Annotated in this window: 30 protein-coding genes and 7 pseudogenes; 9 read left to right on the top strand and 28 right to left on the bottom strand. The window is 42.6% G+C overall.

Annotated features, from left to right (window positions below; translation table 11 throughout):
* Positions 1–649 precede the first annotated feature (649 nt).
* The 12 genes from BTW00_RS12550 to BTW00_RS12495 form a co-directional block, all read right to left on the bottom strand.
* A complete protein-coding gene (locus tag BTW00_RS12550) occupies positions 650–2,392 on the bottom strand; it encodes a VENN motif pre-toxin domain-containing protein (RefSeq protein WP_075107688.1) in 1,743 nt (580 codons plus the stop codon).
* Positions 2,393–2,529: 137 nt separating this feature from the next.
* A complete protein-coding gene (locus BTW00_RS12545; RefSeq protein WP_075107687.1) occupies positions 2,530–3,111 on the bottom strand; it encodes a hypothetical protein in 582 nt (193 codons plus the stop codon).
* Between the two features lie 137 nt (positions 3,112–3,248).
* Entirely contained in the window at positions 3,249–3,707 is a 459-nt protein-coding gene (locus BTW00_RS12540; RefSeq protein ID WP_228724555.1) for a hypothetical protein, read from the bottom strand.
* Between the two features lie 306 nt (positions 3,708–4,013).
* Positions 4,014–4,532, bottom strand: a complete 519-nt coding sequence (locus tag BTW00_RS12535; RefSeq protein ID WP_075107685.1) for a hypothetical protein — start codon at positions 4,530–4,532, stop codon at positions 4,014–4,016.
* A 1-nt stretch (position 4,533) separates the two neighbouring features.
* Positions 4,534–5,070, bottom strand: a complete 537-nt coding sequence (locus BTW00_RS12530) for a hypothetical protein (protein WP_075107684.1) — start codon at positions 5,068–5,070, stop codon at positions 4,534–4,536.
* Positions 5,071–5,441: 371 nt separating this feature from the next.
* Positions 5,442–5,768, bottom strand: coding sequence for a hypothetical protein (locus BTW00_RS12525; RefSeq protein WP_075107683.1), 327 nt, complete (start codon positions 5,766–5,768; stop codon positions 5,442–5,444).
* Between the two features lies 1 nt (position 5,769).
* Positions 5,770–7,260: a hypothetical protein gene (locus BTW00_RS14120; RefSeq protein WP_218609024.1), complete on the bottom strand. Its 1,491-nt coding sequence runs from the start codon at positions 7,258–7,260 to the stop codon at positions 5,770–5,772.
* A 105-nt stretch (positions 7,261–7,365) separates the two neighbouring features.
* On the bottom strand, positions 7,366–8,001 hold the full coding sequence (locus BTW00_RS12515) for a hemagglutinin repeat-containing protein (protein WP_075107682.1): 636 nt from the start codon (positions 7,999–8,001) through the stop codon (positions 7,366–7,368).
* Positions 8,002–8,076: 75 nt separating this feature from the next.
* Complete coding sequence (locus BTW00_RS12510) at positions 8,077–8,469, bottom strand: hypothetical protein (RefSeq protein WP_075107681.1); 393 nt, start codon at positions 8,467–8,469, stop codon at positions 8,077–8,079.
* A gap of 68 nt (positions 8,470–8,537) precedes the next feature.
* Positions 8,538–8,900, bottom strand: coding sequence for a DUF5376 family protein (locus BTW00_RS12505; RefSeq protein ID WP_075107680.1), 363 nt, complete (start codon positions 8,898–8,900; stop codon positions 8,538–8,540).
* 13 nt (positions 8,901–8,913) lie between these two features.
* The gene (locus BTW00_RS12500) at positions 8,914–16,902 is read right to left on the bottom strand and encodes a hemagglutinin repeat-containing protein (protein ID WP_075107679.1); all 7,989 of its coding nucleotides are present in this window, start codon (positions 16,900–16,902) and stop codon (positions 8,914–8,916) included.
* Positions 16,903–16,972: 70 nt separating this feature from the next.
* Positions 16,973–18,763, bottom strand: coding sequence for a ShlB/FhaC/HecB family hemolysin secretion/activation protein (locus BTW00_RS12495; RefSeq protein ID WP_083603655.1), 1,791 nt, complete (start codon positions 18,761–18,763; stop codon positions 16,973–16,975).
* A gap of 204 nt (positions 18,764–18,967) precedes the next feature.
* Here BTW00_RS12495 and BTW00_RS13865 point away from each other — a divergent pair.
* A pseudogene (locus BTW00_RS13865) lies at positions 18,968–20,077 on the top strand (IS3 family transposase).
* 292 nt (positions 20,078–20,369) lie between these two features.
* Here BTW00_RS13865 and BTW00_RS12480 read toward each other — a convergent pair.
* The 3 genes from BTW00_RS12480 to BTW00_RS12470 form a co-directional block, all read right to left on the bottom strand.
* Positions 20,370–21,323 (bottom strand): DMT family transporter, encoded by a 954-nt coding sequence (locus BTW00_RS12480; protein WP_227511605.1) that lies wholly within the window; start codon positions 21,321–21,323, stop codon positions 20,370–20,372.
* Between the two features lie 223 nt (positions 21,324–21,546).
* Positions 21,547–23,010, bottom strand: a complete 1,464-nt coding sequence (locus BTW00_RS12475; protein WP_058024893.1) for a sodium:solute symporter — start codon at positions 23,008–23,010, stop codon at positions 21,547–21,549.
* A gap of 280 nt (positions 23,011–23,290) precedes the next feature.
* On the bottom strand, positions 23,291–24,547 hold the full coding sequence (locus tag BTW00_RS12470) for a M24 family metallopeptidase (RefSeq protein ID WP_178379308.1): 1,257 nt from the start codon (positions 24,545–24,547) through the stop codon (positions 23,291–23,293).
* A 227-nt stretch (positions 24,548–24,774) separates the two neighbouring features.
* Here BTW00_RS12470 and BTW00_RS12465 point away from each other — a divergent pair, with 227 nt between their 5' ends.
* On the top strand, positions 24,775–25,755 hold the full coding sequence (locus BTW00_RS12465; protein ID WP_058024894.1) for a GlxA family transcriptional regulator: 981 nt from the start codon (positions 24,775–24,777) through the stop codon (positions 25,753–25,755).
* A gap of 276 nt (positions 25,756–26,031) precedes the next feature.
* Here BTW00_RS12465 and BTW00_RS12460 read toward each other — a convergent pair.
* From BTW00_RS12460 to BTW00_RS12430, 6 genes and pseudogenes are all read right to left on the bottom strand, one after another.
* Positions 26,032–27,324: pseudogene (locus BTW00_RS12460) on the bottom strand (IS3 family transposase).
* Positions 27,325–27,644: 320 nt separating this feature from the next.
* Positions 27,645–28,577: a uroporphyrinogen-III C-methyltransferase gene (gene cobA / locus BTW00_RS12450; protein ID WP_075107675.1), complete on the bottom strand. Its 933-nt coding sequence runs from the start codon at positions 28,575–28,577 to the stop codon at positions 27,645–27,647.
* Positions 28,578–28,714: 137 nt separating this feature from the next.
* The gene (locus BTW00_RS12445) at positions 28,715–31,912 is read right to left on the bottom strand and encodes a nitrate reductase (protein WP_083603654.1); all 3,198 of its coding nucleotides are present in this window, start codon (positions 31,910–31,912) and stop codon (positions 28,715–28,717) included.
* The gene (locus tag BTW00_RS12440) at positions 31,909–33,354 is read right to left on the bottom strand and encodes an NAD(P)/FAD-dependent oxidoreductase (protein WP_083603653.1); all 1,446 of its coding nucleotides are present in this window, start codon (positions 33,352–33,354) and stop codon (positions 31,909–31,911) included. Before BTW00_RS12440 ends, BTW00_RS12445 begins: the two co-directional genes overlap by 4 nt.
* A gap of 76 nt (positions 33,355–33,430) precedes the next feature.
* Complete coding sequence (locus tag BTW00_RS12435; RefSeq protein ID WP_075107674.1) at positions 33,431–35,503, bottom strand: bifunctional protein-serine/threonine kinase/phosphatase; 2,073 nt, start codon at positions 35,501–35,503, stop codon at positions 33,431–33,433.
* Positions 35,504–35,506: 3 nt separating this feature from the next.
* On the bottom strand, positions 35,507–37,009 hold the full coding sequence (locus BTW00_RS12430) for a NarK family nitrate/nitrite MFS transporter (protein ID WP_075107673.1): 1,503 nt from the start codon (positions 37,007–37,009) through the stop codon (positions 35,507–35,509).
* 610 nt (positions 37,010–37,619) lie between these two features.
* On the opposite strand from BTW00_RS12430, the gene nirB reads away from it, so the two are divergent.
* A complete protein-coding gene (gene nirB, locus BTW00_RS12425; RefSeq protein ID WP_075107672.1) occupies positions 37,620–40,205 on the top strand; it encodes a nitrite reductase large subunit NirB in 2,586 nt (861 codons plus the stop codon).
* 90 nt (positions 40,206–40,295) lie between these two features.
* A complete protein-coding gene (nirD, locus tag BTW00_RS12420; RefSeq protein ID WP_075107671.1) occupies positions 40,296–40,646 on the top strand; it encodes a nitrite reductase small subunit NirD in 351 nt (116 codons plus the stop codon).
* Positions 40,647–40,940: 294 nt separating this feature from the next.
* On the opposite strand, the gene BTW00_RS12415 is transcribed toward nirD, so the two are convergent.
* The 5 genes and pseudogenes from BTW00_RS12415 to BTW00_RS13860 all read right to left on the bottom strand — a co-directional run.
* Positions 40,941–42,062 carry a Fic family protein gene (locus BTW00_RS12415; protein ID WP_075107670.1) on the bottom strand — a complete coding sequence of 374 codons (1,122 nt, stop codon included), beginning with the start codon at positions 42,060–42,062 and terminating at the stop codon, positions 40,941–40,943.
* A gap of 393 nt (positions 42,063–42,455) precedes the next feature.
* Entirely contained in the window at positions 42,456–42,770 is a 315-nt protein-coding gene (locus tag BTW00_RS12410) for a putative quinol monooxygenase (protein ID WP_075107669.1), read from the bottom strand.
* 142 nt (positions 42,771–42,912) lie between these two features.
* A pseudogene (locus BTW00_RS12405) lies at positions 42,913–43,034 on the bottom strand (metal-sensing transcriptional repressor); the annotation flags it as partial.
* A gap of 268 nt (positions 43,035–43,302) precedes the next feature.
* Positions 43,303–43,453: pseudogene (locus BTW00_RS14320) on the bottom strand (RNA-guided endonuclease TnpB family protein); the annotation flags it as partial.
* A 14-nt stretch (positions 43,454–43,467) separates the two neighbouring features.
* A pseudogene (locus tag BTW00_RS13860) lies at positions 43,468–43,602 on the bottom strand (IS1 family transposase); the annotation flags it as partial.
* A gap of 98 nt (positions 43,603–43,700) precedes the next feature.
* Between BTW00_RS13860 and BTW00_RS12400 the strand changes: the two are divergent.
* Positions 43,701–45,050: pseudogene (locus BTW00_RS12400) on the top strand (monovalent cation:proton antiporter-2 (CPA2) family protein); the annotation flags it as partial.
* 22 nt (positions 45,051–45,072) lie between these two features.
* Here BTW00_RS12400 and BTW00_RS12395 read toward each other — a convergent pair.
* A complete protein-coding gene (locus BTW00_RS12395; protein ID WP_075105864.1) occupies positions 45,073–45,729 on the bottom strand; it encodes an IS1595 family transposase in 657 nt (218 codons plus the stop codon).
* 38 nt (positions 45,730–45,767) lie between these two features.
* Here BTW00_RS12395 and BTW00_RS12390 point away from each other — a divergent pair.
* The 3 genes and pseudogenes from BTW00_RS12390 to BTW00_RS12380 form a co-directional block, all read left to right on the top strand.
* Positions 45,768–46,235: pseudogene (locus tag BTW00_RS12390) on the top strand (NAD-binding protein); the annotation flags it as partial.
* A gap of 255 nt (positions 46,236–46,490) precedes the next feature.
* A complete protein-coding gene (locus tag BTW00_RS12385) occupies positions 46,491–47,486 on the top strand; it encodes a zinc-dependent alcohol dehydrogenase family protein (protein ID WP_075107667.1) in 996 nt (331 codons plus the stop codon).
* Entirely contained in the window at positions 47,476–48,492 is a 1,017-nt protein-coding gene (locus BTW00_RS12380) for a zinc-dependent alcohol dehydrogenase family protein (RefSeq protein WP_075107666.1), read from the top strand. The genes BTW00_RS12385 and BTW00_RS12380 overlap by 11 nt, the downstream gene beginning before the upstream one ends.
* 14 nt (positions 48,493–48,506) lie before the next feature.
* Here BTW00_RS12380 and BTW00_RS12375 read toward each other — a convergent pair whose 3' ends face one another.
* The gene (locus tag BTW00_RS12375) at positions 48,507–49,406 is read right to left on the bottom strand and encodes a LysR family transcriptional regulator (RefSeq protein ID WP_058024914.1); all 900 of its coding nucleotides are present in this window, start codon (positions 49,404–49,406) and stop codon (positions 48,507–48,509) included.
* A gap of 134 nt (positions 49,407–49,540) precedes the next feature.
* Between BTW00_RS12375 and BTW00_RS12370 the strand changes: the two genes are divergently transcribed.
* On the top strand, positions 49,541–50,281 hold the full coding sequence (locus tag BTW00_RS12370; RefSeq protein ID WP_075107665.1) for an SDR family oxidoreductase: 741 nt from the start codon (positions 49,541–49,543) through the stop codon (positions 50,279–50,281).
* The last annotated feature ends 177 nt before the right edge of the window (positions 50,282–50,458 follow it).

Raw genomic sequence — 50,458 nt, 5'->3', positions numbered from 1 at the left:
TTAAGGTCAGATTGAGTAGTCATTGCTTATTCTCCTGTTAGTGGATTATAAGCAGTTACACAGAGTTTGGGAAACTCCCTTGGCTGGTGAGTAGCAACGAATATTTGTTGATGGAAACTATGTCATCTACTGACTATCAAGACATTAAGCAACAATCTAATGATTCGAAAAGCGCTCTCCATATCGGTATTGCTAGCCGAGATCCTAGAGATCAAACGAATAGGTGGCAATACTCACCGCTACTACGTTTTTTTGTACATATGATGCTGATTACAGACGAGAAACTATCTATTGGAATTTTTGACCAGACAGATGGATAAGGATTTAATGGCAGATTTGGTAAAAGGGCTTGATACTAAGTGAGACACTTAACAAGACGACTGAAGCAATTCAAAGTATTAACATTAACTAGAAAAGTTCAAATAGTCATTCTGCTATTAACTTGGATATCGCTAGTAGTTTGGGTGTAAATACCCCATTCTTAACACAACATCATCGTAGAATAATTAAGCCACCTGCCTGTACTCAGCAGGTGTCATATCATTAAGTGAATCATGGGGTATTTACACTTGCCTTTCGCAGCCCTAGCGCCATCACGATTGGGATTTGTACTATTTGTATCTCCTGCTGGTATTCTAGCAGTTAATCTCTATTTGTAAGTGTTCTTATTTATTGGGGGGATTACCGGAGTGTTGGAATGCAATTCATAAGTTCCACCATTCTCATTTGCAATCCTTTTTCTATCTCCCATATCTGATCTGAATTTTTCCAATTTACGTGGCTTAGAGGTAACATCTCTCCAATAATTGCCAGATTTTGCTTCGTACCACCTATTGCCAAAGGCTCCATCAAACTCCCTGCCACCTTTAGAGAAGCTTTCAATACCTCCATAGCTAGAATGAAGCCAAGCTTCGAATTTTTTCCCAACTAATCCTTTAGCTAGTTCTCTTTTACCACTCGGTTTGTTAGAATACAAATCATTATCAGGCTCCATGCCATCCGCGTCATTTTTGCTAGATTTAACCCCTCTTGCTTCTTGCAACGCTTCACTAATTGCCCTTGCTTTGATCCCACCAAAGGCTTCTCTTATTATCAGTATTTTATCTGCATCACTATCAGCTTTGAGATAAGCATCTAATACCCCTACTGGCCAAACAGCTATACCAATACTAGCTGCTATAACTCGTGCTTCTTTATCACTGAATGGCGATTTTCCTACACGACCTAGTTGTTTATCAACACGCAAATCAGCACTATGATTATTATCAACCGCAACTTTACTGGTCTCAGCTGCATTGGCTGCATCATTAGCACTACCTGTAGTCGCACCGATAGTCAGACCGACTACACTAGTAATAGCACTGATGGTATCTTTTTGCTCAGCCGTTAGATTGGTAGGATCACTACTACCATAGAGAAACTTCGATAAAACGGGAGCCGTAGCCTCACCTGCTCCTGCCGAAACTCCGCCAGTCACTGCATCATTACCAGTCGTATAACTGATAGCTGCGCCTAATACACCTTGAGCTAAAGTATGAGAGGCGCTGCCTTGCTCCGATCGCTTCCCACCGTCTATACTATTGACGACTTCATTTGCTTTAAAATAAGTCCCGATCTGATTTGCTACAAAAGGGCTGGCAGCTTTAGCAACATAACCCGTCGCGCCATTACTGTTTGGTCCATATATTGCACCTGCAACGGCGTCAAATAGCAGACCTTGGTTTACAAGCTTATCTGCCGCATCAAATTTTTCTCGTGCTGTATGATAGTCTCCAGCATTACTGGCTTCTTCTGCCTCATCCCTTAACTTCTTCTCTTTGGCATTAATATCAGTCTTAATCTTACGATGCTCTTGGTCAAAGGCTTGGGTGATTTCTACCTGCGCCCCAAGCTCCTCATTCACCCGACCAGCATCAAAGTTATTCTCTAGGATACCTGCATACTCAGCACGGTTGTCCGTGGTGATGTCTTTATTACCTGCAATGCCTGTAATACCTGCACGAGTAACACTGCTATCACTGTCGCCATCGCTGCCGTAACCAATACCATTCATTTGTGCTTGTGGTTTACCAGTAGTATTACCAACACTGACGCCGACAGAGATCGCATCACCGTCATAGCTGGTGGTGTTCTCAATTTCTTTCGTCTCTATACCGCCAAGACTTTCATAGTTATTACGTCCTGCGTCACGAGCGGCTTCGGTGGTGGTGATTGCTCCGCCTATGAGCGTGGTTTTACCTTTAGCGGTAAGATCAAGACCACCATCCCCTGTAAAGATTCCTGACTGCTCGCCAACGCCTTTATAGTCTGCATTTAGGTTGGTCTTGCCACCATTAACCGAAAGACTAGAGCCTTCACCTGTGGTCATATCAAGGTCAGCACTAAAGCCCATGTTCTTTTGCTTGCTGTCATAAGTGGCTGTGTCTTATTTTGAAAAATAAAAAAAGCTACGATTCGTTTAAAATCGTAGCTTTTAACTAAATTTACTTTATTTCTTCTTGGAATTATAGGCTTCATACAAGCTAAACCTTATAACTCTTTTTGTTCGAAACGCTGCAAATCAGTATTTTCTGCAACTAACTTATTACAGTATTCAATCCATTCTTGCGACCATCTAGCATGCTTATATTTCCAGACCGTTCGGTCTAATACTACTCTATCTTGAACCTTATCAAAGAGCATAATATCTAATGCAGGATCTTTTGCTATTTTCTCTAAAATATTTATGTCCAATAACTCAGGTAGTAAAGTAGTTAAGTGTATATAACCTTCTTCATCTTCACAAACATCCAAATAAAAGCAACCTGTCCTATCATTATACGCTTTTTCACTTTCTTCTTCAGTAAATCGTTGGCTTACAAATATCTCGTAAAGCTCTTCAGGAAATAATACACCTACATATGTGTCCATGCTATCGAACGCGGTATATAACTTTTTCAACAAACAATGAGGTAGATAACAACTCTTTTCTTCAGGATAGCCCAAATAATCCAGTCTGATAGTCACACCTTCGTGATCCATTAACCCCCAATGGTGCCATGCACTGCGACCTTCGCCAACATGTAGCATTTTAAAATTTTTAATATCTACGTAGCTATAAGAAATACTCATTAAAATTTCCTTTTATTTTCTAGAAAACTTATTCCTTTCTTCTATAAAATTCTCCGAAGTATTCAGGTTTTTTAAGAAAAAAGTCACTTTCGTTATTAATGATTATTTCACTACTTCCTGAAAAAGATTCTTAATAGTTATAGTGGCGAATTATGACTCCAACCCTCTGCTACGATTTCTTTAACCGCTTGATCGTAATATTCTGGTAGCTTTCTATCTTTATAATAACTGGTATTCATGAACTCTTTATATTCTAAGCCTCCAGTCAAGCTATCAATCATCCTATCGTACGGTTCACGAACTTCAGGCCATGACAACTCATCGCCTAACACTCGACCAGTATAGCTCATCATATAACTTTGCAATGCGAAAGGCTTCTTCATTTTACCCTGTATAGCTAGACGGTATATAGGCTCGAATGCTTCTAATACTGGTCTAACTAGTCTAGTATTGAATTGAATGGACTTTTGAATGTCGTCGTCATCCCATTCAGGACGATGGATAGAAGCTACTCTTACTATTTTTTCTCTAGACTTCCATTCGATAAGCGCTTTTTTAAACTCAATAGCAGCTTGCTTAATTTCTTGCTCGTTCATACTAAACTCTTTCATATTATTTAACCTTTATAACGTCATTAGTTTTGGCAGGTTCATCCCATAATGTACGATTTGGCACTATAGTTTGAGTTGCATTACCCACATTGGTCACTCATAAGGGATTAGTCGTCGACGCAATTGAAGATTGATAAACTCTTGGTGCTTCACCTGCTTTTGGATTCATGACAAAAAAAGCTACGATACGTATCGTGCATCGTAGCTTCTAGTTAAATCAATAATTTTGTAGAATAAATTATAGTATAAATATTTCTGAAGCAATCCTATACTAGGAAAGCATATCTTGCTCTATTTTCTTTCTTTCTGAATTCCTGTCCATATAAGTTTTGGATCGCCTGTATATTTACAAAAGCATAATGCAGGCCAGTCTTTATCATTAGTAATATAAACACCAAGTGAATTACTCAAATGTACCTTTTCACACCAAATGCTATGTATGTACCAACCTTGTTCATTTTTAGGGCTTTCAAGCTGCTGTAATAATTCTCCAGCAGCATTATAGACCGCGGCATTATTAGGTGGAATAAATTTATCGTTATCTTCAAAAAAAACTAGCATTACATACTTACTATCGATTATATATGAAGACCTAATTCCAAATGAAGTAATAGTTTGAGTAGTTCCATCTTCCATCATAAGATTAACAGTATACTCAATACAACTTCCACGGTCTTTTACACTACTCCATTCAACAAAATCTTCAAAAAATATATCTGATTTTTTAGCAGGTGAGCCAGAACTAATTCTATATACTATTTCGTTATTACTAAATATAATTCTTTTATAAATACAACAAATTCTTTTCATACTAATTAATTTCCTTTATTTCTTTTATTTCAAATAGTTCAGGATTAGTATAGGGAGACTTATCTACAAAGTTAGTTTGTTTGACTCCACCTGGTAAAGTTTTTTTCGTCACTGTATCGTACATTGTTCCTGCTATACCTTCACGTACGCCTACTCCAGATTTTACTTCAAATTCAACTACATAAAAACTATTAGGCTCACCATTATCTAAATTCTTTGGTTTGAACTCTTCTGTCACAGCTAATTTATTTCGCATATCACTAACTGAATTTACAGGTTCTTGAGTAGCCCATCCCCCTAAGGACTTAGACGGATTAGGATTTTTCGGATCAATAATAGTTTCGTACTGATCTTTGCTAACTACCATACGGTAAGTTTCGGGTTGATCGACAACTCTATCTTTAACTGTTGTTCCAGGTTTCCAAGCAGGATATCCAGTTCCGTAATAGGAAGGCCATTCTTCGTTCATCTCAATAATCTGACTATCACTTATACCTTTGGTACTACCTGTACGTGGCAAACCGTCTCGATCTGTCACCTGACCTGCATTAATATTCTCTGCGCGATGTATAACTGGGTTATTAGGTGTTGCTGTAAAATCCCTTACGGCTGAATTACCGAAGCTTGGATTATCAACATTAACATTATTCTCAATACGCTGAGCGTCTATTTCTGCTTTAGAAGCTGCGCTATTTACTGTAGCTCTAGGCTTCGGCTTGGTTATATTTAATACTACACCACCTGCGCCTAAGTCAGTACCCAGCTTAACCCAACCTACGGGCTTTTTAGAACAACACCAAAAAATTTGATATTTAATTTAATACGATTCTGGGTGTCGCAAGCTTCACCCAGTCTACGGGCTGCCTCCTATTAGCGGTAAGGTTTGACTTAATATTTAAAACTTCTCAATCAATTATCATTAACGCTTGCTATCAAAAAGGTTATTTTGTTTCTTAATTCTATTAGTACTTCATTTACTTCAACTCTTTCATCAAAATTTTCCCTCCAAATGAAAAAGTCAGAAAAGCTACCGTTACCAGAATTCATAAAGCTGTAAGTGTCACCAACACTTTCAATAGTTGCTTTGGCGTTTTCATCGTAATTTAGTGAATGCTGTATTCTATTTAGAATTACATCGATACCCCTTATAAAATTATTCTCGTTCTCTTGAATCAAAATCTTTCTTAATTCAATGAAATAATTATTTAATTCAATTAATCTATTTTTATTATTCATATTATTTTCCTAATGAATTTTCTGAAATTACTTCTACACCTTTTATAGTCCACGGTTTGTCAACATATATCTGTTCAACATTTCTACCACCCACATACACCCCTCCTTGATTAGCAACGGGACCTTTATAAATTGTAGTCCCTTTAGGTATTCTTATCGCGTATACAGATTCGATAGGTGATGACCCTGTCAAAGCACCACTGTTATCAATCCATTGAGGTTTAACTGCTAAATCGATTCGTACTTGAGCAATTGACTTAACAGGTTTTTCAGTAAACCATTGACCCAACGCGTTTTTCCCACCACCACCTTTTCCAGCCCTATACAACACTATATCTTTATCTAAAATAATAGAGTTGTATTTACCACCTGAGAAATTCAGCGCTGGATTATCTTTTGGAATATTAGATACTTGTGATAATGGACCTGGATTCTCTACCATATTAAACTGGTAATTCTGATTCGTTCCTATTCCTTTTTCAGTTGCCTTAGCAGCAGCCCCTTTAGCAATACTATTTTTTGCAATATTCGTAACAGTTTTAGCAGCTCCATATCCTAAGAGTGCATAATCCTCAGGATATATCGGCGTTATAGCACCAGAACCCACATTAGCCACTTGACCAGCAGCAGCTCTAGTTTGTGACTCTAACGCTGTGCCTAAATTTCTTCTTGGGTCATTACTACGTAATGATGTACCGCCGTTTGGTGGTGAAGGTGGGTAGGTATTTGTCAGTAAGGTATTATAGTTATACTGATTGTTGTCAGATCTTAAGAATCCTATATTGTTGCCTTTGTTATCAGTAATCCTATTACCTTTGTTATCTTTTAAGTAAACTGAGCTATTACTTCTTGCCATCTCATCAATAATATCTTCAGCTTTCTTGTAGTCTGCAAGGTACGCGTTTCCAAGTGAGGCACCTAGTTGACTTGAAGCACTGATACCATTTCTTATACCTTGCTCATACTGATTATATTTTTTATTACCTTGAGCATCTACCTCTGCGTAGGCAGCGCCATAAAGCAAGTTCAACCAGTATTCTTCTGAATCCTTGTTTCCTTTTGCTAATAACTTCGCACGTGCTTTTAGTGCGTTAATTTCACTCGGATGCAACTGCCTATTATTAGCATCTACATTAGTGGCCGTCACCGTACTTGACGTATCGAGTCCAGCAGCTGTACCTGCCCCTAGTAGAGATAAACTAATCACACCACTTGCAGCGCCTTCGGCAAGGTTTGCACTTAAACCTGTATCTACTAGTGCTTTCGCTACTTTAGCTTGTACCTCATTAAGCGTTGGTGCAGCTGCTGCAACACCACCTGTGGTTAAAGCACCTTCTAAACTACCAGTTCCCAATGCACCAAGCGCGGTATGCATGGCAACTCTGTAAGCACCACCTTCATCCCATTTGGCAATAGCTTCTAACTTTTCATCAATACTAAGAGTATTATCAGCTCTAATGGCTTTGATACGACTTTCTGAGAACTCAGCCACTGCTTTCGGCGCTTCCTTACCAAACTCCTGCGTAATCTGCGTCTGCGCCCCCAGCTCCTCATTGACCTTCTCTGCATCAAAGCTATTCTCAAGAATGCCTGCATACTATGCGCGGTTGTCCGTGGTGATGTCTTTATTACCAGCAATACCCGTAATACCAGCGCGCGTGACACTACTGTCACTGTCGCTATCACTGCCGTAGCCCAGACCGTTTAGATTCGCTTGCGGTTTTCCTGTTGTGTCACCGAGACTGAGTCCTGCTTGGATGGCATTACCGTCATAGCTTGTGGTGTTCTTGATGTCTTGCGTGGTAATGCCACCAAGACTCTCATAGTTGTTAAGCCCTGCGTCACGAGCGGCTTCAGTGGTGGTAATCGCTCCGCCTATGAGCGTGGTTTTGCCTTTAGCCGTGAGATCAAAACCACCATCGCCTGTGAAGATGCCTGACTGCTTGCCGACTGCTTTATACTCCGCATTTAAGTCAGTCTTACCACCATTGACCGAAAGACTGGAGCCTGCGCCTTTCATATCAATATCAGCACTAAAGCCCATGTTCTTTTGTTTACTGTCATAAGTGGCCGTATCTTGTAGCGACTCGATGTTGACGTCGCCACCAATAGTACCTTGCGCTCTATTCGTATTAGTCACGCCGCCTTTGATGTTGACGTCATTACCAATATCAAAGGTGGTGATGCCACCAATGTTGATTTGGCTTAGAAAAATAAAAAAGCCACGAGTCATGAGGAGTCGTAGCTTTTAGTTAATGAATCTTAATCTTGAGTGCTATAAGCTTTATCCAAATTACGCTCTATAGAATTAATTTAGTTCAAACTCAATTACGTTATATAAACTAGGTTCAGAATTTAAGAAAGAATTCCAATTTTTTACTATAGTATAAAAACATTCAAAACTCATATCTTCTTCACCTATATTATCATCATATCCCCAATATATTAAAACGTTATCTGGGCTAACTTCTGCCCCCCAGGCCTGTCCCCACATATCGTAAAAATCTAATTCCCCTAGCCTAACCTTTTCAATTTCTATAAAACCTTCAGCTATCCATTTTCTCAAATATTCTAAGCCAAGACCTTCGTCATTTTTTAAAAAATTAACTATCAATCCCTTAAAACCATTTGAATTAGATTTTAAGTCTATAGCAGGCACTAGATCTACATCATCGTACTTCCACAAATATTTAATATTCATTTTAAACTATAATTATTTATTAAACCGGCATATTTCATAAAATTTCGTCTTTGGAGTAATTATCAACTTTAATAATTAATAACTATATCAGTAATAGAATCTTGCTTCAAAAAATTTTTCCATGCAACTACAAATTTTTCAAAAACATTCATTTCGATAGTTGCTTTAAAGTCATTATTACCTTCATCATACATAGAACATATGACGACATTTTTTTTATCTATGATAACTTGCCAAGTTTCAGAGCTTATATCCAATAGTTTAATATTCTTATCTTCTAAATTATTTAATATTTTTTCTGAAAACTCAATATCTAACTCCGATAAATAGTAGGATAGCATTCTCATTTCATTACTATTATCTAAAGGGCGACATGATGGTATTAGCCTGTCCCAATCTTCATTTTTAAAATAATAAAAAACCATACTCATATCAACCTCTCCTTTATTGGTTTCTACTAGGGTAAACAGTTGTTTTAGGTTCAAGGAAACCTTCAACCTTTACTCCAGATTGTGTAGTACCAAACCACTTATTGCCATTTACTCTTTTATTTTTATATGCATAGTCTACTTCTACTTTAATTCTATCACCAGTCCATGAATCTGGAAACATAGTAGCTCTTCCTTCGTTATTTGATTTTGGTAAATAACTATTGGGCACATTTGGATTTTTTACAGAAACTTCAGCATTATAAACGCCATTTGCATATTTATTAATCACTTTATCAACTCTAACATTACCTTGAATACTATGCCCTCCTACTACTCTACCTCCAGATTTAATTTCGCCATTTATAATATGCCCATCAAAATCAATTGGTGAGTTGACTTTACTAACATTTTTACTTGCTTGTTGATTTAGATAATCGCCACTTTGTCTATCATTAATTTTGTCGTGTCTAGCTTTATCATAGTTTGGATTATTTCTACCAATGTTATTATCGCTAGAAGCAGCTCTGTTTACAGAACTCTGAGAGGGTTTTAAAAGCGACTTACCTATCCCAGCACCTATAAGGACGCCTGCTTCAAAGTTTCGCTTAAACTCTGCTAAATTAGAACATGCATTGACGTTATTACCTGAAGCACAACTTGCAAGATCATTATGACGTGAAGCATAATTAATTATCTGATTATATGAAGCTGGATTCTGTCCTTTTCCAACTTCTTTTATTAGTTCATTATAATTAACTTGTCCAAATAATTTTTGGAACTTTGGCAAACAGCTATTCGGATTACCGCTTTTTAAACAGCTATCAAGTGCAATAGTATTCTCATAAATTCTTTTCGCCATAAGAGGCATAATAGTTTGTTGCAAATACTGATAATCGTCTGTACCTCCTTTTTTAGCACGATTTCTTTTCAGTAGTTCTGAAAAACCATCTATCTGCTTTTGTGTCAGATAATTATCTTCAACCGCAACCTTGCTAGTCTCAGCTGCGTTAGCTGCATTACTTGCGCTACCTGTCGTTGCACCAATTCCAACACCCAAAGTACTAGTAATAGCGCTAATCGTATCTTTCTGTTCAGCATTTAGCTTACTTGAGTCTTTGGTACCATAGAGGAATTGAGATAAGAGAGGCGCCGTAGCCTCACCTGCACCAGCTGAAACGCCGCCAGTCACTGCATCATTACCAGTTGCATAACTGATCGCTGCGCCCAATACACCTTGAGCTAAAATATGAGCGGCGCTGCCTTGCTCTGACCGATCACCACCATCTATACTATTAACAACTTCATTTGCTTTGAAATACGTTCCGATCTGATTGGCTACAAAAGGACTTGCCGCTTTAGCCACATAACCCGTAGCGCCGTTTGAATTTGGTCCATAGATAGCACCAGAGATGGCATCAAACAATAATCCTTGGTTTTGTACTTTGTCTGCTTGTTCGATAAGTTTATCGCGAGCAGTAGTATTACCTAGCTGTCCTTGTTCTTCTGCCTCTTTACGTAATTTTTGTTCTTTAGCATTAATCTCGGTCTTAATCTTACGACGCTCTTGGTCAAAGGCTTGGGTGATCTCTACTTGCGCCCTAAGCTCCTCATTGACACGAGTTTCATCAAACACATTCTCAAGTGCACCTGCATACTCTGCACGATTGTCCGTGGTGATGTCTTTGTTACCTGCAATGCCTGTAATACCAGCGCGCGTCACACTACTGTCACTGTCGCTATCACTGCCGTAGCCAAGGCCGTTCATACTGGCTTGCGGTTTATTATTGGTATTACCGATGCTCACACCCACTTGGATGGCATCACCGTCATAGCTGGTGGTGTTCTTGATGTCTTGCGTCTCTATACCGCCAAGACTCTCGTAGTTACTACGTCCTGCGTCACGAGCGGCTTCGGTGGTGGTAATCGCCCCGCCTATAAGTGTGGTTTTTCCTTTAGCAGCAAGATCAAGACCGCCATCGCCTGTAAAGATGCCTGACTGTTCACCGACTGCTTGGTAGTCGGCATTAAGGTCAGTCTTGCCGCCATTGACCGATAAGCTGGAGCCTGCGCCTTTCATATCAATATCAGCACTAAAGCCCATGTTCTTTTGCTTGCTGTCATAAGTAGCGGTGTCTTGTAGCGATTCAATAGTCATGTCGCCACCGATGGTGCCTTGGCCACGATCTGTGTTAATGACCCCGCCTTTGATGTTGACATCTCGGCCAATGTCAAAGGTAGTTGTGCCGCCAACGTTGATATGACTGTTGGCATAAGTGGTGCTGTCGCTGTTGGCATGGCCTTTGGCTTTGCTGGCACTGGCGGTGATGCCATAGCTGGCATCTTTGCCTGGGTTGGTGGCGGCATAAACACCAAGGGCGGTACTTGAGCTTTTGTTGTTACTGCGGGTTTGACTGTTTTGCGCGACGCCATTGACGTTGAAGTCGTTGTCGGCTTTGAATAGGGCGTCATTACTGACGGTTAGATCGCTGCCGTTAACATTGATGTCGCTGTCTGTGCCTGCCCCTGTGGCGATAAGCGCTAGGTTGTTGGTGTTGATGCTTGAGCCTTGGTTGACTTCAGTGACGCTGCTGCTGTTCGATTGGCTTTTTGATGAGCCGATGGTGGCTTGTATGCGGGTGCTGCCCACACCTTTTAGATTGCCACCTTGTAACGCAGTTAACGCATTTGATCCTTCCTCAGCAAGCGCTTTTGTCTTAAGGACACCAGCGACGGCTGCCATGCCTTTCATGCGGGTGCTGCCTGTATTACCGCCCGCATTAATGAGGTTGTCGATACTCTTTGCATTATCAACGAGGCTGTTTGATACAGAGACGGTGAGTCCGCTTTGTTTAAACTTTTGCTCGCTTTGGTTAGTGTAGACGTCCATGACATTGTCAATGTTGATCTGTTTGGCACGAACAACGGTGTTGCCGCGATCGGAGTCTGTTATATCTTTGTTGCTGTCAGCACCCATTCCAGCGACGAGGTTGCTGCCCGTCTGCTGATAGGTGCCACCTGCATCAATGAGGACGTTGCCATCAATGGCACCAATGTTGCTGGCGGTATGAGTAAGCGCCGTTTTGGTATTGCTGTCATCGGTTTGCTGTTTACCAATGGTGAAGCCAAGTCCGCCACTTGTGCCAAACAGCCCTGATTTTTTGGTTTGACTAAATTTGGTTTCACTAGACGTGTTCTCAGCGGCTAGGATGTTGACATCACCACCAGCGCTCAGCTGGGTGCCACGATCACTGATGGCATTGGTGGCTCTGAAGTTGATATCTTGTCCAGCTTTGACGATGACTTTGTCACCTTCGATGTTGCTGCGGATCGCACTATCGCTTTGGCTATCATAGCGGTCTTGAGTGGTCTTTTTACTTAAGAAGCCTTTGTCAGTGGTTTTAACGGCAGTACTGAGGTTCTGTTTATTGCGTCCCTCTGTAAAATCGACATTGCCGTCAGCTAAGATACCAACCGTGCCATTATCGCTGTTTATTTGGCTGGCCACCCCTGTGATATTTTTGCCTGCTTTGATAACGAGGTCGCTAGTGCTGCTCAGTTGACTACCGATATCGATAGATTCGCCTTGCTTAAAGTAGTTATTAGCATCGCCTATGCTGTTGGACTGGTAGCCCACGTTGACAGCATTAAGTTTGACATCGTCTTTGCTGTCAATGACACTCTGCCCCCCTTGGTTGTCAAAGCGTCCAGCAGCAAAGGTGGTGTCGCCACCCACGTTGGCGATGAAGGTGGTTAATGGGTTGCCTTTTTCGTCTACTTGACCTTTGAGACCATCACCAACATAGATACTGGCAATTTGGCTGATGCCAGTACGTGTACTTGAGCTTGCCCCTTTGGCAGAGCTGGTGGTGTAGGTAAGGCTTTGATTGTTGAAGTCGCCGCCCACGTCCAGCTGCATAGCACTGCCTGCATCTATGCTGCCACCGAGGTTGTTTAGATCGTTAGTCGTGCCAATCTGAACGTAGTCGCCTTTGATCAGACCACCATTCGCATTGGTGAGGTTGGCCGCATTGATTTTGACGCTTTGATGTCCGACGATATTGCCTTGGTTATTAAGGTCGCCTGTAAGCTGCATGTCAAGATGCTTGGCAGCAATGAGGCTGCCTGTACCATCGATTTGATCGACGGCTTGGCGGGTGTAGACTTTGGGGGCGAGTACGGTTTGCGTACTACCATCAGCGAGGGTAATACTCTGCTGTACCAGCCAGACGATGTCCGTCGTCAATTTGGCGACTTGCTCATCCGTTAAGGCAATACCCGGGCGTAGATTTAAAGCTTTCGCAGTGGTGATACCTGCATCCATCAATCCTTTGTACTGCGCGTCTTGACTGCCATAATCGCCAAGATAGTAGCGACCTGTCAGCATCATGATTTGGTCACGGATGTACTGCTGCTCATAGTAGCCATCACCCAGACGCTTTTGAGTGACATTAGGGTCCAGCTGTAGTCGATCTAGCATGTAGTCGGATGACAGCCAGTTTTTATAGTTGGCAAAGGCAGGATCGGTCTCAATGAGGTAATCGGCGCTGCTATCTGGATTGGTGCTATACAGGCTGCTGTTTGGTAGCGTTGGCGCGTCATTACTGCTACGAATTTCTTCCGTCGGAATATTGCTGGTTTGTGGCGCGTTACTGTCCGTCACCTCATAAGCCACGACGGTTTTGTCTATATTTTGGTTTAAAATAGGGAGCTGGTAGCTATCAATTCTCTCAGGCGCTTGCACATACGCACCTTTGTCATCTTTTTCAATTTTATGACTGCCACCAAAAAAACCATCAGATTCAACATGTCTATAGGTCATTTTACCATTTTCGATATATTTGGTTTTATACCCCTGCAGATCTTGTTTACCAACATTATTGACGGTATCTCCTGTCACTAGAAAACCATCGCCCAGACCAATCTGGCTTTTATCATTATTTAATTGATCACCGATAAGCGTAATGACACCACCAGATACGATTCTGGCAGGGTCTGATACTACCGTTCTATCTTCTGTAATACGTTCATCAAACTCAAATATCCAAAAATTTTCGCCACCGCTTTCACCTAAAGGTTTATCAGTCGCAATAACATAAAGATCCTCATCATCAAGCTCTTTGTCATCACGCAATTCAACTTCATTTTCGTTATATTTTCTGCCATTTTTGCCATTAGCGAATTGTTTTTTACCTTCATGTTCTTCGATGGTAAAAGCTTGAGTCACAAAATCCGCGTTCACATTATTGAGCGTGTCCGTCGTGATACTCATATCCCCTACCGATTCGATAGAAGCGCCTTTATTGGTGACGGTGCTCGCACGGCCTATGGCTTGATGCTCAGCATCTAAGCTACCACCAATATGTAGCTCGCCATTACTCAGTATTTTGGCCTGAGCATTAAAGTCTGAGTTAAATTTGCCTGCGCGTGCCTGGTTGGGATCATTATTTAAGCTCACAACGCCAATATCAAGGCGAGTACGCGCAGCAATTACTGGTGCTGGGGCGGTTGTACTGGCAGTCCTAACACCAGTCACAGCATCAGGGCTATTGTTCAGCGTCTTAGCTGATATGGCAATATGGTCACCAAAGATACGACCATTACTGTGGTTGTTGACACGATCTCCAGCTGTAAGATAGGTGTTTGCACCATTGATCAAACCGCTATTATCAATATCTTTTGCCGCATTAAGTGCTGTTGTGCCATTGCTAATCAGCTCAGCATCTTTTTGATTACGGATATTTTGTGCGTTGATATTGAGCGCATTTTGTGCAGACAACGTATCTGAATTGGTAAAGTTACCTTGCGTCTTTATGGTCAGATTACCCGCTTGTATATCACTATTAGTACTGTTGATAACAATATCATCAAAGACATCGATAGTGGCGCGCTCAACACCAATCATGGTGCCGCCCGTATTGCTATAGCCTTTAGCAGCCACATTGAGGTCTTGATTGGTTTTTATATCACCTTTGTCATTAATAAGCATGCCGTCGGTATCAATACTGAGATTGCTTTCGCTGCTGAGTAATGCTTGCGTGTTGTCTAGCGCTGTACTTTTGATACGAATACTGTCGTTGGACTGTACCTCGCCTTTGGTATTGTTAAACTGGCCCACTGCTTGCAAGTCAATTTTACCTGATGCCGCAATAATCCCGTTCTGATTGTCAATGCCATCAGCGGACTGGATACGGATACTGTTGGTCGCGGTAATCTGACCTTTGCTGTTATCAAAATTAGCCAATTGCCAATCTATTGACTCAAGTTGCAAGCGACTGTCAGTATTAGAGGCGCTACCATTATCAACGATATTCAGAGTACTGACCGCTAAGCTAGATTTATCTTGGTTAGCCACACTATCGGTTGCAACATTGATCTTACCATTGCTATAGATACTGCCCATATTGGTGAGATTATTTGCGTTAATATTGCCATCGCGAGTAATAACGGGTAATGGCGCAGGCGTTTCAGATGGCTGACTGGTTGGATTTGTACCCACACTACTGCCATTGTTGGCAGTCGTCGGCGGGGTTTTAGAAGGTGTCACACTGGGCGGAGTGCTACTATCACTCGGATAAAGATCTTGCCCGATGATACCGCCTTGCTTATTGAGCAGCTGAGAGCTATCAATGGCAAGGTTACCTGAGCCCGTTTGTAGTAGTGAGCCGCTGTTATTTAATGATGCCGCTTTTACATCAAAGCTACCTGTAGATATTTCGCCTGAGTTACTGATAGCGCCTGTTTGCTGGAGTTGTAACGTATCGCGGCTACTGAGCACACCGCTGTTATTCAAGGTACTGCTATTCAGCGTAGCGGTCTCACGAGAGCTTGCAATCGTCCCTGAATTATCGACATCAAAGCCTTTCGTGACGATGTTAACCTTACCTTGATTAGCAATCAGACTACCCGAATTGATCAGGTTGCCATTGTTATCGAGCTGCAAACCGCCAGCGCTTGCCACAATACTGCCAGCATTGGTCACGCCCATGCCTTTGTCGGTACCGATCAGACGGATTTTCCCTGCGTACATTGCCCCCAGTGCTGAGACATCCAGTGCCACGCCCGTGGCGTTATTAGTAGCATTGTTGTTAGAGGTACTATCGTTAGCAGTAACAACAGTATCAGCCCCCTCTTCCTCATAACTAACTTGATTACTGCCTGTAATCACATCTAGGTTTTTAGCATAGACTCCTGCATTAATCTCAGTAGTCTTGGCAATGATTTGGGTATAGTCACTGCCTAGGCTGTCCATACCATCGCCATCGATGCGAACCTTCCCACCTGTCACATCAAAGCCGGTAAGCTTGCCTTGATCCATCAAGGCTTGACCCGTCGTCAACGTGGTACGCGAGGCGTTAATAAAGCCGCAACCAGCACAGGTGATGCCCGCAGGGTTGGCAATCACCAGCTCCGCCCGACCACCTGCAATCTCGGTGTAGCCGCTGAGACGGCTGGGATCGCTTGAATTGACCTCGTTTAGAATAACGCGCGCCTCACCGCGTGCCAGATATGGGTTGCCCTCTACCCAACCCGCAAGCTGCGTCTGCGCATTTTTACGGCTGTTATTGAGGATGGCGCCATCAGCACCGACATCAAACTGACTAAAGACGTTTCGTGAGACCCCAGCTTTACTTGGCGTCTGAATATTGACTTGGGTTGTGCCATTGGATGATTTTAGTATGGTGGCTTGCTGAGCGGCAGCCGCGTTGCGATCAGCGACAATATTGGTGCTATCAGCATAGGCGTTATGACTGACACTACCAACCATGGTCGCAAGCCCTAGCGCTAGCAGCATATGCGCACGCAGGGGCATAAACCTGCCGCCTTGATAGTAGCCCTGCCCATGAGCTGACCCTAATGTCTGCGAAGTGCCTGCTACTTGGCCAATAGTGCTGCCACCCTCGCTAGGGTTGCTTGTTTTACCTTGAGAGCGTGCGGCCTCTGACACCACCATGAGCATTCCGCGGGCTTTGTTAAAGATAACTCGGTAGCATTGAGCATTCATGGTGATGTCCTTTGAGATAATTTTTATACAAGAAGTTTGATAGCAAATATGGTTTTGACAACGATAGGATTTAGTACTGCCATCCAAGGCTAAAGCCTGTGACCCATTCCTTGTCACTAAAATTGTCAGGCTGTGCTAGTGGGTAGCCTGCAAATACGTCATAACTGGTACGAATCGGAGTGACATAGCCTTTTACCCCGACGACGCCACCAACCAAATGATGACCGAGCAGCAAATCATCTTGCTCGGCATTATCAAGCTTGACATAGCCTGCATCGACGCCTGCATAGACGGCATGAGGCTTGTCACCAATATAAGCACTCAGCTCTTGTCTTAAGATGGCACCATGATCCCCGCTCAAGCTGCGCTCACCATCGAAACCGCGCACACTATAACGACCACCGATACTTAAGCGATCATTGGGCACCAGTGCCTCAGTGGCATACTGACCTTTAAAGGTCGCATGATAATTTAAGGAATTATCTGCAAGCTGAATCGGCTGGTTGACATCCACACCTACCTTTACAATACCTGCGCGCGCACTACCTTCATTAAATAACGCCTCAGGCGGGTCGATGGCGTCAAATGCACCCGTACCGCGTTGATATATCACATCGCCAATCCACTGGGTTTTCCCAATGACCGTCTCATAGCCGACTCCCGCTTGATAGCCTGCGGTGCGGCGCTTTTGTACTTCAACCTCGGTGTCATCGATAAAGTTGCTTTGCTGCTTGGCAAAGCCACCCGCTTTTAGATAGGTTTTACTGTGATTATCACGATGCACCAAATGACTAACGAGCACGTCGGTGTTGTAAGATTCGCCACTATAGACGTAGTCTTGATTGACGCCAGCGACTGTTTGATCGTAGTTGTAGCCACTATGGGTCAGTGTTAGTTGGGTATTATCAAACGGCAACACATAACCGATGTTGTAGCCCCAGCTACCATCACTCTTGTCATTACCACCATCAAGATCATGATTATAAGAGAGGTATAACAGATCGTTGTGCCACGTTGGGTTGTCGAGTGATAGCGTCACATTGCCTTGATAGACGCCTGTGCTGTCTTGACCTGAGTCATCTACCGTTGCCGATAGACGCCAGCGCTTGCCCTGCTGCCATTTGACTTGAATATCACTATAGCCAGGTGTTGTCATACGACTGCTTGGAGCAATAGAGAAATCGGCGTCAGCGGTCGGTACACGTTTGAAGTTCTCAAGCGCCTGCTCGATGTCGCGTACATTGAGCAGATCGCCAGACTTCATTGGCATGGCAGGGGCAAAGTTGGCAGGGTTACCACTGTTATCGATATAGATAGGGCGAGTAGATTGAACATCGGTGGCAACAATCTGATCAATACGACCAGGAATGAGGGTTAGGAATAGGTTGCCTGACTTGAGGTTTTGGTTTTCTACCAAGACGCGGGTGGTGACATAACCTTTTTCAATAATGCGGTTTTGGACGTTGGTAACCAGCTGATTGATGTCGTTGGCGGACAGGCAACTGCCTAATAAAGAACCACTACCTGTCGTATAAGGCATCAGGGCAAAGGTGAACTTTTCGCTCAGCTCACCTGTTAGGTAAATATGATTGATGTCGAAACAAGCGGTTGAGGCGGGATCAGTACTCTGAGGGCTAGCTGATACAATAGGAGCTGAAGGTGCTTGTTGATAGGTGTCAGTATTTATATTGACATTGGGCTTAACCAATTGCTGCTGTTTTAACGCCTCACTACGCTGCTCTTGGTATTGTTCCGGTGTAATGGCATGAGCGCTCATAGTAACCATAATACTAGCCACACTAAGTGATAAAACACTCAACGCATGATTTGTAATACGCGCTTTTGAAATATCTGTATACATAAGTTCACCATTTTTATAATGGTGGATTATGCTACCGACTGATGTTCAATGCAAGCTGTTTTGTATTCATTAGCTCATTGTTTTGATATGATTTTTTAGAATAACCTTGTAACTATCCCCTAAAATAGCACAGCTCAAACGTAGAATTTCTTATAAAATACCAGCAGGAGTTTTGATATGAGCAAACGAATGACTGAGACCTAAATCGTATCGATATTAAAAGAAGCAGACGCTGGGATACCTGCTAAAAAGCTGTGTCGTAAATACGGGATTGCTAGCTCGACTTTTATAATGAGGAACGTTAAGAAACAGTCTGGGAGACTGTTTTAGTGACGCAAGACGAAGCGATAGCGAAGTTAGACCCAAGTATGGAGGTATGGAAGCGTCTGACGTCAAACGACTAAAAGAGCTTGAAGAAGAAAACCGTAGGCTCAAACAGATGTATGCTGATTTAAGCCTTAAAGCGCAAATGCCCGAAGAGATCATAAAAAAGCTATAGCGCCTGTACCCGAGCGCAAAGTCTGGGCGCAAGAATTGCAGGCGCAGTATGGTGTTAGTATTGCAGTTAGTTGTCAGGTGGTCTGCATGAGTCGAACCGCTTACTACTATAAGCCTAAGCTATCTGATGATAGTGAGATTATTGATGTCTTAAACAAGCTTACTGACAAGCACAATCGTTGGGGTTTCCCAAAGTGCTTTAAACGCATACGTAAGCTTGGCTATTCATGGAATCATAAGCGCGTACACCGTGTTTATACCGCGTTAAACTTAAACCTACGCCGTAAGTCTAAAAGACGGCTACCAACACGTAACCCCCAGCCGTTAAGTGTGCCAAATACATTGGGTCATACTTGGTCAATGGACTTTATGAGCGACAGACTACACAACAATATTCGCTTTCGAACCTTTAATGTGATTGATGATTACAACCGTGAAGTATTAGGTATTGATATTGGTACCAGTATGCCCTCACTTCGAGTAATTCGTTACCTTGATCAGCTAGCCGAATGGCATGGCTATCCTAAGCAAATTCGTGTGGATAATGGCAGTGAGTTTACATCCAGCATATTCACTGATTGGGCATCAGCTCATGGCATCTATATTGAATATATTCAGCCTGGCTGTCCTTATCAGAATGATTATATTGAACGGTTTAATCGCAGTTACCGCAATGAGGTTTTAGACTGTTATTTATTCAATGATTTAAATGAAGTTACTCAACTGACTGAGGAATGGATCAAGGTTTATAACAACGAAAGACCCCATGATTCACTTAATGATATGACACCTGCCGAGTACAGGCAGGTGGCTTAATTATTCTACGATGATGTTGTGTTAAGAATGGGGTATTTACAAACTGACTATATATCCAAATGAGCCATTTATTTAATTCACCTTATATTGACTAATGCGCTTCACAAGTCCGAAAATAGTATGAAATCGTGATCGGTGCGCTATACAGAAATCGAACTCTAAGCTGTATACTCAATATTTAGAGTGCTTTCAATAACTGTCTATTAACTTGTAGCGCACCTCAATATTTTTGAGAGCTCAGCAACTGATTTGAGAGAGTTGTACTATAAATAATAATGTCTATAAGACTAAATTACGATAATTTTTGTCTTCTAAACCATCTCGGCAGTTGTACATTGGTCGAATTTGTTAGCCCATTTAATAAAGCAACGAGCAAAATCAAAAAAACGCCTATATATTGAATACCTGATAACATTTGATGCAGGAGCAACACTGCCAAAAATATTGCGGTCAAAGGTTCAAAGATAGTAAATACTGACGCGCGTGTGGCTGGTAGTTTTTCTAATGCTTTCATATATAATGCAAAAGGTGCAATCGTACCTACCAAAGATAAGCCCAGTACATATATCCAGCTAATAACGGGAAGCTGTATCAGCTTATAATAAGTTGTATACGTGGTAGGAATGAACAATAATACAATGCCACTGAACAAAATTGACGTAAAAAAGACAAGTGGTGCAGAGTGTTTATGATGCATGGCGCGTTTACCAAGCACACCATATAAAGAGTAACAAACGCCAGAAAGCAGCCCAACGGCAACACCCAAATTCCCTTCAGTAGTGCCACCCATCGTAGTCATACCAACGCCAATCACTGCTACAATTGCTAACAATGCAGCTTTATAAGTAATTCGCTCATCTAATAATAGGTGCGAGAATATCAAGCTAAAGACTGGCGCCGTATAGAGTAATGCGACTGCTGTGCCTGCTCCCACATGAAGCACTGCAAATAAGTAGCAAACCGTCATACCCAGTACGCCAATTAGGGATTGTAGACCAAGCCCAAACCATTGACCGAGTGTTAGCCTACTTAATGGTTTCCAGATCTTAGGCAACATCGTTATAGCAATAATAGCTGCCGTTATGATACGCAATATCGTAATTTGCCAACTACTAAAACCTAATTGACTAAGATAAGTCGAAAATATACCAAGTGTGCCCCAACATATGGCCGCCATGACAATTTGTATGGTGCCAATCCATGGCTTGACATCAACCGCTATAGGTCTGGTTTTCAATACTTCCACGACTAGTCACCTCTATTATTGAACATAAAATGTTCGTAATATCATTGAGTAAATATAAAAATGGTACAAAATAACTGAGTGTTAATCAGCATTAGCTTATCTATACAACTCATACTTGCCAGCCTTACTGAATACGTAAACCGCTGAATTTATGACTATCAGTCAATAAACTCAGCGGTTAGTTTAGGCTCTGTTAAGTATTCATAAATATAAGTATCTATATCTAAGCGCTGACAGATTCTTCTGATATGGCTTTGACTCTATTAGGAACCAATACACTAACGACCACGTAAGTGATGGCTGATGCAGCTGATCCGATAAGAGGTCCCTCTACCCAGCCGACAATACCTGTTGTTAAGAGATAACTACTGCAAACAGCACCGACGATAATAGAGGCAATAGCAGCCATCGTTGAGCCTTTATAAAAGATAGTCACCAAAAGTACACCAGATAGAGCTGCCATTAAAGTACCGCTAGAGAATATGCCTAGATAGCTAAGCATCGCTTCAGGTAAGAAGAAAGTAGAAATGAAGGCGATAGCAGCCACAATAGCGACCCACAATCTATTCAGTTTCAATAGTTCAGCCTCAGTGCGAGATTTATTGTCAAATATAGCCAAACGCAAATCATGTGAGGCAGCAGTTGATAAGGTATGCAAGATAGAGTTTGCCGTAGACTTCATAGCAAAAAGAATAAACAAAGTGATCACACTACCCACCACACTTGGAATAGCATTGGCTAAATACCAAGGCATTGCTTCATCGGGATTGATCAGACCTGGGTTTTTGATACGAACATATAAACCAACGATAGGCACCAAACTCAAAACACACCCTAGAATGGCCGTATAAAAGCCTGTTTTGGCAATACTAATATTAGATTTCATCGCCAAAAAACGTACTGACATATAAGGCAATGCAGTACTAAAAATAAGCGCATAGACAAATACTAGAAAAACAGAAGCTTTGGCATTACCATATGGGTTAGAACTCTCTGGATTGACAAGGTTTGGATCTATCGCATTCAGCTGCGTCATCATATCTGCTAAAGGAATGTCAGTGAACACCTGAACCACTATATAAATGGCAGCAGCGGCCATCCCAATCACCATAAAAGTATCAGTCCAAGCAACAGCGAGCAATCCGCCTGCCATGGTATAAATAGTAATAATCACCAATAAAAGCGCAGAAGCCAGAAGAGGTGAAATGCCGAGCCAGCTACTACCCAACATACCAAGCGCTCTAATCTGAGCCGTCAAAAATACGGTCAAAAATATAATCATGCCCAAAGACGTGATAATACGCAAAGTGCGAGCAGATATTGAATTTCGATCATTACAGTGCAAGTTGACAATAAATTCAGGAATGGTACTACTACCCATCTTCATGGCTCTATTACGCAAATAGACCGCAAAGAATAATACGGCGACGACCATGGCTGGTGCAAAAAAGAAATTACCTAAAAGCTCAATCGTCCCATATTGGTATGCGGCACCAGGTGAACCCATAAAGCCCCAACCACTAAACCCAGTCGCCACGACAGTACCTGCTATAACAAAAGGCCCTAATGAGCGACCGGCTACTAAAAAACCACTTTCCTCATCTGCTGACATGACTTTTGACGCTTTACTAGCCAATACAATGAGAAGTGCAATTGCTGCTAACAATATCATCCAATTAATAAACATGTCGATTCCTCGTATCGTTTACTACATTACTTGTTATGACGCTCTACGAAGAAATAACTCACTGCCAGTAATAGCGTCAGTACATTAATGGTCAAAAACCAAAATAACGTCCAGCTGTTAAGAAACAGGTCCATAATGTTATTTCCTTAATAAGTAAAATATGAAAATAATTGCATTGTGCGAGGCGCATCATCATCTCTGTTGGCGGGCTTAAAATAAGAAAATTATTCATGGTAGCCCACTCAATATAGACAGTATTGATTGATGACACTCCCCTACATTAACGACCGATAATATTATGCTCAGGGCCGTACTTAAAGCCTGTGATATTATCAGCGCCCGTCTCATTGATGACTAAAATGTCATGCTCTCGATAACCGCCAGCACCCGGCATGCCCTCTGGAATCATAATCATCGGCTCCATAGAGATGACCATACCTGGCTCAAGCACTGTTTCAATATCTTCACGTAGCTCAAGTCCTGCCTCGCGTCCATAATAATGGCTGAGCACACCAAAAGAATGTCCATAACCAAAGCTGCGTTTTTCTAATAAGTCGTATTTTGCATAAATTTTATTCAGCTCATGTGCGATATCGCAGCAGCGCACGCCAGGTTTTATAAGCTCAAGACCTGCTTCATGCACTTCACAATTTATCTGCCAGTAGCGTAGTGAATCTGCATCACATTTATCCAAGAACAATGTGCGTTCAAGCGCGGTATAGTAGCCTGCTATCATAGAAAAACAGTTAAGACTCAATATATCACCCGACTGGACACGGCGATTGGTTACTGGATTGTGGGCACCATCGGTATTGATACCTGATTGAAACCAAGTCCATGTATCCATGAGTTCCACTTGACCAAACTGCTCCCCAATAGCCTTCACCATCGCTTGTGTAGATGCCAAGGCAACTTCGTATTCGGGCACGCCATCATAAACAGCCTGTACCAATGCCGCCCCACCAATATCACAGACCTGAGCGCCCTTTGTTATTAGCGCTATCTCTTCAGCGGACTTAACCATTCTCATGGTCATACATGCTAGGCTAATATCAACAAACTCTACATTGGGTAAAATAGCTTTGAGCTTAGCAAAGCGATCCATCGGCAAATGATCAAACTCAATACCGACGCGACCGTGATGAGGAATTTGTTGAGCAATGGCTTTGAAATAGTTATCACGCTGCCAATCAGTGTAAACAATATTATTGTCGCCCACAGTACGCCGCCAAGGCTGTCCACCATCGATATTGGCAGAGATTGACACGACTTCTTTTGAAGTAACGACTAGTCCATAAGGTCGCCCAAAAGAGCAATATATAAAGTCAGAGTAGTAATTGATGTTATGTATCGAGGTAAAAAGCGCCGCCACAATGCCATGATTATCTAAATACTCACGAAGTTTCTCATGACGATTTGCATATTCTTGATGACTAAAAGTCGGTTGCACTTTCTGGCCGTTTTTAATTTCGATTAGACTTGGGAGATGCAGATTATCTAATGAGCCATCTAAAGAGGTTAGGTTTAATGAATTCATCGATTTTCGAGAAAAATCTGTAGAAGATAACGTGCTAGTAAGGTCTTTTAGTGCTGACATGGAACGTCTCCAAAGTAGGTAATAATTAACTGAGAACACGTTCGATAATAGAGGTAAAATTAATAAGGTATTTTTTCATAAGCGACATTTTATGTTTATAATCGGACATATAGAAAAACAACTTAACATTAGCCAGAATTTTAGGTATGTTCTGAAGGCGATAAAAAATGACTCAGATAACGGAAAAGATGATAGACAAGCCTAGGCGTATTGGGTTTCTACTGATTAATGGCTTTACCATGCTCGCGTTCAGCAATATCATTGAGCCACTTCGAATGGCGAATTATGTGAGCGAGCAACTCTTATACTCGTGGGTGGTGGCAGGGTTCGATGACAATAAAACCAGTAGTAGTAACGGTATTAAGTTAAGTCATACTGCACCACTCGACTACTTATTAACCTGCGACTTGGTATTTGTATGCGGAGGACACCAAACAGATTACTTGGAATCTAGTAAGCTCATTACCTTAATTCAGCGATTGGCAGTACGGGATATTGCACTTGGCGGTTTGTGTACAGGAGCGCTAGCATTGGCTGCTGCGGGCTTACTTGAGCAGCAAGCAGCCTCATTGCATTGGGAGAACATCAGCGTAGCCCAAGAAAGCTATCCAGGTGTTATTTTTAATGACCAAATATTTACAATAGCACCGCAGCTATATTCTTGTTCAGGTGGAGCTTGCGCATTGGATATGACTTTACATATCATCAATAAGCATCATGGTCATCATATCGTTTCCAAGATACAAGACATGTTTATTATCACCTCTATACGTGAGCCTACTTACGTACAGCATATGCCCAAGCCAAAAATACTGAGCAGTAGCTATACCAATGTAATAGATGCTATTGCATTGATGAAAACCAATCTTGAAGAGCCTTTAAGCGTTAAGGATATTGCCCATCATCTTGGATTATCAAGTAGACAATTACAGCGCATATTTAACAAAAATTTTAGTTGTTCACCGCAACAGTATTACGTGCGATTGCGCCTTGAACACGCCAAATATATTCTTAAACATACTACGCTGCCTATTAGCCAAATCGTACTAGCAAGCGGCTTTATCGATAACAGTGCATTCTCTAGCGCCTTCAAAAAAAACTATGGCATGACACCAAGCCATTACAGGCAAGAGAATCAGCTGATATAACCTATTTTTTATTGACGCAGTAACTAGGATGGCTTAACGGTATTCTTTGACTACCCTAAAGACATCAGAAAATCACTTTATGATTCTGTTTGACGACTGTATTAGTAAGCCTTTAATCTAAACGGCAGTTACATAGAATCTAGGATAAAACCTCCAAATTAAAAAAGCCATAAAAGTCATTGCTCCTATGGCTTTACTATTTTTCATATATTGAAACTTAAACTTAGCTTTGACCCCTGCCGTCAAATCCGTACAGTTAAACTTGGGAGATTTTAGTTACGCAGCCTGACGATAATAATCAAACCACACCTGTCTTGGCGTTTTATAGCCCAAACCCTTTTGAATCCTCGTTTGGTTGTAGTACAGCTCAATATAGCCAATGATATCGCTGATGGCTTCGAACCTTGTTTTATAGTCTTCGTGATACACCAACTCATTCTTTAATACGCCCCAGAAACTTTCTATCGGAGCGTTGTCGAAACAATTGCCTTTGCCACTCATAGATCCTGTAAACTGATGCTGTTTAATGATCTTGTGGTAGGCATGGCTACAGTACTGACTGCCTCTGTCAGAATGAACGATTAGCCCTTTAGTAGGTCGTTTATTCTTAATCGCTATGTTGAGTGCACGGCATACTAAATCTGCGGTCATACGCTTGTTAATAGCGTAACCGACAAGCTCTTTGGTGTATAAGTCTTTAACACCTGCTAAGTATAGCCAACCCTCATCTGTCCAAATATAAGTGATGTCACTGACCCAAGCCTCATTAGGGCGATTGGCATTAAATTTCTGTTCTAGACGGTTTGGATAGATAAGCTTGTTATGGTTTGAGTTGGTGGTGACTTTAAAGCGCTTGTGACGACGGCATTTAATGCCGCACTTTTCTTTAATGCGTCTAACCATATATTTACTTATGGCATATCCTTGCCCTGTAAGGTAAGCATGCAATCGCTCATAGCCATAGCGCTGCTTAGTCTCATCATGAGCCACGCGAACTAGCAACTCACATTGATTGCGATGAATCTGCTGATTACTGACACCACGATTGATCCAGTTGTAATAGCTTGATGGCTTAACATCTAATACGTGACACATGCAGGTGATGCTAAATATTTTCTGGTTATCCTTGATAAAGACGTACTTGACTAGCTGTCACTGCGGACATAGCCTTTCGCCTTGCGTCACTAAAACAGTCTCCCAGACTGTTTCTTAACGTTCCTCATTGGCGAAGTACGCCGTCGCCTCATTCGAGCATAGCTCTCATCTTGCCTCGGGGCGAAGCAGTGCTTCGCTTTATCCCTCCTCATTTAATATCTCTCGTTCCTCTTCGGCAACTTTAAGCTGGCGTTTGAGCTGCTTTATTTCTTGAAGAGCACTTATAAGATCAGGATCATATTGCTCTGTGCCGATAAGCTTGCCTTGATTGGCTTTGTTATGCCAATTTGAGAGCGTTTGCATGGCGATGCCAAGCTGCTTTGCGGTCGCTGAAATATTGCCGTTGTTGTCTGCTATCTTTTTAACAGCTTCGGCTTTAAATTCGTCACTGTAGGTTCTTACTTTCTTGGTCATGGTAAACTCCGGTTAATACGCTTAGTTTACCAAGTTTAGTTGTACGGTTTATTCAGCATAGCTCAATTTAACCCTTTGAACCTATTAATAGACTACTTAAAACAGACTGGTATAATGGAACCACTTATACCAGTCTGCTGAACTAACTCTTAATGTATCCAAAGTCATCGTACCTTGCATCATACTCTTTTTATTACATCGTCTACTTTTTACATGCGTTTTAGTATTTTGTAGTAGTCATTACCCTGTTTAAGTGTTTGCGATGACATACTATAAAAGTGCTAAGCACTATTATCGCTTGGCACTAGTATGCTTCTATCCTACGTGACAACCTCCAAATTACTGACTAAATCATGACTGCTAACAACGTTTTGAACGTCAATAAAGGTACTTTTGCCTAACGCACCAAGGTTGTAGTTTGCAAACTCATGATATAAATTAACCACATCACCCATAATCAATAGCGCAGGTGTTGGTAATTTTGCCTCAGCTTGCTGCTCCGCGATATTACCAAGCGTACCGATAAGAAGCTGCTGCGTTGGCAAACTGGCATGACTAATCACAACAAAAGGTGTATTACTGTCGCGCCCTGCGGCAATTAGCCCTTGGGTCATCTCATCTAGTCGATTCAACCCCATATAAAAGACAACCGTTTGCGTACTGTCTAAGAGTTCATCGTAGTCATTATTAGGTGCGCCCAACTTTTTGCAAGCGGTCACAAATTTTACGGCTTGCGCATGATCACGGTGTGTCAAGGGAATACCTGCTCTACTTGCGGCCGCACTAGCAGCAGTGATACCAGGAATAGATTCAAAATGAATACCATGACGCACCACTTCTTGCAGCTCCTCTCCGCCGCGTCCAAATATAAAGGGGTCGCCACCTTTGAGCCTAACGACCGTTTTGCCTGCTAGCGCGTGTTTGACCAGTAGCTCATTGATACCTTCTTGTGGTAGTGCGTGATTGGCACGGCGCTTACCGACAAATATCTTCTCTGCCGTCAGCGCACACATATCTAAAATATCCTCTGAAACTAAACTATCATAGAGCACGACATCTGCTTTTTGCATTACTCGTAATGCTTTTAACGTGAGTAGCTCAGGATCGCCAGAACCTGCACCAACCAAATGTACCGTGCCCGTTTTCACACTTTTTTCTATACCTAATGGCTCATCGCTCACTCTAATATGACAATTTATATTGGGTAAATTCTGTGAAGTTAATGCGGCAATGAAGGTAGATGAATCAGTCATGGTAATAACTCCTAATAACACTGTTAATAACGCGCAACTCTGCACCTAACAATGGCATACCTAAGAAAAGAAGAGCATATAAAATACGGTGCAAGCCCTATGCCATATTAACGATCAAACTTTGCAACAAGCACTACTTAAGACGCATACCTATCGATCAAGGCATTAATTTGACTCACACATGAACCGCAGTTAGTCCCTGCTCGGCATGCCTTTCCAACCGCGTGGGCACTCGTACACTGCTGCTTGGTAATTGTTTCGATAATAATATTCTCTCCAACAGCCATACATGAACATACTAATGCACCTGGATCAACATACCCTGTCGCTGGACGACCTGCCAGCAACCACTTATAGTGTTGATTATCTGGTATCGCATCAGTACTAGCAAAGCAGTTGTTAAGCCAATGAATACTGGGCAGCTGCGCCACCTGCGGTGCAAAACAAACGCTTAGTAGTAGCTTACAGCGTGGTATGTCAGACTTTGACGCACTAATCGATGCCCGATCTATCGCTTTATTATTTGCTTCTACCTGCGTCGAGACGAAGCGAAGCTGCTTTGCTTGCTTGCTGCAAGTAAAGGCACTATTGATCGATTTATCGGTGAGAGATGCTTGATAGGCATTGATAAAATTTTGCCAGTACTCAGGGTCAAGCAGTTTACTGACGACTTTGTCTATAGGACTGGCTAAAGTAATCAAGACGCTATTGGTTTGACGACTTAAACTCCATGTCAATGCGGGTAATGAGTTTGATCTTTCAGAAGCTGCATTTGTATCAGAAGAAGATATCAGCACTCCTTGATCCTCAGACTCTTTCTCAAAATCCAATAAAGTCTCACGCAGATGCACTATCATGGTGTCTTGTAGATCAGGATGCACCAAAATCTTGCCATAAGTTTTCATCGGCACAGGCATCACGCTGATTGCGGAATTTTTCAATTCAGGTTGTCCTGAATGCGGATCAACGACCGTTGGAATAAGCGTGCCTACGCGCGCAAAACGAGCAAAGGCGTTGCTCCAATGCATCGGCATAAAGGCATCGCCAGCGCTCATACTGTCGCTGATGGCAACTTGTGCGAGCACCTGACTGTCTGTAGTTGTATTGCTGGCAACCATGCGCTGCGGCTGGCTCTGTATTGATAAGTTTGGCTCATAGTTTTTCTCGTAGCTTTTATCATAGCAAGGACGTAGCTGTACATAATCGCCTTGGTCAACACCGAGCTGCTTGGCATCATTTGGATGCACGGTGAGCGTTGGTACAGATTCGTGTTGGTTGAGCTGCGGTGCAAGTCCTGTGCGCGTCATCGTGTGCCATTGATCGCGAAGCCTACCTGTAATAAGCCGTAGATTTACTGCCCCTGAGCTATCCTTATGTAATATATGACTGCTGTTATTTTTTCTACTATCAGCGCTTTTCGAGCTCAATCGTTGCGGATGGCTATTGGGTAAGCTGGCGTGACTGGGAGGCGTAATGGCAATGAAACGTGTTTTTATTGGTACGATACGTGCGCCGCCCCACTGAAATGGCGTCATGACATCGTATGTGTCATGGTTGAAAGAAAATACGTCTTTATCTTGCTGCTCAAGATGGTCTGGCTTTACCTCTATCGATGCTATCGACCTTAGCGAAAGATCTTTTGCCAAATTAAGATAGCGCGGTTGATTACTATCTGACAGAGCTTGGCTGGCATCATTTCCATAAGCAGTTAGGGCGATATGTTCATTAAATATCTCACTAGGATGGTGGTAATCAAAACCTGCTAGTCCCATACGTTTAGCGACTTGCGACAGTATCCACCAGTCAGGCTTCGCTTGCCCAAGCGCGGGCATTAAAGTCCGTTGGCGAGAGATGCGGCGCTCCGAATTGGTCACTGTACCTGATTTCTCCCCCCAACCCTGAGCAGGCAAAACAATATCTGCACACTTAACCGTATCGCTGTCTACGGAGCAGTCAGATACTATCACCAAATCACAGGTAGCCAATGCTTGGCGAAACTTATCGGCTTCAGGCAAGCTAACGACAGGGTTGGTCGCCATAATCCAAATGGCTTTTATACGACCATCTAGTATGGCATCAGCGGCATCGCAAGCTTTTACCCCAACCTCTGCAGCAATTGGCTGCGGTGCTTGCCAAAATTCAGCCACCAATTGACGATGCTGCTCATTATCTAAATCTAAATGCGCTGCAAGTAGGTTGGATAATGCGCCAACTTCGCGCCCTCCCATCGCATTTGGCTGACCGGTGAGTGAAAACGGACTTGCACCTACTCGACCCACTCGCCCAGTATACAAGTGAGTATTGATAATAGCATTAACCTTGTCGGTACCACTCGCAGACTGGTTGACGCCCATACTAAATGCTGTGATTGTTTTATCGTTTGCAGCGACCAGCTCATAAAACTCCCGTACAAGTTCCTCACTGATACCGCATGCCGTCGCCACTTTATCAATCGTCCATGTTTTTGCGGCCTCTAAGGCGGGCGTGACACCCTGACACTGCTTAAGATAGTCCTTATCACCACAGCCTTCTTGCTCAAGATAATGCAGCAGTCCGTTATATAAGTGGGTATCCGTGCCGACAGTGATGGGCACATGTAAATCGGCAAATTCACAAGAATCAGTACGACGCGGATCAATCACGATTAGTTTTTTATTAGGATCACGCTTTTTGGCGGCTAAAAACCGTCCGAATAAGATAGGATGACACCACGCCATATTGGAGCCCACCAATACCAATAAATCACAAGACTCTAAATCTTCATAATTACTAGGCACTAGGTCTGCACCAAAAGCACGCTTATGCCCTGCAACCGCTGAGGACATACAAAGACGCGAATTGGAATCGATATTATTATTACCAATAAAGCCTTTAATAAACTTATTGGCAACGTAGTAATCCTCAGTAAGCAGCTGCCCTGACACATAAAACATTACGCTGTCACGCCCGTGTGTCGCGATAGTGTTATTCAAACGACTGGCAATATCATCCAATACTGCCTCCCACTCGACAGGCTGCTTATCTGTCGGTTGTCCTTTTGCAATTGATCGCTGTTTGTCTTGATAATAAGGCTGAGTCAACCTGCGCTCAGTGCCCAATGTTTGTGCCAATGCACTGCCTTTTGAGCAGAGTTTGCCGAAGTTTGCTGGATGATCAGGATCGCCTGTCACGCTGACTACACCTGCCTCATCGATGTTTGCTAGTACGCCGCAGCCTACGCCGCAGTAAGGACAAGTGGTACGAATAGGACTGATCAAATCCTCAGTGTAAGTTGTAATGCGAGAGGACGGTACGACACTGAGGGCTTGATCGTCATTTAAGATGGTGCTGCTCATGAGGCCTCTCCTATTAGGTGTGCGTCACTTGGCACGGCAGATTCGGGCTCAGCTGCTTCTATTTTCTCTACATCGCAATAGGCTTCGCCAAAGATAAGGTCTTCTTTTATCGAGGATATGTCACTGCCATCAGTGATCAGCTGACTATAAAACCCGCTTTCACTCACATCACCGTACAGTACCGTGCCAATAAGTTTGCTTTCTTTAATGTAGAGACAAAGATAATGATCGAGGCTCGTTTGCTGATAAACCACGCGCTCTATCTGTGCCATTTCAATATCATCAAAAGCAATCTGACCTGCTGAAAAAGCGGCGATGCCAGATACTTTTAATTTTAAAGATAAAGGCTTGCTGATAAAGGGACGCCAGTGGTTTTCGTATACGGTTATTCGTGAGTCACTACTAAGTCTCCTACTACTTGAGACGCTCGACTCTTTTAGGACAGAAACCAAAGTATCCACCTGTTGGTTGACAGGGGCTACCATACCGAACAGCTCACCATCCAGTTCTATACACTCACCAATCGCATAGACATGAGGACAGCTTGTATGCATAAAGTTATCTACGAGGATACCTCGGTTAACATCAAGACCACTTTGCTGCGCCAGTGTCGTATTGGGGATGACACCAACGGCCATGACAATAAAGTCTGCTGGCAGTGTGCGGCCATCCTTTAACAACAGACCATTAACCTCGTGTTGATCATTGACCGTAATACATTCTGTGTTGGCTAACACCTCCAGCTTGACACTTCGACTGAAGAGCTCTGCTTGTAGCAGATGAGCGGCGGGCATATCAAGCTGTCGGTTGAGAACATGACTATCGACATGAACCACTGTCATATCTGCCCCTTGAGACGCCAAAGCACAAGCGGCTTCCAGACCCAGCACCCCGCCACCAATGACAAGACCCTTTTTTGCTTGGCGCGCGTACTCCGTCAATACCTGCACATCAGCAATCTCTCGAAATACATGAACCCCCTTAGCATCATGATTGGCAAAAGGGATGACGCGAGCTTGTGAGCCAGTAGCCAAAACCAGCTCGGTATAATCCAGGGTTTGTCCATCACTCAATTTGACACGCCGCTTATTGGTTTCAATTGCATCTACCGACGTGCCAGCCAATACCGTGATACCCAATTGCTCATATTCTGCTAGCTCGTATAAATATGTCTCTTCAAAAACCGACTCTCCTGAGAGTACGGGTGACAGCATGATACGGTTGTAGCCCACTTGCGGTTCTTTGCTAATCAGCGTGATGGGTAAATGAGCTGCGCCTTTTTCTTGGCTGCTTTGCTGCTGGGCACGTGCCAGCTCAATGGCAAAACGACTGCCTGCCATCCCAGCGCCTATAATAACGATGCCCGCAGTAGTCTGACGTCTAGAAGAAGAAGCATTGGTAGAGAAAGCAGTATGGGTTGGTTCTGGTGAATCAAGTGACATAGGAAAATCATTCCTTAGCCGCAACACGCAGCGTTGAGTAAAATGGCTTGTCGTACTATTTACGTTTAACAAGGTTCTATGAAAAATAAATCAGCAACGATATGATAATGACAAATTGAATAAAGCAAATGCTGTGCCAAACCAATAAGGGATGACGTATGATCAGCGGTTCAGGGTCTCTGGTATTGTTACTATTATCGGGATTAAAGTCTTGTAAGAACTCGCCAATCGCTTGATACCTTGCCTGCGTACTAGAGTGTAGTGCACGCATCAACGCTTGCTGGCTGGTAGCGGGCACTCGGTTTTGACGCAGGCGCTCGGCAGGTACGATCAGTGAGGCGGATGGGTTCATCAACTCTTGCGAGCTAAATGGTAGCTCACCTGTAAGTAACTCATAACCAATCACGGCAATGGAAAACAAATCAGAATGCACGCCTTTCGGGGCATCGGTGTAATATTCTGGTGCAGCGTAGTGCAAATCGCCATTAGGAGGACGCGTACTGTCTTTTAGTATGGAGGAGCTAGCAGAGCCAAAGTCGATTAACTTGACCGCACCTGATTGAGTTAATAATATATTTTCAGGCTTGATATCTTGATGCAGTAGGTAGTTTCGATGCATCACACGGACTGCCATGCCGATCTTAGTGAGTAAATCGTAAGTTTGCCAAATATCACAAGGGGCTTGACGATCCATAAAAACTCGTAGGCTCTCCCCTTCGATATATTCCGTTAAATGATATAAATAAGTGCTACTGGCAGGCACTGGGTAGTAGCGCAAAAGCCCCGACGCATTAGACGCATTGAAAGTAGCATTCAGTTTTTTAGAGACATCACTGGTTAAAAGCGGATCATGGGAGGATACGCTATTGGGGTTCACTTGATTGTAAGCGGGCTCACCAATACGTTTGTGCTTGGACAGGCTCAAACCGATTTTACGTTCCTTTAAAAACTCACGTAGATAATGCCCATCAGCAATGACATTGAGACTTGGCGATTTCAAAACAAATGCATGCTGGTCGTTATCCTCTACTAAATACACCTCACTGCGAGCCGTACGCGCGATGATTTTTTTGACCACAAAATTATCAATCTGTGCCCCTACTGCCAAGCCCGTTGGTAAGCGATAGTGATTGATATCCTGAGCGTGACTACTGTCGCTATCCAAACCTTGATCAAGCGCAATGGCGTTGTCTGTTTCTCTGTGCGTTTTGGTTTTTGTGATTTCGTCGTTCATACCGAGCATGATTACACTGAGATTATCGTGGCTACCCTCGCTAAAGGCGTGCTCACACAAACGCTGGCTCATCTGAAGATGGTCGATGATTTGATTGGGACATGCTACTGATTGGTGCATGGCCTGTACCGCAGCACACAGCTCAAACTGTAACTCTGCTGGCGTAATAGACTCATAAACCCCATCGGTCATGAGCGCCAAACACTCGTTTTGGTGCAAAGTGAACACAGATTGTTGCAGCTCCACTCGTGTGTCAGCACCGATAGCCGCAGACAGTGCTCCTTTATCCCGTCCGTGGTGGATATGATGGTCTTTGGTCAATAGCACCATACTGTCGATACCGATACGATAGATACGAGAATCGCCCGTATGAAACAGATGAATACGGTCGCCTATGCATAGCAATCCTGATAAAGTCGATAATAAAGCTGGCAGGCGCTCATACGCTTGCGGGAAATAAAGCGTATCATTGGCTTGGTGCACCGCCTCCTTAATCACGATGGCAACTTGATCGTCATCAAAGCGGTGTAGTGGATTTGGCGATTGCTCTTGAGATTCGTTTGATATCTCATTTGCTTGCACCCTATCTGTTTGTACCATCTCTGCAAGTTTTGAGGTGATATGGTGTGCCACCGTGTTTATCACTGACTGACTGGCTTGTTTGGGAAACTGGCAAGCACTAACCCCATCAGCCATCAGCACTAACAAAGGCGCTGTAAAAGAGGGATGATCACCATTAAACGCTGACGACGATGGAAACCCATAAGGTAGGCAAGTCGTTATGAGCAGGCTGTCTTGGTTCTCAGCTTTGCGCCCTGCCATCGTAAAAAAATCAGGCAGCCACAATGCAACGTCCGCATCATGGCTGCTTAGTTGATTTGTCTCTTTAGGCGCTTGTTTGACGCTCTCGTACATAATTTAGCTCACTTGTATTTGAGCAAAACTGCCATCTGGCATCTCTTCAATAATGACGCCTTCAGGCTCTTTTAATAAAAACAGCGCCAAGAAGCCAATCACTGCCGTTGCGGCAATCACAAAGAAAAACACCTGATACGATACCAGACTCAGTACGGTCAGATAGACCACTGACCCTACGTTACCGTAGGCGCCTGTCATCCCTGCAAACTGCCCGGTCATACTACGTTTAATCAAAGGAATCACAGCAAACACTGCTCCCTCACCCGCCTGTACAAAGAAAGAGCAGAACATCGTAATCAATAGCGCAAGCGCGATCGGCCATGAAGAGTCAACGATACCCATCAACAGATAACCAACAGCCAAACCTGCGGTGAGAATCAAAAGTGTGATTTTGCGACCGAATTTATCACTCAACCAGCCGCCGCCAGGACGCGACATCAGATTCATAAAGGCGTAGCTTGATGCCAAGACACCTGCCATGACAATCGATAAGTTAAAAGTCTCTTGATAAAAAAGCGGCAACATAGACACCACGGCCAACTCTGAGCCAAAAGTCGCAAAGTATAAAATATTCAAAATACCGACTTGCTTAAAGTCATATCGGTGAGCTTTTGGCACAGGTGTGGTAAATACTTCCTTATTAAAACGATAACTACTGATAAATTCATAAACATATAACACCACCAACGCAATATAGACAATGTTGACACTTGCCTGATTCAGCAAACTCACACCAGCTGGTGATAATTTCCACGCCAATAAGGCCAATGCCAAATACATTGGCAGTTTAAATACCATCATGAGCCAGAAGTCACCTGATGAAGTCACCATCATGGCACCCGATTTTTTAGGTTTGAAATACGTAGCACCCTTAGGGGTATCACGTACCATCTTATAAAAAATCACGCTATAGAGCATCATAACCACCCCTGAGGTAGCCGTTGCATAACGCCAACCTTCCTCACCGCCAAAGACAGCAGCGGCCGCAATAGCGACTGTCGGTAGTAGCAGCGCCGCGGCGGCAGAGCCGAAATTTCCCCAGCCCCCATAGATACCTTCAGCTGTACCCAGCTCATTGGCAGGGAACCAGTCACTCATGAGACGAATGCCAACCACAAACCCTGCACCAACAAAACCCAATAAAAAGCGTGATAGGGCTAGCGTATTGTAGTCTTGTGCAAAAGCGAAGGTGAAACAGGGAATTGCCCCAATGGCTAAAATTGCAGTGTAAACAAGCCGAGGACCAAAGCGATCGGTCAACATGCCAATGATGACCCGAGCTGGGATAGTCAAGGCAACATTTAATATCAATAAAGTTTTTACCTGGTCTTTGGTGAGGTTCAAACTCTCCCCAATCGCAGATAAGAATGGCGCATGGTTAAACCACACGAAAAAGGTGAAAAAAAACGCCATCCACCCAAGATGGAGAATTTTGTTTTTACCGCTAAAAGAAAAGATATTCAGCTTGTTTTTATTTGGCACATCAGGTTTCGATAAAGGCATAAACGATTTCCTCAAATGGCTAACATTAAAGTTATAAAAACACGTTATGAGTCAGAAACTTATCAGTTGCGACCATTAAGAGAGTGCAATGGATGTGCCAGCTGCAAATATAAAATTGACATAGATATAAAACATCATCTTTTTTAATAGGGCTATGCTTTGTACCAGATGGCTCTAAAGGCATCCCAATTAAATAATATTGCTTAGATAAAAATAAGTTACCTCTCGATTAAGTAAAGTAAGCGATGCACCTTTAAAGTAACAATCAAAACCAATTTGGTGCATTTTCGCAACTATTTTGGTGCATAGGATGTAAATGACAACTATTAAAAAGATTATGTTAAGCAATTACTTACCATAGAAAATAGTATCGCCAAAAGTACTGGCATGACCTTATAAACTGGTAAGGCTACATATTTTTTAACTATATAAGGGTTCGATAATTGAATGTCATTAATTGTGTTTGGCACGATTATTGAGGGCTTAATAGTTATAGGCATCTAAGTATTAACGACTATCTATCATTGAACCATCTAAAAATTAACTTGCGACTTTTGGATGGGACATTAGATGAAAGTATTTAAGCAAACACATTACTGAGGATAGGCATATGAGTAGCACTATAGTAAGTACGATGAATAAAGCTAAATTAGTGGTGATTGGTAACGGTATGGTGGGACATCACTTTATCGAGCGAGCCATAGAAAAAGGCTTACACGATCAGTTTGAGATTCACGTATTTGCTGAAGAGGATCGCCCAGCTTATGACCGGGTGTATCTATCGAGCTATTTTGAACATAAAGATGTGAGTAAACTAAACTTAGTGGACTTGAGCAGGTATGAGGATGCGCAGATTCAGTTGCATCTCAATCAGCGAATCACAAACATCGATGCCGCCAATCAATGTATCAGCACGGAAGACGGTACCCAGATAGACTATGCTGAATTGGTACTAGCAACAGGCTCCTATCCGTTTGTGCCGCCAATTCCAGGGCGCGAGCATCCGCACTGTCATGTCTATCGTACGATTAAAGATTTGGATGATATTCTCAGTACTGCTGAGCAGCCAAAAGTCAAAAAAGGTGTCGTGGTCGGGGGTGGCCTGCTTGGCCTTGAGGCAGCCAAAGCCCTAGTCACACTAGGATTAGAGACTTACGTAGTCGAGTTTGCGCCTCAGCTGATGGGCGTACAGCTCGATGCTGCTGGCGGTGATATTTTAAAGCGTAAAATTGAAGGCCTTGGCGTCAAAGTACTAACAGGTAAAAATACTAAGGCCATTATCGACAATACCCTATCGGATGAAGCATCGTGTCATTTAACCATGCAGTTCGCTGATGATACCTCATTAGATACCGACATGATCGTCTTTAGTGCGGGTATTCGTCCGCAAGATGGCATTATCAAAAGCAACCCTGAATGCGGTATTGAAATCGGCACCCGTGGCGGTATTATGATTGATGAAGCCTGCCGTACCAATGCCCCGAATGTATATGCCATTGGAGAATGCGCCGTATGGGACAACACCGTTTTTGGCTTGGTCGCGCCAGGTTATAGCATGGCCAGTATTTGCGCCGCTCAAATTGCAGGCGATCACGCTCAGACCTTTACAGGCGCTGACATGAGCACCAAGCTCAAATTGATGGGTGTAGATGTGGGCAGTATCGGCGATGCGCACGGTGCAACAGAAAACAGTTTGAGCTATTTATACCAAAACCCTGCTGAGGGTATCTATAAAAAACTGGTAACCACAGCGGATAATAAGCGGCTACTGGGCGCTGTATTGGTAGGTGACACTGAGGATTACAACAATCTCTTGCAGCTATTTCTAAACGATATTGACCTGCCTACCCATCCTGAAAGCCTGATCCTACCCAACGTAGAAAAACCCACCATGGGTATCGAGAACCTGCCCGATAGCGCCACGATTTGCTCTTGTTACAACGTCACCAAAGGTGCTATTTGTGCCGCCGTTGAAGACGGTGCCTATACCATGGCAGAGGTAAAATCATGTACCAGTGCCGGTACAGGCTGTGGTGGCTGTGCTCCCATGGTGAAAGACACATTAGGTTATCAACTAACCGCGCTTGGTTTTGAAGTCAATAATGATCTGTGTGAGCACTTTGCTTACTCACGTCAGGAGTTGTATAGCTTGATTCGAGTACAAGGCATTAAGACCTTTGATGCGCTATTAGATGGGCACGGTAGTGGTCATGGCTGCGAGATTTGCAAACCAACCGTTGCCTCTATTTTGGCGTCATGCTGGAATGATTATGTACTCAAACCCGAACTCACGCCACTGCAAGACAGCAACGATTACTATCTAGGCAATATTCAAAAAGATGGCACTTATTCGGTCGTGCCGCGCGTACCTGGCGGTGAAATTACTGCAGATAAACTCATCATACTCGGACAAGTCGCCAAAGAGTTCAATCTGTATACCAAAATCACTGGCGGTCAGCGCGTCGACTTATTTGGCGCACGTTTAGACCAACTGCCCGATATTTGGACACAACTGGTAGATGCTGGGTTTGAGACAGGGCATGCTTATGGTAAATCTCTGCGTACAGTGAAATCCTGCGTGGGTAACAATTGGTGTCGCTACGGTGTCGATGACAGTGTGGGTTTAGCACTTAGACTAGAAGACCGCTACAAAGGAGTACGCTCACCACACAAAATAAAAATGGGCGTATCTGGATGTACCCGTGAGTGCGCTGAAGCGCAAAGCAAAGATTTTGGAATTATTGCCACTGAAAAAGGCTGGAATCTCTTTGTCTGCGGTAATGGTGGCATGACCCCGCGTCATGGAGAGCTATTCGCAACGGATCTCGATACGGATACAGTTGTCAAATATATCGACCGTATTATCATGTTTTATATCAAGACCGCAGATAAGCTTCAGCGTACCTCCAAATGGCGCGAGAGCCTTGAAGGTGGACTTGAGTATCTACAGGCCGTTATTATTGAGGACAGTTTAGGTATCGCTGAGGAGCTAGAGTCACAGATGCAACTACTCATCGACAACTATGTTTGTGAATGGAAAGCCACCATTACTGATAGTGAAAAACTCAAACGTTTCCGTCATTTTGTTAATAGTGAGCAAGGCGATGACAATGTGGTATTCGTCACTGAGCGAGAGCAGATTCGCCCTGCAACCGATATCGAAAAGACGCAAATAAAAGTGACCGAATTGGCGTAATCTTAACGTGTCAGCGTCTATTAATATTAGACGCTAAAAAGCATTTTTTGTTGTTGGTCTCATTTATATTTTACTATTAAGGATCTTCTGATGACTCAGCTCACTGTGTGCAAAATCAATGATATTATTCCCGAGACAGGTGTCTGTGCGCTCGTAAACGGAAAACAAGTGGCTATTTTTTGCACCAAGCAGACACAGTTATTTGCGCTTGATAATTATGATCCGTTCAGTCAAGCCAACGTCTTGTCTAGAGGTCTGATTGGCGGCACGACTATTACCAACGAGGATGGCTCTGCTGAAAATGTGCTATATGTCGCCTCACCTATTTATAAGCAGCGCTTTAATCTGGTCACAGGTCAATGCTTAGATGATGAAAACATTATACTCGACACGTATATAGTCGAGCTTGATGGTAGCGATGTCATCGTAAAATATAACTAGGTATTTGTGTGTCTAGTGCATACTACCTTCTAGACTATTTAAGCAGCCTTTGGCTTTAAGAGTCGAAGGCCGTTTTATTCTTCATCAAACCTTTTGTCATCCCCTAATAAATTAATGAGACTGATATCTGCTAGGAAATTATCGATGTTAAACAAGATTAGAAAAGCTATTTGTGACTGTAGTGATCAACTAATTTTAGACACCTGATATTAGGCCACTGAACGAGTTGTCTCTATTACAGCTTATTCGAATAACTTTTTGCTATCATAGCAGAATTAAAAAATATTATTTTTATCATAAAACCAACTCATAACTCGTACTACGTCCTGATGCTACAGATTTTCGCATCATACCCTTCTCTATTAAATCATTGATATCTCGTAGTGCAGTGTCTATAGAGCATTTGGTCATAGTCGCCCATTTCTTAGTGGTAAGTTTGCCATAAAAATCAGTCAGCAAAGTATTTAACATTTTCACCTGCCTGTCATTCAAAGCATGCTGTCGATGCGTCTGCCAAAAGCCCGCCTTACTGATAATTTTATCCGTGGTTTCTTGAGCTATAATGAGGGATTGCTCTAGCGTTTGCAAAAACCACACCAGCCAATCCGTGATATCTTTATCACCTTTTTGCGTACGTTCTAGTATTTTGTAATAGTCGTTGCGCTGTTTGAGAATTTGCGCTGACATACTATAAAAGCGTTGGGCACTGTTATCGCTTTTTGCCAGCATTCGTTCTGTGAGTGCTCGTGTTAGTCGTCCGTTTCCATCATCAAATGGATGCAGAGTCACAAACCATAAATGAGCAACACCTGCTTTTATGACCAAATCTATATCGTCTTGCTTATTTGACGAAGTATTAAACCATAATAAAAATTTGTCTAGCTCATCTGGCAACCTATCTGCACTGGGGGCAATAAAATGAACCTGCTCACGACCATACCCTCCTGACACTACTTGCATTGGCCCATGACTATCATCACGGATACTGCCTGCTTGAATACGATAAAGCCCACTATATCCATTTGGAAATAATGCTCGATGCCATCCGAGTAGATCATCTAACAATAGTGGCTGTTGATAACGATAGGTGGCACTTAGCATCATCTCTACCACGGCATCGATCTCACGAGTAGTGGTTGGCATGCTGGCATTATCCAGCCCTAAATGCCGCGCAACTGAGGAACGCACTTGATCGTTATTTAGAGACTCCCCTTCTATCTCAGAGGTTTTGACAATCTCTAAAGTCACAGCATCTAATTGCGCCTCAACATTTAACTCAAACCCTAGCGTTAGCAATTTTCCTAATAAACGACCTTGTAATATTCGCACCCGACTGACGAGTGGCAATAGCTTTTTGTCCGACCATTGCCACTCAGTCCAGTTTGAATGCTCATGAATATAAGTAATATGCTTCATATATTTCTCAATAATATGCAGAGATTAAAAGAACAATCTCCTTATATTATGCAGAGAGTAGATAATAGAAACAATACCTAGTAATTTTAAAACCAGAAAATTGGCCTTAACCATCAAAGCATTAAAGAGGAATTCTTAATAAAATTACGCGGCTTTTTGCTCTAAGCAGGCTTGAGTGGAGGTAAAAAACACTATAAAAATATAGTGCCTAAATACGAGTTAAACTTTATATTACGATAATATATATCTTAAATTTTCATCTTTACAATAGTTAAAACCCAATAAAATCAGTATATATAAGATAAAGTCACTTCTTACATTTTGGTTTACCTACCTTGACATGCTAGAGGGTGCTGCCTTTCATTCAAAATTTCAGGCAGCACCCTCATACATTTAAGCGTCGGTATGATCTGGTAGTTTACTAGCCAAAACATCTACTTTTTCAATAGACGGTGGCTCTGAAAATAGCTCATCGGCCTGATCCATCAAAGCAGCTGCAACCTTGCCAGATAAATGTGCTTGGCGACCCGCCTCATCAGGAAATGCATCAAAAATACCAAATGTTGTAGGTCCAAGACGTAGGCCAAACCACGCAACTGTCGCAGGTTCTTCCATTACAATAGGTAAACCGGCTTTAAGGAAAGCTTCCACTTCGTCTTCTTTACCCGGTTTAGCTTCAAGACGGACATATAAAGCTGTTTTAAGCATGACTAAAACTCCATAATTGATTAGAATTAAAACTGATTCTGACATTTCTAATATATGCATGTCAGAAAGTTTTGTTGTATGAAAGTTAAAAAAATTCCCATAGCTGAGCCAAAATCTGGGTTTTTATTTCGACATAATGCTATTGTTGCAGAATTGCACCACATTCCACATTGTCTTCTAACGATTTTTCAATCGCTTGCGTCTGACCTTTGATCTTTCTGACACGTAGAAGAATCTTTTTTTGTCTTCAACCTGATTAGGCATCAGACCTCCTTATTTGCTAGCATTAATACTATAGTACCCATAGTATAAAAAAAGCAATATTTTTTATAAACCTTAAAAATTTAGGTCGTGTTTCAAAAAGTATGCTGAGATTAAATGAAGTCACCATTGGCTCTGCAACTGGATACCATAATTAACTTTCCGAATCTTTACAGTAACTTATAAAATTAAACTTCTGACATACTCCCCCCTCACTTTCGACTAACTCTTTACGAAACAGGTTTCTCAGGGATTTTAAAAGCAAAAGCTCTTAGGCGACTTCCTCACGGATTTAGGCATGCTTTCTGCTTCACAGAGCGACCTTTACCGCATCTTTCCTCCACAGACAAAGTGGTATGTCCTACCGCTAGAATATTGCGAGAAGCATTAATATCCGTATTCTTGCTAAAGCCACACTCAATACTGAACTAACACATCTAATCCGAGGCCTTATTTTACAATTATTTCCCTCAATACCTATAGTGAAAAGCTTACCAATACTTTGCTGCCAGTCTTTAAATGCAGTGATAAAACTATCCCATTGATTACTTGAAATTCGGGTATAGTGAATAACTGTTTCAACTAACTACAAACCTGTTGCACTTGTGTTTTGAATCTACTTTCTATACTTGAAGTGTCAACAGACTCTATACAAAATCTGAGAAATATATGAGTGCAGAAGCCACATCTATCAGCCTTCTATCCCCTGTCATACTGCTCACAGCGGCAGTGATTTCAGTCCCCTTAATAAAGCGCCTAGGATTAAGCTCGGTATTGGGATATTTAATTGCAGGATTAATTATTGGTCCATTTGGACTAGCGTTTTTCTACGATTCTGCGTCTATTCTGCATATTGCTGAGCTTGGTATTGTGATGTATCTGTTTGTGATTGGACTAGAAATGCGTCCATCGTATTTATGGAGTTTAAGAAAAGAAATTTTTGGATTAGGCGCATTACAGATTAGTGCCGGTTCATTGGGGTTAACGGCGGTAGGCTTGGTCTATGGCTATTCTTGGCAAGTGAGTTTTGTGTGTGCTGCGGGCTTTGTACTCACCTCGACTGCAATTGTGATGCAACTTTTGGGAGATCGTGGAGACATTGCTCAACCACGAGGACAAAAAATTGTCTCGATCCTGCTTTTTGAAGACTTATTGATTGTACCTTTATTGGCAATTGTCGCTTTTATCGCACCGAATCATGTTGTTGAAAGTACTTCTACGCGTTTGCAGAGCATTGGGGTTGGTTTAATCTCAATTGCAGGTTTAATCGCTGCTGGCTATTGGTTGCTTAACCCTTTATTTCGCTTATTAGCCGCAGCCAAAGCCCGTGAAGTCATGACTGCAGCAGCACTCTTGGTGGTGCTCGGCGCAGCATTACTGATGCAAGTCAGTGGCTTATCAATGGCAATGGGGGCATTCCTTGCAGGGGTATTACTCTCCGAATCCACTTTTCGCCATCAGATTGAAGCAGATATTGAACCGTTTCGTGGCATATTGCTCGGATTATTTTTTCTAGCCGTAGGCATGTCATTAGACCTTGACGTCATAAAAAATAACTGGGTGTTAATTTTAAGTGCTGTACTTGTGCTGATGTTTGTCAAAGCATCCATAATTTATCTGATTGCACGCCTGACCAAAAGTTCACACTCTGAAGCACTCGATCGCGCATTACTAATGGCTCAAGGGGGGGAGTTTGCTTTTGTACTCTTTGCTGCCGCCATGAGTGCTCAAATCATTAGTGCTGATGAAAGCTCAAACCTGAATGCGATTGTAGTCTTGTCGATGATTTTGACCCCCATCATAGGCATTCTGTTTAAACGTTTTACCCAAACTACAGAACAAACTTCTTTAGAAAATATCCGTATTGCTGAAGGACTTTCTGGAAAAGTCCTGATGATTGGTTTCGGTCGTTTTGGACAAGTCTCAAGTCAATTATTGCTTGCTCGAGGTATTGACGTGACCATCATTGATAATGATATCGACATGATTCAAAACGCTGAAAGATTTGGATTTAAAATTTAGGGGCTGTAGTAGATAAGGATTAAATATCACACCATTTTCTCAGGAATTTTAGCTGATTAGATGGTGAACCATAGTTAAATCTAAACTCGCACTCTTTTAAAAACAAATGGAAGTTTTTCTTATTAATCCCATTATACTTTCTGAGTGTTCGTTTAGACTGATTCCAGAAGTTCTCAATGCCATTGATGTGATTGTTTTTATCGCAAGTGAACTCTATAGAGTGATTGACTCTGAAATGTTTAAACTCGCTCACATCCAGTGCATTGTAACTTCGATAGCTATCCGTATAAACAAAGCTGTCAGGCTTGATTTTACGCTTAATAACAGGCATTAGAGTAGTCTGTTTGGTGTCTGCTACGACAATGGTATACACCTTACCGTTTCGTTTTAGAATACCAAATACAGCGGTTTTACCAGCAGCCCCGCGACCTCTTTTGCCTTTGCGTACACCGCCAAAGTAACTTTCATCTAATTCGACCTCACCATCAAAAAGCTCATCAGCTTCTAATGAGAGATGGTAATCTATCACAAGTCTTATTTTATGATAAAAAAGTGCAGCAGTATTAGGCTGAATATCAAGCAAATCTGCGGCTGTTCTAGCAGTCACTTCAGCTGTGAAAAACTCTAACAGCCTTCGCTGTACTTTTTTACTTAGTTTACAACGGGTTATCTTCATAAAAGTAGTCTAGCATAGTGCTTATCTACTACAGCCCCAAAATTTATTATGGCGATGGTTCCCGTTTAGATATTTTACATGTCTCAGGAGCAGATACGGCTGAAGCAATTGTTGTTTGCGTAGACCACAAAGAAACGACGAATAAGATCGTAGAGTTGGTGCAACATGAATTTCCTATGGCCAAGTTACTGGTTCGCTCTTATGACCGTGAACATGCGCTGCATTTAGCAAAACAAAATGTGGATTACATGATACGCGAAACCTTCGAGTCGGCAATGCTATTTGGCGGTGCAATTTTAGAAGAACTGGGTGTTGACCAGGGTGATGTTGAAGAAATTAGCCAAGAAATCCGAGAACGAGACAAAGAACGTTTTGAAACTGAAATTGCAGCAGATGATGTCTATGCTGGTATCGGCTTGCAATATACAGGACCGCGTCCGACTGCACCTTTAATTACACCAAAGCACACAGGGCAAATTCTGAATGAAGAGGGCTCTCAACATTGACTACTCCACCGGCAATATTCTCCCCGATTAATGAAAGCTCGGTTAATAAATTTTAGGTGCAGGATGATTCATTTGAAAATTATATTGTGGCATAAGCCTTAGAAATAGTTTTGTGCAACAAAGCATATCTTTAGTGAGCGGATGATATTTATTATTCATTATTTAGGAATTATTAAATCCTATAAATATCATTTATTGGATTAACTTACTTTGGTACTGTGCATATCATCCCCCAGTTAAGAATAAGGAACAACTATGAATAAGATGATGAATGCGCTTATCCTAGAAAATTTTGGTGATCATGAATTTAAACGTGTAGAACTCCCTATACCTCAACCAGAGGCTGGGCAAGTTCTAGTACGTATTCATGCTAGTGGTGTAAACCCTATTGATTATAAAATTCGTCTTGGTGAAGCAACATATGCTATGCCAGAGCTTCCTGCCGTGTTGGGAACGGATATGGCTGGGGTTGTAACTGCTGTTGGTGAAGGTGTCACCCACTTCAACGTCGGAGATGAAGTTTACGGTCTGATTGGTGGCGTCCGTGGTCTTCAAGGATCTTTAGCAGAATATGTTGTAGCAGATGCTGATCTGATCGCATTAAAGCCACGGAATATCTCTATGCGCGAGGCAGCAGTACTACCATTGACGTTCCTCACCGCTTGGGAAGGTTTAGTGGATAATGCGAAGGTCCAACCAGGGCAAACTGTACTGGTTCAAGGCGGTGCTGGTGGCGTTGGTTATATGGTGGTTCAGCTTGCAAAAGCACTTGATGCAAATGTTTGGGCGACTGGTCGTACAGCTGATCAATCACTGATTTCAGAACTCGGTGCAACACCTCTCGATTACACAACAGTATCTTCCGATGACATTATTGCTGCAAGCCCTGAGGGTCAAGGTTTTAACATTGTTTACGACACTGTGGGTGGTCCAGTACTCGAAGCGTCACTTTCCATGACGACTCACTATGGCCACATCACCAGCTGTGCTGCATTTGGCAATCATAATTTAGCGAATTCATCTCTACGGTCTGCCACACTGTCTGGCGTATTCGTCCTAATGCCGACGTTAACAGGCAATCGCCGTTCTCATCATGGTGATGTCCTTAAGACCGCGACTCGTCTCGTTGAGGAAGGTAAACTGCGTGCTATTGTTGATCCTCGTCATTTTACTCTAGACCAAGCGATTGAGGCTCATGATGCTGTTCAAGATCGCTCTGCTAATATTAAGGTAGTTATCGATGTCATTTAACGCACTTCAGGCCAAGACTTGGCGCTTCAATTGTATTGGAGATACAGATGTTCTGACATTAGAAACACTTCCTGTTGCTTTACCAGCCGCAGGAGAAGTTCTAATACAGATGAAAACGATCGGACTCAACCGGGCCGATGTAATGTTTCGGCGTGGTACTTATATTCAAAAGGCAGTATTCCCTTCTCGTCTGGGATATGAGGGAGCAGGCATAGTTCTTGCGATAGGTGAAGGTGTACGCCAATTTTCTCCAGGAGATGCAGTATCGATTCTTCCGACTGACAATCTAGCCAAATATGGGACATATGCGGACAAGCTTCTGATTCCAGAAAATTTTTTAGTTCACAAACCCGATAGTTTAAGCTGGGAAGAAGCTTCTTCAATCTGGATGCAGTATTTGACGGCTTGGGGTGGTGTAATCCATGCTGGTGGATTATCGAAAGGAAAAACGATCTTCATCACAGCAGCTTCAAGTAGCGTAGGACTAGCTGCGATACAGATAGCTGAAGCAGCGGGAGCTAAGGTTATTGCAAGTACACAGACGATAGAGAAAAAGCAACGTTTACTGGATCTCGGTGTTAAAAATGTTATAGCCAGTGAAGATGAACCCGATTTGTATGAGGCCCTTGTTTTACGTTTAGGTGGAGAACATCTTGATGTCGCCTTCGATGCTGTAGGAGGGCCACATATTGAACAGATTGCAAAAGCGATGTCTGTGGGAGGAACTATGGTTATGCATGGTGCACTTAGCCCGGAGAACACACCATTTCCCCTTAAAGTTGCATTACGCAAGAGCTTAACCATGCGAGGTTTTTTGTTCCTTGAGGTTCTCCATGACCCTGTTCTAAGGGAGCAAGCCAGACGATTTATTCTTAGCAGTATAGGTGCAGGATATCTTCGTCCAGTGATCGACCGTTGCTTTAACTTTGAGGACATGCATGACGCTCAGCGCTATCTTGAATCAAATCAGCAAATAGGAAAAATTGTAGTTACTCTAAATACATGATGGTCTTATCTGATTCAGGTTTCTATATGGCCCAGCACTTCCACTAAGTAATCAAACAATGCTCGGATTCGCAAAGGTGTCGGGCCCCGCTGTGGACGATATAAATACAGGCGCCAAACGGGAGAGGTTTCCTCATGAAGTATCTGAATGAGCTTACCACTCCTAAGCCACGGCAAAACTAGAAATCCAGGCATGTGTCCGAATCCAACTCCAGCGAGAATAGCTTGAAATTCAGCTTCTAGATCATCTGTAATAAAACGGGGCTTTGATGGCGTAAAGCTTCGACTTTCGGTGAATGTCCATGGCCAGTAACGCCCTGTTTTATGATCGACTAGTGCTGTTAGAGGGTATTTATCAAGGTCAATAATTTTTTTGGGCATTCCAACCTTATCAATTAACTCTGGCGTACCCACAGAATAAAATTTCACTTTAGCCAATTCCCTTGCCACATATCGATTGTCCGGCAAAAATCCAAATCTGATCCCGATATCTATCCGCTCATCGATCACATCCGAGTGTGAATCTGTTAGCACACAATCCACGACAATATCTGGATAACGTGTGGCAAATTCTGCTAGTGCAGGTACTACCACTTTACGCCCTAACACAGACGACACAGTAATACGGACAGTCCCACGCATTTCATCTCGTTTTTCCTTGGTGTCTTTTACAAGCAAAGCATCGATCGATTCCACCGCAAGACGTGCTTGCTTTGCCAGACGCTCACCATCAGCGGTAATTTTAATTTGTCGAGTACTCCTGTAAAACAAAATCTCTCCGCGCTGCTCTTCTAGCTCTTTTATTGCCCGTGTCACTACCTGTGGGGAAATACCCAGTTGAGTTGCTGCCTCTTTAAAATTTCGAGACTCTGCTGCGACACAAAAGATACGCATCATTTCCAATTTGTTCTGCATGTCCAATCCTGTGTTATAGTAATTATTCCGTAAATAGGAATTCTGAAAGACAATATTATTCATTTATTATACCTAGCAAGGCTGTAATACTTAACCCTCAAATATGATTGACAGATAGGTTGAAGGTTACTTGTATGAATAATATAGAAAATAAAGTTATTGTTATCACTGGTGCAAGTAGTGGTTTAGGTGAAGCTACTGCTCGCTTACTTGCTAAAAAAGGTGCAAAGGTTGTAATTGGTGCTAGACGTACTGAAAAATTAGAGGCTATTGTTCACGACATTCGTGCTGAAGGTGGTCAAGCTGAATTTACTGGTGTGGATGTAACCAAACCACATGAAGTACAAGCACTTATTGAAAAGGCATTAAGCGCATTTGGTCAAATCGATGTATTGGTAAACAATGCTGGATTGATGTCTATTGCACCATTAAGTGAGCTAAAAGTTGATGAATGGGATCGTATGATCGACATTAATATTAAAGGTGTTCTTTATGGTATAGCAGCTACCCTACCTGTTTTCCAAAAACAAAACTTTGGACACTTTATTAATCTCTCATCTGTTGCAGGGGTAAAAGTATTTAGTCCAGGAGGTACGGTTTATAGCGGTACTAAGTTTGCTGTAAGAGCCATCTCTGAAGGCCTTCGTCATGAAGTTGGGGAAACAATTAGAACGACTACTATTGAGCCTGGTGCAATTGAGTCAGAACTAAAGTTCGGCTCTTCTCATAAAGAGAGTTCAGAGTTTGTTACTGATTTCTACAAACAAGCCATACCAGCTAACTCAGTCGCTCGAGCAATTGCTTATGCAATTGAACAGCCTGCGGATGTAGATATTAATGAAATTGTTTTGCGCCCAACGAGCCAAGAGTTTTAATGATTGAATAACATAAAATGGGAGCACTTCGCTCCCATTTTTACTAGGGCGTGTTGAACATTCGCAAATAGGCACTGCTGATCGCTAAAATTGTTCCAGACAAGGCACAAAGCGACGATAATGCAGATGCCTTAGCGAGATTTGTAACGCAGTATGGGGCAATTTTAGCATCAGCCC

It is taken from the genome of Psychrobacter sp. C 20.9 (assembly GCF_001921765.1).
GTDB lineage: Bacteria > Pseudomonadota > Gammaproteobacteria > Pseudomonadales > Moraxellaceae > Psychrobacter > Psychrobacter piscatorii_B.
This window is presented reverse-complemented; position numbering and strand designations above follow the sequence as displayed.

Coding starts and splice junctions, on each gene's coding strand:
- cobA (WP_075107675.1), bottom strand. CDS start 28,577: ATGACTGATTCATCTACCTTCATTGCCGCATTAACTTCACAGAATTTA.
- BTW00_RS12510 (WP_075107681.1), bottom strand. CDS start 8,469: ATGAATATTAAATATTTGTGGAAGTACGATGATGTAGATCTAGTGCCT.
- BTW00_RS12495 (WP_083603655.1), bottom strand. CDS start 18,763: ATGTATACAGATATTTCAAAAGCGCGTATTACAAATCATGCGTTGAGT.
- BTW00_RS12415 (WP_075107670.1), bottom strand. CDS start 42,062: ATGAAGCATATTACTTATATTCATGAGCATTCAAACTGGACTGAGTGG.
- BTW00_RS12545 (WP_075107687.1), bottom strand. CDS start 3,111: ATGAGTATTTCTTATAGCTACGTAGATATTAAAAATTTTAAAATGCTA.
- BTW00_RS12535 (WP_075107685.1), bottom strand. CDS start 4,532: ATGAAAAGAATTTGTTGTATTTATAAAAGAATTATATTTAGTAATAAC.
- BTW00_RS12500 (WP_075107679.1), bottom strand. CDS start 16,902: ATGAATGCTCAATGCTACCGAGTTATCTTTAACAAAGCCCGCGGAATG.
- BTW00_RS12525 (WP_075107683.1), bottom strand. CDS start 5,768: ATGAATAATAAAAATAGATTAATTGAATTAAATAATTATTTCATTGAA.
- BTW00_RS12375 (WP_058024914.1), bottom strand. CDS start 49,406: ATGCAGAACAAATTGGAAATGATGCGTATCTTTTGTGTCGCAGCAGAG.
- BTW00_RS12505 (WP_075107680.1), bottom strand. CDS start 8,900: ATGAGTATGGTTTTTTATTATTTTAAAAATGAAGATTGGGACAGGCTA.
- BTW00_RS12440 (WP_083603653.1), bottom strand. CDS start 33,354: ATGTCACTTGATTCACCAGAACCAACCCATACTGCTTTCTCTACCAAT.
- BTW00_RS12435 (WP_075107674.1), bottom strand. CDS start 35,503: ATGTACGAGAGCGTCAAACAAGCGCCTAAAGAGACAAATCAACTAAGC.
- BTW00_RS12475 (WP_058024893.1), bottom strand. CDS start 23,010: ATGTTTATTAATTGGATGATATTGTTAGCAGCAATTGCACTTCTCATT.
- BTW00_RS12465 (WP_058024894.1), top strand. CDS start 24,775: ATGACTCAGATAACGGAAAAGATGATAGACAAGCCTAGGCGTATTGGG.
- nirB (WP_075107672.1), top strand. CDS start 37,620: ATGAGTAGCACTATAGTAAGTACGATGAATAAAGCTAAATTAGTGGTG.
- BTW00_RS12540 (WP_228724555.1), bottom strand. CDS start 3,707: ATGAACGAGCAAGAAATTAAGCAAGCTGCTATTGAGTTTAAAAAAGCG.
- BTW00_RS12445 (WP_083603654.1), bottom strand. CDS start 31,912: ATGAGCAGCACCATCTTAAATGACGATCAAGCCCTCAGTGTCGTACCG.
- BTW00_RS12470 (WP_178379308.1), bottom strand. CDS start 24,547: ATGAATTCATTAAACCTAACCTCTTTAGATGGCTCATTAGATAATCTG.
- BTW00_RS12395 (WP_075105864.1), bottom strand. CDS start 45,729: ATGAAGATAACCCGTTGTAAACTAAGTAAAAAAGTACAGCGAAGGCTG.
- BTW00_RS12515 (WP_075107682.1), bottom strand. CDS start 8,001: ATGACTCGTGGCTTTTTTATTTTTCTAAGCCAAATCAACATTGGTGGC.
- nirD (WP_075107671.1), top strand. CDS start 40,296: ATGACTCAGCTCACTGTGTGCAAAATCAATGATATTATTCCCGAGACA.
- BTW00_RS12430 (WP_075107673.1), bottom strand. CDS start 37,009: ATGCCTTTATCGAAACCTGATGTGCCAAATAAAAACAAGCTGAATATC.
- BTW00_RS12550 (WP_075107688.1), bottom strand. CDS start 2,392: ATGGGCTTTAGTGCTGACCTTGATATGACCACAGGTGAAGGCTCTAGT.
- BTW00_RS12385 (WP_075107667.1), top strand. CDS start 46,491: ATGAATAAGATGATGAATGCGCTTATCCTAGAAAATTTTGGTGATCAT.
- BTW00_RS12410 (WP_075107669.1), bottom strand. CDS start 42,770: ATGCTTAAAACAGCTTTATATGTCCGTCTTGAAGCTAAACCGGGTAAA.
- BTW00_RS12380 (WP_075107666.1), top strand. CDS start 47,476: ATGTCATTTAACGCACTTCAGGCCAAGACTTGGCGCTTCAATTGTATT.
- BTW00_RS12370 (WP_075107665.1), top strand. CDS start 49,541: ATGAATAATATAGAAAATAAAGTTATTGTTATCACTGGTGCAAGTAGT.